36 protein-coding genes and 2 pseudogenes are annotated in these 49,259 nt (G+C 40.4%); 25 read left to right on the top strand and 13 right to left on the bottom strand.

What is annotated here, in order from left to right:
- Positions 1 to 290, top strand: a 290-nt coding sequence (locus EYS08_RS26175; protein WP_208745939.1) for a hypothetical protein, incomplete at its 5' end; no start/stop codon positions are given.
- A gap of 360 nt (positions 291 to 650) precedes the next feature.
- On the opposite strand, the gene EYS08_RS22955 is transcribed toward EYS08_RS26175, so the two are convergent.
- The 3 genes from EYS08_RS22955 to EYS08_RS22945 form a co-directional block, all read right to left on the bottom strand.
- Complete coding sequence (locus EYS08_RS22955) at positions 651 to 1,931, bottom strand: adenylosuccinate synthase (RefSeq protein ID WP_131032281.1); 1,281 nt, start codon at positions 1,929 to 1,931, stop codon at positions 651 to 653.
- A gap of 38 nt (positions 1,932 to 1,969) precedes the next feature.
- A complete protein-coding gene (locus tag EYS08_RS22950; protein ID WP_131032280.1) occupies positions 1,970 to 2,467 on the bottom strand; it encodes a Fur family transcriptional regulator in 498 nt (165 codons plus the stop codon).
- Positions 2,468 to 2,688: 221 nt separating this feature from the next.
- Positions 2,689 to 4,896 (bottom strand): RelA/SpoT family protein, encoded by a 2,208-nt coding sequence (locus EYS08_RS22945; RefSeq protein WP_055906427.1) that lies wholly within the window; start codon positions 4,894 to 4,896, stop codon positions 2,689 to 2,691.
- Positions 4,897 to 5,005: 109 nt separating this feature from the next.
- Between EYS08_RS22945 and EYS08_RS22940 the strand changes: the two genes are divergently transcribed.
- The 4 genes from EYS08_RS22940 to EYS08_RS22925 all read left to right on the top strand — a co-directional run bounded on the left by EYS08_RS22940 (position 5,006) and on the right by EYS08_RS22925 (position 8,379).
- Positions 5,006 to 5,620, top strand: a complete 615-nt coding sequence (locus EYS08_RS22940; protein WP_131032279.1) for a DUF4294 domain-containing protein — start codon at positions 5,006 to 5,008, stop codon at positions 5,618 to 5,620.
- A 6-nt stretch (positions 5,621 to 5,626) separates the two neighbouring features.
- Complete coding sequence (locus EYS08_RS22935) at positions 5,627 to 6,139, top strand: glutathione peroxidase (RefSeq protein ID WP_131032278.1); 513 nt, start codon at positions 5,627 to 5,629, stop codon at positions 6,137 to 6,139.
- Positions 6,140 to 6,142: 3 nt separating this feature from the next.
- Complete coding sequence (bshB1, locus tag EYS08_RS22930; RefSeq protein ID WP_131032277.1) at positions 6,143 to 6,859, top strand: bacillithiol biosynthesis deacetylase BshB1; 717 nt, start codon at positions 6,143 to 6,145, stop codon at positions 6,857 to 6,859.
- Between the two features lie 158 nt (positions 6,860 to 7,017).
- The gene (locus tag EYS08_RS22925; protein ID WP_131032276.1) at positions 7,018 to 8,379 is read left to right on the top strand and encodes an acyl-CoA dehydrogenase family protein; all 1,362 of its coding nucleotides are present in this window, start codon (positions 7,018 to 7,020) and stop codon (positions 8,377 to 8,379) included.
- A 485-nt stretch (positions 8,380 to 8,864) separates the two neighbouring features.
- Here EYS08_RS22925 and EYS08_RS22920 read toward each other — a convergent pair whose 3' ends face one another.
- From EYS08_RS22920 to EYS08_RS22905, 4 genes are all read right to left on the bottom strand, one after another.
- The gene (locus EYS08_RS22920) at positions 8,865 to 9,266 is read right to left on the bottom strand and encodes a hypothetical protein (RefSeq protein ID WP_131032275.1); all 402 of its coding nucleotides are present in this window, start codon (positions 9,264 to 9,266) and stop codon (positions 8,865 to 8,867) included.
- Between the two features lie 2 nt (positions 9,267 to 9,268).
- Positions 9,269 to 10,600, bottom strand: a complete 1,332-nt coding sequence (gene lat / locus EYS08_RS22915; RefSeq protein WP_131032274.1) for an L-lysine 6-transaminase — start codon at positions 10,598 to 10,600, stop codon at positions 9,269 to 9,271.
- Positions 10,601 to 11,463: 863 nt separating this feature from the next.
- Positions 11,464 to 12,168, bottom strand: a complete 705-nt coding sequence (locus EYS08_RS22910; RefSeq protein WP_131032273.1) for a response regulator transcription factor — start codon at positions 12,166 to 12,168, stop codon at positions 11,464 to 11,466.
- 21 nt (positions 12,169 to 12,189) lie between these two features.
- Positions 12,190 to 13,602, bottom strand: coding sequence for a sensor histidine kinase (locus EYS08_RS22905; RefSeq protein ID WP_131032272.1), 1,413 nt, complete (start codon positions 13,600 to 13,602; stop codon positions 12,190 to 12,192).
- Between the two features lie 237 nt (positions 13,603 to 13,839).
- Here EYS08_RS22905 and EYS08_RS22900 point away from each other — a divergent pair, with 237 nt between their 5' ends.
- The 6 genes from EYS08_RS22900 to EYS08_RS22875 all read left to right on the top strand — a co-directional run bounded on the left by EYS08_RS22900 (position 13,840) and on the right by EYS08_RS22875 (position 24,073).
- Positions 13,840 to 15,249: an alpha-L-fucosidase gene (locus tag EYS08_RS22900; protein ID WP_131032271.1), complete on the top strand. Its 1,410-nt coding sequence runs from the start codon at positions 13,840 to 13,842 to the stop codon at positions 15,247 to 15,249.
- Positions 15,250 to 15,414: 165 nt separating this feature from the next.
- On the top strand, positions 15,415 to 18,657 hold the full coding sequence (locus EYS08_RS22895; RefSeq protein ID WP_131032270.1) for a SusC/RagA family TonB-linked outer membrane protein: 3,243 nt from the start codon (positions 15,415 to 15,417) through the stop codon (positions 18,655 to 18,657).
- Positions 18,658 to 18,668: 11 nt separating this feature from the next.
- Complete coding sequence (locus EYS08_RS22890) at positions 18,669 to 20,594, top strand: RagB/SusD family nutrient uptake outer membrane protein (RefSeq protein ID WP_131032269.1); 1,926 nt, start codon at positions 18,669 to 18,671, stop codon at positions 20,592 to 20,594.
- Positions 20,595 to 20,606: 12 nt separating this feature from the next.
- Positions 20,607 to 21,875 carry a DUF5000 domain-containing lipoprotein gene (locus tag EYS08_RS22885; RefSeq protein ID WP_131032268.1) on the top strand — a complete coding sequence of 423 codons (1,269 nt, stop codon included), beginning with the start codon at positions 20,607 to 20,609 and terminating at the stop codon, positions 21,873 to 21,875.
- A gap of 11 nt (positions 21,876 to 21,886) precedes the next feature.
- On the top strand, positions 21,887 to 23,095 hold the full coding sequence (locus EYS08_RS22880; protein ID WP_131032267.1) for a DUF4998 domain-containing protein: 1,209 nt from the start codon (positions 21,887 to 21,889) through the stop codon (positions 23,093 to 23,095).
- A 36-nt stretch (positions 23,096 to 23,131) separates the two neighbouring features.
- Complete coding sequence (locus tag EYS08_RS22875) at positions 23,132 to 24,073, top strand: hypothetical protein (protein WP_131032266.1); 942 nt, start codon at positions 23,132 to 23,134, stop codon at positions 24,071 to 24,073.
- Between the two features lie 601 nt (positions 24,074 to 24,674).
- On the opposite strand, the gene EYS08_RS22870 is transcribed toward EYS08_RS22875, so the two are convergent.
- Positions 24,675 to 25,493 (bottom strand): alpha/beta fold hydrolase, encoded by an 819-nt coding sequence (locus EYS08_RS22870; RefSeq protein ID WP_131032265.1) that lies wholly within the window; start codon positions 25,491 to 25,493, stop codon positions 24,675 to 24,677.
- A gap of 479 nt (positions 25,494 to 25,972) precedes the next feature.
- Here EYS08_RS22870 and EYS08_RS22865 point away from each other — a divergent pair, with 479 nt between their 5' ends.
- On the top strand, positions 25,973 to 27,586 hold the full coding sequence (locus tag EYS08_RS22865; protein ID WP_131032264.1) for a Na+/H+ antiporter: 1,614 nt from the start codon (positions 25,973 to 25,975) through the stop codon (positions 27,584 to 27,586).
- Positions 27,587 to 27,767: 181 nt separating this feature from the next.
- Here EYS08_RS22865 and EYS08_RS22860 read toward each other — a convergent pair whose 3' ends face one another.
- The 4 genes from EYS08_RS22860 to EYS08_RS22845 all read right to left on the bottom strand — a co-directional run bounded on the left by EYS08_RS22860 (position 27,768) and on the right by EYS08_RS22845 (position 35,878).
- The gene (locus EYS08_RS22860) at positions 27,768 to 29,723 is read right to left on the bottom strand and encodes a sigma 54-interacting transcriptional regulator (protein WP_131032263.1); all 1,956 of its coding nucleotides are present in this window, start codon (positions 29,721 to 29,723) and stop codon (positions 27,768 to 27,770) included.
- 176 nt (positions 29,724 to 29,899) lie between these two features.
- Positions 29,900 to 31,819, bottom strand: a complete 1,920-nt coding sequence (locus EYS08_RS26400; RefSeq protein WP_131032262.1) for a sigma 54-interacting transcriptional regulator — start codon at positions 31,817 to 31,819, stop codon at positions 29,900 to 29,902.
- Between the two features lie 6 nt (positions 31,820 to 31,825).
- Positions 31,826 to 34,180, bottom strand: a complete 2,355-nt coding sequence (locus EYS08_RS22850) for a tetratricopeptide repeat-containing sensor histidine kinase (protein WP_131032261.1) — start codon at positions 34,178 to 34,180, stop codon at positions 31,826 to 31,828.
- A 6-nt stretch (positions 34,181 to 34,186) separates the two neighbouring features.
- Positions 34,187 to 35,878 carry a sigma-54-dependent Fis family transcriptional regulator gene (locus EYS08_RS22845; protein ID WP_131032260.1) on the bottom strand — a complete coding sequence of 564 codons (1,692 nt, stop codon included), beginning with the start codon at positions 35,876 to 35,878 and terminating at the stop codon, positions 34,187 to 34,189.
- 634 nt (positions 35,879 to 36,512) lie between these two features.
- Here EYS08_RS22845 and EYS08_RS22840 point away from each other — a divergent pair.
- The 13 genes and pseudogenes from EYS08_RS22840 to EYS08_RS22780 all read left to right on the top strand — a co-directional run bounded on the left by EYS08_RS22840 (position 36,513) and on the right by EYS08_RS22780 (position 48,657).
- Complete coding sequence (locus EYS08_RS22840) at positions 36,513 to 37,145, top strand: hydrolase (RefSeq protein ID WP_131032259.1); 633 nt, start codon at positions 36,513 to 36,515, stop codon at positions 37,143 to 37,145.
- 16 nt (positions 37,146 to 37,161) lie between these two features.
- On the top strand, positions 37,162 to 38,541 hold the full coding sequence (locus tag EYS08_RS22835; RefSeq protein ID WP_131032258.1) for an alginate export family protein: 1,380 nt from the start codon (positions 37,162 to 37,164) through the stop codon (positions 38,539 to 38,541).
- Between the two features lie 11 nt (positions 38,542 to 38,552).
- Positions 38,553 to 39,293: a M17 family peptidase N-terminal domain-containing protein gene (locus EYS08_RS22830; RefSeq protein WP_131032257.1), complete on the top strand. Its 741-nt coding sequence runs from the start codon at positions 38,553 to 38,555 to the stop codon at positions 39,291 to 39,293.
- 26 nt (positions 39,294 to 39,319) lie between these two features.
- Positions 39,320 to 41,212 (top strand): amidohydrolase, encoded by a 1,893-nt coding sequence (locus tag EYS08_RS22825; protein ID WP_131032256.1) that lies wholly within the window; start codon positions 39,320 to 39,322, stop codon positions 41,210 to 41,212.
- Positions 41,213 to 41,214: 2 nt separating this feature from the next.
- Positions 41,215 to 41,649: a DoxX family protein gene (locus tag EYS08_RS22820; RefSeq protein ID WP_131032255.1), complete on the top strand. Its 435-nt coding sequence runs from the start codon at positions 41,215 to 41,217 to the stop codon at positions 41,647 to 41,649.
- A gap of 22 nt (positions 41,650 to 41,671) precedes the next feature.
- On the top strand, positions 41,672 to 42,145 hold the full coding sequence (locus EYS08_RS22815) for a Dps family protein (RefSeq protein ID WP_131032254.1): 474 nt from the start codon (positions 41,672 to 41,674) through the stop codon (positions 42,143 to 42,145).
- Between the two features lie 12 nt (positions 42,146 to 42,157).
- On the top strand, positions 42,158 to 42,847 hold the full coding sequence (locus tag EYS08_RS22810) for a YoaK family protein (protein ID WP_131032253.1): 690 nt from the start codon (positions 42,158 to 42,160) through the stop codon (positions 42,845 to 42,847).
- 2 nt (positions 42,848 to 42,849) lie between these two features.
- Positions 42,850 to 45,147 (top strand): histidine kinase dimerization/phosphoacceptor domain -containing protein, encoded by a 2,298-nt coding sequence (locus EYS08_RS22805; protein WP_131032252.1) that lies wholly within the window; start codon positions 42,850 to 42,852, stop codon positions 45,145 to 45,147.
- 37 nt (positions 45,148 to 45,184) lie between these two features.
- Positions 45,185 to 46,120, top strand: a complete 936-nt coding sequence (locus EYS08_RS22800; RefSeq protein ID WP_131032251.1) for a ring-cleaving dioxygenase — start codon at positions 45,185 to 45,187, stop codon at positions 46,118 to 46,120.
- A gap of 5 nt (positions 46,121 to 46,125) precedes the next feature.
- Positions 46,126 to 46,428 carry a GNAT family N-acetyltransferase gene (locus EYS08_RS22795; protein ID WP_131032250.1) on the top strand — a complete coding sequence of 101 codons (303 nt, stop codon included), beginning with the start codon at positions 46,126 to 46,128 and terminating at the stop codon, positions 46,426 to 46,428.
- Positions 46,429 to 46,430: 2 nt separating this feature from the next.
- Positions 46,431 to 47,045 (top strand): alpha/beta hydrolase, encoded by a 615-nt coding sequence (locus tag EYS08_RS22790; protein WP_131032249.1) that lies wholly within the window; start codon positions 46,431 to 46,433, stop codon positions 47,043 to 47,045.
- A gap of 8 nt (positions 47,046 to 47,053) precedes the next feature.
- Positions 47,054 to 47,680, top strand: a complete 627-nt coding sequence (locus tag EYS08_RS22785; protein ID WP_131032248.1) for a TMEM175 family protein — start codon at positions 47,054 to 47,056, stop codon at positions 47,678 to 47,680.
- Between the two features lie 26 nt (positions 47,681 to 47,706).
- Positions 47,707 to 48,657: pseudogene (locus tag EYS08_RS22780) on the top strand (D-2-hydroxyacid dehydrogenase family protein).
- A gap of 144 nt (positions 48,658 to 48,801) precedes the next feature.
- On the opposite strand, the pseudogene EYS08_RS25905 reads toward EYS08_RS22780, so the two are convergent.
- Positions 48,802 to 49,259: pseudogene (locus EYS08_RS25905) on the bottom strand (IS4-like element ISSysp3 family transposase); the annotation flags it as partial.

Genomic DNA, 49,259 nt, shown 5'->3' with positions numbered 1-49,259 from the left:
TCCACCTACAGCAGTTGCTACATAATGGCTGTACCAATGAAAAACGGATTAGCACGAATATATACCTCCTGTTGATGTTTATATGCCTGTTTATGCAAAAAATATTTTTGCCAGTTGTCAGATATGCCAAAGGCTCCGTTAGCTTGATCAAATGTGTAAAGTTCTTTGTATTGAACATGAAAGAGGTAATCGCTACAGGTAGAAAGCAGTTCAGAGATATTATAGATAAGTACTGTAAATATGAAAAAAGAAACCACAGAATTAATTTAAGCCAACTATTTTCAGCTTAACTTGACGCTCATGCGAAAGTTCGGGACTGCGCTTCAGTCGAGATGACGACAATAATTCATCATGAGAAATATAATTGCCGTTTTTAAACTCATGCTCTGCGGCTAAAAGCTCATTATTATAGGCTTCAATGGTAATTAGATGCTGATAAGCAAGTAACTAAGTTGATTTGCTATCAATTGGTGAAGAGTTGTCAACTTTCCGGCGCTTCTGCCATTAAAGTTGACAACTCGAGAACAAAAAAAGCAACCCAGTTATAGATTGCTTTATTTTATAGTCATCATGCTGATCCGATAACTATCGGATTTATTTCAGCATCTAATAGACCCTGAAATAAATTCAGCATGACGAACAGAGTGTTATTAACGTAACTCTAAAGTTTGTGCTCTATCTGGTCCTACAGAAAGGAATTTAATTGGCACTTCTAATTCTTTTTCTAAGAACGCAATGTAATCAGTTAATTTAGCTGGGATTTCATCTACAGAAGTAATTTTAGTAACATTAGTAGCCCAACCATCAATTGCTTTCAATACTGGTTTTGGTTCGATTGAAATGATGTCGTACGGCATATAATCAATCGTTTCGCCATTATATTCGTAGTGGGTACAAGCATAAATGGTATCGAAAGTATCCAAAACATCGGCTTTCATCATAATTAACTCGGTTACACCGTTTAACATGATGGCATATTTTAAAGCAGGAAGATCAATCCAGCCGCAACGACGGGCACGGCCTGTAGTTGCACCAAATTCGTGACCTAAAGCGCGTAAATTTTCGCCAACTTCATTATCTAATTCAGTAGGGAAAGGACCGCCACCAACGCGTGTGCAGTATGCTTTGAAGATACCATAAACCGCACCTACTTTATTAGGCGCAATGCCTAAACCAGTACAGGCACCTGCAGTTGTGGTGTTACTTGATGTTACGAAAGGATATGAACCGAAATCTACATCCAATAAAGTTCCTTGTGCACCTTCAGCTAAAACGGCTTTTCCTTCTTTTAAGAAACCATTTACATAATGTTCGCTATCTACGTGAGGGATGGTTTTTAAGAATTCAATTGCTTCAAAGAATGATGCTTCTTTCTCTGCTAACTCATATTCGAAACCTTCGTAATGAGAAAGGATTTCAGTATGTTTTTCTACCAATTTAGCATAACGCTCTTTAAAATCAGGTAGTGTAGTATCGCCAACACGTAAACCGTTACGGCCGGTTTTATCCATATAAGTTGGGCCAATACCTTTTAAGGTTGATCCAATTTTATTTTTACCCATGCGTGCCTCGTTAGCTGCATCCAATAATTGGTGGGTTGGTAAAATTAAGTGTGCTTTACGGGCAATCACCAATTTGCCATCGGCAACAGGGTCATGACCAGCTTTTTTTAAATTATCTAACTCTCTTTTTAGGATAATAGGGTCGATTACTACACCATTACCGATAAGATTCATGGTTTTTTCGTTAAAAATTCCTGAAGGGATTGTATTTAAAACGAATTTTTTGCCATCGAACTCTAAAGTATGTCCGGCATTTGGGCCACCCTGAAAACGGGCAATAAGATCATATTTTGGACTTAGTACATCAACGATTTTTCCCTTTCCTTCATCACCCCATTGCAGGCCGAGAAGTACATCTACTTGCGTCATTATTTAATAAATTAAGCTGGTTTTATTTGTATTTTGATTTAATTTTCTACAGTTTTTGCGGCTGTTGCAGCACTTTCGTTTACTTTCCTGGCCATACTGCAATCAGAGCAGAAACCGTAAAGATTTAACGAATGGTGTTTCACATCAAATTTTAAAAGATCACCAACCATGGTTTGGATCTGATGGATTCGTGGATCGCAGAATTCTACTACTTTACCACATTCGATACAGATTACGTGATCGTGCTGGCGGTAACCATAAGATTTTTCGAATTGTGCCATGTTTTTACCAAACTGGTGCTTGGTAACTAAATCGCATGAAACCAATAACTCCAATGTGTTATAAACCGTAGCACGACTTACGCGGTACTTTTGGTTTTTCATGTGGATATAAAGGGTTTCTACATCAAAGTGGTCGTTTCTTGAATATATTTCTTCCAATATAGCGAAACGCTCTGGTGTTTTACGTAGATTTTTGTTTTCTAAATAAGCCTCAAAAATCTTGCGAACGAGCTCATTTGTTTTTTGTTCAGACATAGTTTTTAAACTCCATTCAAAGGTAGGTAAATTGTTTTGAAAAATGATTACACTGATTAAATGATTACACTGATTTGGTAATTGTTTGATTGTTATAGTGCTTGATAGTTGAAATGTTGTAATAGTCGGAGGTCAGAAAGACAGCGGTACGAAGTTCAATCTGCAAATAGCGTGCACTTAGCATCTAGACTTCGAACTCCGGACTAAAGACTTCGGACTAATTAAGCATCAAACCTCGTTACTCCGGTAACACCTCTAACTTTTAATAAATTTTTGATCAGGTTTTCCAGGTGTTCGGTATCATTTACAAAAATCATAATCGAACCATCAAAAATCCCTTCGTTGGTATCAACAGTAATCGATCTCATATTTACTTTAAAGTCGGTAGAAATAACCCTGGTGATGTTATTGATCAAACCTACATCATCAATGCCTACAATGCGTAAGCCGGTTAAGAAAGTTAATTCCTGCTGTTTGTTCCATTTGGCTTTCACTACGCGATAACCATAATTGGCCATTAGCTGCGCAGCGTTAGGGCAGTTGGTACGGTGTATTTTAATACCTTCACTCACGGTAATAAAGCCAAAAACATCATCGCCGGGAATTGGGTTGCAACAGGCAGCCAAGGTATAATCAATCCGCTGCATATCTTCACCAATCAATAAAATATCAGATTCTCCACCTTTAATTTTACTCTTGATTCCGTCAACTGAAAGGTTTTCGGGACGTTCCGGTCCACGGTTTTCGACCTCTTTTTCGCTAGATAGATACTCTTTGATATCTTTCAGTTCGATCTTTCCAAGCGCAACATTAACAAAAAGCTCTTGTGTAGAAGGTAATTTAAAGAAATAACTTAGCTTTTGAAGATTATCGGTATTGTAAGTGATTTTTAACGATTTCAGCTTCCTTTCTAAGATTTCCTTTCCATTTTCGGCAATTTTCCGCTTTTCTTCTTTTAAAGATGACTTAATTTTAGATTTGGCCTTGGCAGTAACCACCACATTTAGCCAATCTTCTTTAGGCGTTTGTTTGCTTGAGGTAATAATTTCTACCTGATCGCCATTTTGAAGCTTATACGAAATAGGAACCAGCTTGTGATTCACTTTAGCGCCTATACAGGTTGCCCCTACATCGGTATGGATCTCGAAAGCAAAATCCAATGCTGTAGCGCCCAAAGGCAACTGGATTAAAGCACCTTTTGGCGTGAAAATAAAGATCTCATCCGAGAAAAGGTTCATCTTGAAATCATCGAGGAAATCTAAAGCATTGGCTTCAGGATTACTCAACATTTCGCGAACTTTCTGAATCCACTGATCCAGACCGTTATCATTACTCGATTCTTTATACTTCCAGTGTGCAGCAAAACCTTTCTCTGCAATTTCGTTCATGCGTTGTGTACGGATCTGTACCTCAACCCATTGTCCGCGTGGTCCCATTACTGTAGTGTGCAAACTTTCGTAACCGTTCCCTTTTGGTGAGGAAACCCAATCGCGTAAACGATCTGGATTTGGTCGGTATAAATCGGTAACAATAGAATACGCTTTCCAACAATCGGCCTTTTCATTTTCAGGTGCAGAGTCTAGAATAATCCGGATGGCAAAAAGATCATAAACCTCTTCGAAAGGAATATTTTTCTTTTTCATCTTGTTCCAGATGGAGTGAATTGACTTTGGTCTGCCGTAAACATCGGCCACTAAACCTTGTTCGTGAACAATCTCATCAATCGGTTCGACGAATTTTTTGATGAAAAGCGCACGTTCAGCTTTTTTCTCGTTTAATTTTTTTGCAATGAATTTGTAAGTGTCAGGGTCGAGATATTTCATCGAAAGATCTTCCAACTCTGATTTAATGGCATATAAACCCAATCTATGGGCTAGTGGTGCGTATAAATAAATGGTTTCTGAAGCGATTTTAAGCTGCTTGTGGCGTGGCATAAAATCCATTGTACGCATATTGTGCAAGCGATCGGCAAGTTTGATCAGGATTACCCTTACATCATCTGCCAGGGTAAGCAGCATTTTACGGAAATTTTCGGCCTGTAAAGAGCTATTGGTATCAAAAACGCCAGATATTTTGGTTAAACCGTCGATGATTTTAGCGGTTTTCTTGCCAAATTCGCGTTCAATATCTTCTAAAGTGATATCGGTATCTTCTACCACATCATGCAATAAGGCACATACGATAGAGGTTGTTCCTAAGCCAATTTCTTCAGCAGCAATCTGCGCTACAGCGATGGGGTGGTAGATGTAAGGCTCGCCTGATTTTCGGCGCATATCTTTATGGCTCTCCAATGCCATATCAAAAGCTTTCCTGATTTCTTTTTTATCGCCCTTTTGTAAAGTAGATTTGCTTGCCCGTAGTAATGCCCTATATCTTTTTAGAATCTCTTGCTTTTCCGCCTCTAAATCAATCACTAACTCTGTTTTCATTTGTATTTTTTGCGTAAAAATTGCGTCTTATTTATGAATAAAACTTATATTAGTTTTGTGAAACACCTAATATATGAAATAACACCTAACTTTGTAAAAGTATAAATTTATGAAAATTAAAGGGCTCTTTTTTCTTTGTATTGTAATGATTTGTAGCATTTCACTACAGGCTCAGGATCCTGCTGCGCCAATATTCCCTAAATTGGGTAAAAGCGATACGATAAGAGTAGCCTCAACAAATGATAATGGTGTAATGATTCCGTGGATGCAGCTTGATGATGTATCTATTTATGCCGCAAGGAAATGGAAATCGCCGGCAGAACAGGCTGCGTATAATCGCTTAAGGTATAACGTATTAAAAGTAATGCCATACGCATTGTTTGCAAAACGTAGATACGAGCAATTAGAGCAAGATATTGCCCGAACTCCTGAAAAAAAGGAACAGAAACAGCTGGTTAAACAATGTGATAAAGAAATTAAAGACATGTTTAACCGTGAAATAAAAGAATTAACCATTACTCAAGGTCAGATTTTAACGAAACTGATCGACCGTGAAGTAGGCAGAACAACATATGATATTGTAAAGCAGACCAAAGGCGGTTTCGCTGCATTTTCTTATCAGATTGTTGCCCGTGTGGTAGGACATAATTTAAAAAGCACTTACAATCCGAATGAGGATAGGGATATAGAATCCATTATCCGCACTTCAGGATTTTATCAATAACATATAATGCAGGAACGCATTCCGAATATTTATTCATTTAAGGTTAAAAAAATTAATGGCGAAGAGCAGCCATTATCAGCCTACCGCAACAAAGTTGTTTTAATTGTAAATACCGCATCAGAATGTGGTTTTACACCACAATTAAAGGAACTACAGCAGCTTAAAGATGAAATTAATAGTCTTGATTTTGAAATTCTGGGCTTTCCTACCAACGATTTTGGAAAACAGGAGCCACTAAATGGTTCTGATATCTCATCTTTTTGCGAGATTAACCATGGTGTAAAATTTCCGGTTTTTGATAAAATTATGGTTCGTGGGGCACATGCCCATCCGCTTTATCAATTTTTGAGCGATAAAAAACAAAACTTAAAATTAAGTTCAAAACCCCGTTGGAACTTCCATAAATACATCGTGAACAAAAATGGAGAATTGGAAGATTATTTCTTACCCTTCACCAAGCCGTTGAGTTCGAAAATTAAAAAGAAAATTCAGCAACTCCTAAACCAAAATGCCCAATAAATAATGAAATTAGATATTTTAGTGATAGCCGTGCATCCTGACGATGCAGAACTTTGCTGTTCAGGTACTATTTTAAAGCATATTGCCCTAGGTAAAAAAGTTGGAATTGTAGATTTAACCAGAGGCGAGCTGGGTACGCGTGGTACTGCAGAAACAAGAGATGAAGAGGCAGCAGATTCTGCAAAAATTTTGGGTTTACATGTTCGCGAAAATTTGAGAATGAGGGATGGATTTTTTCAGAATGATGAGTTTCATCGTTTGGAAGTGATTAAAGCCATTAGGAAATATCAACCCGAAATTATTTTAAGTAATGCGCTAGAAGACCGTCATCCCGATCATGGCAGAGCTGGCGATTTAGTTTACGATTCGGTTTTTTTATCAGGTTTACCGAAAATAGAAACGTCGGTAGATGGTGTTAAACAAGAAGTGCATCGCCCGAGGTTATTATTGCAGTATATTCAAGACAGATACTTAAAACCTGATATTATTGTGGATATATCAGACCACATGGATAAGAAAATTGAATCTATTAAGGCTTTTAAAACACAGTTTTATAACCCTGATGTAGATGGACTGCAAACTTATATTTCTTCACCAGAGTTTTTCGAAAGTGTAATTGGCCGTTCGAGAGAATTTGGTAAAAGCATTGGTGCCACTTTTGGTGAGGGTTTTACCTCAAGGAAATTGTTGGGTGTTGATAGTTTGTTTGATTTAAGGTAGTCTTTTTAACCGCAAAGAAAAGCATCCGCAAAGCTGTAGGGATTTGTCTTACTAAGATTTCCCTTTCTTTTCCTTCGCGAAAAACTTAGCGCCCTTTGCGGTTATTTTGACAGTCCAACAAAACCGCCCTTCGTTTGTTATTCTCCAAACGAATAATAATGGCGAATATATTCTCTTCTCTCAAAAACGCTTACAATCTTTTTAAACATGTAGATTTCGATAAGTTAGAAGCTTTATCGAAAAAAGTCGATTTACCCAAAATGGTCGAAACCATATCTAGTCTGGATGATAAACAGATCCAGGGGATGATGAAAATGATGGGTGGATCGGGTAAAAAGCGCGAATTGCCCCCAATTGAAGGTGATTTTTACCATTTGGGCGACGAAGCGCTCAACGATGAGGATCGCGAACTCCAGTTAAAAGTGCGTGCTTTTTTAGAAAAAGAAGTAAAACCCATTGTAAACCATTATTGGAACAAAGCCGAATTTCCTTTCGAAATTATCCCAAAACTTGCTGAACTTAATATTTGTGGCTTAACCTACAAAGGTTATGGCTGTCCGGGGAAATCAAATTTAATGGAAGGGATTTTAGCGATGGAAATGGCGCGGATTGACACTTCTATTTCTACTTTTTTTGGTGTACAGAGCGGCTTGGCCATGGGGTCGATCTATCTATGTGGATCAGAAGAGCAAAAACAGCAATGGTTGCCATTGATGCAGCAATTTAAAATTATTGGTGCATTTGGGTTAACTGAACCCGAAGTGGGCTCTGCTGCTGCTGGAGGACTCACTACAACTTGCAAAAAAATAGATGGCAAATGGATATTAAATGGCCAAAAAAAATGGATCGGTAACGCCACTTTCGCCGATATCTTAATTATTTGGGCAAGAGATGAAGAAAGTGGAGAAGTGAAAGGCTTTATTGTAAAAAAGGATAATCCGGGTTTTGCCGTAGAAAAAATGCAGGATAAAATGGCCCTCAGGATTGTGCAGAATGGAATTATCACTTTAACCAATTGTGAAGTAGAGGAAACAGACCGCTTGCAAAATGCAAACTCATTTAAAGATACAGCGAAGGTATTACAAATGACAAGAGCAGGAGTAGCCTGGCAGGCTGTTGGCTGTGCCCGTGGCGCTTACGAAAATGCATTGGATTATACCCGCACCCGAAAACAGTTTGGTAAACCCATTGCATCTTTTCAATTGATCCAAAACCATTTAGTTGAGATGTTGTCGAATTTAACGGCCATGCAAACATTATGTTTTAGGTTATCACAATTGCAGGATCAGGGCCTGTTGAAAGATGAACACGCTTCGTTAGCAAAGGTATTCTGTTCGTTACGTACACGTGATGTGGTGAGCAAGGCCCGTGAGGTAATGGGTGGTAACGGTATTTTATTGGAATATAATGTTGCGCGTTTTGTGGCCGATGCTGAAGCAATTTATTCATATGAGGGTACAAAAGAAATTAATACGCTGATTGTAGGTAGGGCCATAACGGGATTTTCTGCTTTTGTTTAGGCGAAACTCACAAAGTTAAAGGGCTAATGCGCTTGGGAGAACTTCTTGAGTTTAAGTGAAATAATACGAGATGTTTGTCAGTTTGAGCGTAGTCGAAGACTCATCGGAATAATAAATAACGGATTTTTTAGGGTTAGGAAACGAATGTCAGCATTTCATAGGTGCTGCAGTCCTGCCCCATTCGCTGTAGCCCGATGGAAACCTGTGAAACAAGCAAGCACACAAAATGTAACATAAACCGGTGCTTAAATCGGGGCTGCCGCTGCTGTCAGGTTTATTGAACAATGGTTTCTTTCAAAGCACTAAACTTTGTTCATAAACCCGATTGGCGTGGATGCCGAGCCTTTACCGATAAATCGGCACTAACTTAGCATCGGCAGAAACAAAAGCGGGACTGAAAATGCCAAAAGTACAGAACCCTTCATTTCCAAATCAATAGAAGTTAAGTTTTTTGGGTAATCAACTTCTCAAATTTTAGCCTTCTATTAATATGGATACTTATTAAACGCTGTCTGGCTCATCGCACTTTTTTCATATAGGGCAATACAGGATTTATTAAATGTTGGGTCGAAGTTTACCTCTCCTGGCTGTAATGTATTTGGAACATTTCCATTTTGCATAAAGAAGTAAACTTTCGTATTCCCGTATTTAGTATGGGGCATTAAATTGCCATAATCTTCCATTTCTTTCCATGCCGAATCTTTAACCGTAACTACATAAATCCGCTGTACCGGACCAGTATTGTTTGCATTTCTATACTTGGCAACTTCTTTAAAACCGGCTTTCATATCCTCAATCCCGGGCTGATCAAAAACATCTTTAATCATGAAAAAAATCAATAATAAAATACCTGCAACTAAGAAATAAACTAACGATTTTCTATTCATGCCTACAATAAAGGCAATATTTTTTCCATAACCGTCAAGCCTTCGTCAATATGTTTTTGTTCAATGCAAAGTGCTGGGCGGAAGCGTATCGTTTTTTCGCCGCAGCCCAAAAACATCACATTGTTTTCCAATCCTTTTCCAATAAATGCATTGCGCATTTCTTTTGTCGGGAAATCAAAAGAACACAACAAACCTCTTCCACGAACATTTGTCATTTGATCAAATTTATGTGATAGATTTTCTAGTTGATCTCTCAGGTAAGTACCCACTTTTTCAGCATTCTCACAAAGCTGATCTTCTTCTATAATCTGTAAGATCTGCGTAGAACGTACCATATCAACTAGATTGCCTCCCCATGTTGAGTTAATACGGCTTGGCACTTTAAATACATTGGTTTCAATTTCATCTACCTTATTACCCACAAGGATACCACAAACCTGCATTTTTTTTCCAAAAGCGATGATATCTGGTCGAGCTTTTTCACTAAAATGTTGATGACACCAGAATTTACCGGTTAACCCAACACCGGTTTGCACTTCATCATAAATCAAAAAAGCATCATTTTCATCGGCCAAAGCCTTAAGTTGGATCAAAAATTCTTCACGGAGGTGGTTATCTCCACCTTCAGATTGGATTGGCTCTACAATTATAGCACAGATATCGTCTTTATTATCAGCAAAGGCTTTTTTGATCTGCGCTAAAGATGTTTCTTCGGTTTGAATGGCATGACTTAAATTATTTCCCGAAAGTGGAAATTTAACTTCAGGAACAGCAACTCTTGGCCAATCGAATTTGGCAAACCACTTGGTTTTATCGGGTAGGGTATTGGTTAAGCTTAAAGTATAACCGGTTCTGCCATGAAAAGCTCTTTCGAAGTGTAAAACCTTAAAGCCTTTTTCTTCGGTATATCCTTTTGCAAAGTTTTTCTGAACTTTCCAGTCCATGGCTACCTTAATTGCATTTTCTACTGCTAAGCCACCACCAGCAATAAAAAAAGCGTGTGGCAGGTAATCAGGAATACCAACTTTGGAAAATGTTTCAACAAACTGTGCATACTGCTGGGTGTAAACATCAGAGTTCGATGGATTGGCTAATGCAGCGAGGAGAAGATTTTTTTTAAACGCTTCATCATTGATCATTTTAGGGTGGTTATAACCTAAAGGAACGGAAGCAAAACAAGTGAAAAAATCGAGTAAAGTTCTGTTGTGTTTAGCATCGTAAATGTAAGCACCATGACTTTTTTCCATATCATAAGTCAGGTCGAAACCATCGGCCAAAATGTGCTTACTTAACGATTCGTTAACGCGATCTGCAGGTATTGTTAATTGATACATAAACTTGGTTTTGGTATAATCCAAATTTAGTTAAATGTGCCTAAAATCAAAATTTAAGCACTTTTTGTGCACTTTGTACAAAAAATAGGTTTAAACAGTTTAAAGCAATATTTTGTGCAATACATTTTGTATTTCACGATTAATGTGGAAAACTTTTTTCGAAGACCTAAGAGGATGAGCTTCTTAGTGCACTTACACTAAGAGGGTATATGGGTATTCCCTGTCTCTTTTATTTTATTAATTTTAGCTATTGCTTTTATTTCTGATAGTTAAATTGAACTTTGTTTTCATTGCAAAATTATTTTAAACAAATTTGCGAATCTTCTCTTAATGGATTTCACAACATTGAAAAAGTGTGATTTTTTTTTATTCTAAAAACAAAGACCAGGTTTTTGAGAATTATACTGATTTTGGATACTTATTGCCGTAAATGTCGCAATAGATCTCTTTATTTTTGTTTTTTTATGTCGAATAAATTTAAAAGACTATTTGATTTCCAATTTATGGGAATCTTTAATAAGTATTTTTTACGCTATTTAAATGGTGTAAAATTTTGATTCTCAAAGTTTTTAAACTTGAGTCAAGCCCGCGAATTTTTGTCAACTAAGTTTGTGCGAATCATCTACTTATCTGTCAAAAGTGGGGAGAAACACTTTTACCGAAATCCCCACCTAATGCAGGGCTTTAGAATCAGATATTTGAATGGAGAAGGGGGCTGGGTCTTCTAAATAGAACAGGAACCAAACCCTATTGGTATAATAGCCTTTTAAAGCTTTTGTTTTGTTTAACATCAAAGACTTACCCATACTGATTGTAAAAATCAATTCTCATTTATTCCATAATTGCTAAATAATTGATTTCCATTATTTAACCTTTAAAATGTATCCTAATCCATATACATTCTCTATACTAACCTGTTCTGAAACCTTAAAAAGCCTGCGTAGCCTTGAAATGAATACTTCAAGGCTTTTTCCATTAAAATAATCATCATTTCCCCATAATGCCAATAAAATATCTTTTTTTTTAACTACCTGATTAATATTGCCTGCCAAATGATCCAGCACTTCGGATTCCCTTACGGTGAGGGAAACCTCTTTACCATCGGGCATTAGCACAAACAGCTGGTCCTTTTTGTACCTGATATCGCCAATATTGATAAATCCCAGGCTGTGTCCTGGCTGTGTCTTCGCACTGCTGGAAAACTTATTGATGATATTTCCTATCCTTAGTACCAGTTCTTCAATTTCGAACGGCTTTGATATATAGTCTATCGCACCGATTTTGAGGCCCCGGAGGCGGTCCTGTTTTTCATTGTGTGCGGTAAGAAAGAAAAAAGGCTGGTTGGTATTCATCTTTACCATCTCGGTGGCCAGATCAAAACCGTTCATGTCCGGTAACTGTACATCAATAATCACTAGTTTGTTGTCGAGCTGGCTTGAGCCATAGTAGTCCAGTGCGTCTGTAGCACCCTTAAACCATAGTACGCTGAAACCCCTCAATTTCAGGTATTCCGAAATCACGTTGCCCAGATCTATTTCATCTTCAATTATTATAATATCGTAAAGCATAAAATTCTATCGATTAATGATTTACACCGGTCGGGGCATGTGCACCAGAAATTCGGTTCCTTTTCCCAGTTCTGTCCTTACACTGATTTCCCACCCATGGATATCCAGGCACTGTCTTACATAGTACAGCCCAAGTCCCAGGCCGGGAACTGTATTGTCCTTATCGGCACGGAAGAACTTATCGAAGATTTTTGCCTTGAGTGTATCTTCGATTCCTTTCCCGTTGTCCTTGATATGGAGAATGTAACCACCTTTATCCTCGGTGATAAACAGCACCGTCATTTTTATATCGCTATGGTTGTGTTTGAAGGAGTTATCGAGGATATTCTGCAGCATGGTTGTAAAGACAAAAGGATCGATCATCATCAGTATTTCCGAACCATTGGGATCAAAGGTTAGGCTGTCGGGCTCATGGACTTTTATCTTATAGTCGTTGACCAGCGTCAGCACGGCATAATTTAGGTCTATTTCCTCTAAATTGATATTGTTGTTGATTTCCGAAATCTCCAGCATCTGGTTGATGTGGGAATGGAGCCTTCTGGCCTGCCTTTCAACGATATGGATAAGGGCCTTTACGCGGGTGCGGTCATTGAGTACTTCTTCTTCATCAAGGCTTTTGCTTGCCACGAGTATAGTGGTAATCGGTGTATTAAACTCGTGCTTTATACTATTAAGGAAGTCAGATTTAACATCTGTTTCCTTTTTCTGTCGCATCCAGTTGATATAGGTATAATAATTAATGCCGACAATAATAATGATGCACAGCGCGACCAGCGAAAATGTTGGCAGCATCTGATAGGCCACCTTTAGCGTGCGGCCCGGTGGATCGACAAAAAGATTGAAGGTAATTCTATAGTCGTAGACCAGCTTGCCGCTAACAGAAAGGTTGGTAACCCGGTTCTGGATGTTCGGATCGGTCAATGTACCGTCAATAATAACACCGTAGGGCGTCTTTTGGTCTGGTTTGAAAAGGGTATCGGTCTGGCTGTCGAATATTGTGATGTTACCGATATTTATATCGAAGTTTACTTCTATCAACTGAAAGGTGAGCAGGTATTGAAGGTTGGTGTCCAGCACGTTTCTTTTTACAATGGAGCGAAAAACACTGTCCATCGAACTTTTCCTTTGCAGCTCTGTGAGCAGCGTGTTGCTCACGCGTTGCGAAAGTTTGTTAAATGCTGTCCTGTTAGTCAGGTAAGTTTGTTTAAGCGCCGGCATATTTCTGGAGAGGACTGAATCGATGATTTTTCCACCACCGCTAAAAACCTTATCATCCGATATACTGCGTCCATATTCATCGTTTATCAGTGTCTTTTCCTTTAAACTATAATCTCTGTCTCTTAGTACATACGAATTATAGGTTAATCTGAGCTGTACCAGGAGCAAGATCAGAAAACTGACCAACACTACGGACTTATATATGCGATCTTTCATTTTATCCCTTAAAAATAGGCCTATTATTTCATAAATGCCCTAACGTTAAGCTTTTGTTAGGTTTCTGTTACGGTTTCGTTCGACAAATTTCGTCTATCTCAGATGTAGTTTTGAATATTGAAAAATAAATGGTGCCGTTTAACCGGATTTTTCTTGATTGAAAGAAATTGATAAAAATCTGTACAGCACTTCACCATTCAACAACTAACACAGATACATAAACCAAAAAGAAGAAAAATGACCTTTAAAAGGATTTTATCATTATTACTTATTGTCTCGGGAACAATATCTATTTACCCGGTAATGGCTCAGCAAAAATCAGCCAATAAACCTTTGCCTGAACTTCAACAGGATTTTGTTGATCTTGGCCTGGGTATGTTCATCCATTACGGCATGCCTACCTTTATGGATCAGGACTGGTCTGATCCTGATGCAGATCTTTCGTTGTTTCAATCGCCGAAGCTCGATGCAGATCAATGGGCAAAAGCAGCAAAGTCTGCTAACATGACTTATGGCTGTTTAACAACCAAACACCACAGTGGATTTCCAATCTGGAATACCACAACCACCGCATATAATGTAATGAATACGCCACTAAAACGCGATGTGGTGAAAGAATATGCTGATGCATTTCGTAAGAATGGTTTAAAGGTAATGTTATATTATTCTATATTGGATACCCACCATGGCATTCGTCCAAACCAGATTACTCCAGCGCGTGTAAAGATGATTAAAGATCAGATTACCGAACTGTTGACCAATTATGGTGAGATCACCGCCTTAATTATTGATGGATGGGATGCACCATGGTCGAGGATTTCTTATGATCAGGTACCTTTTGAAGATATTTATTATTTAATTAAATCATTACAGCCAAATTGTTTGGTAATGGATCTGAATGCGGCTAAATACCCTACACAGGCGCTGTTCTACACTGATATCAAATCTTACGAGCAAGGTGCCGGCCAGTTTATTTCGAAGGAAAATAATAAGCTTCCCGCACTCGCATGTCTTCCATTGCAGGCCAACTGGTTCTGGAAAACATCTTTTCCAACTACTCCCGTAAAAAATGTAACTGAGCTGGTTTACAAGTTTATCATTCCTTACAATGGCGCATATTGCAATTTTATATTGAATGTAGCCCCGGGCAAAAATGGCCTGATCGATGATAACGCGTTAGCGGCACTTAAAGAAATGGGGCAGATTTATAAGAAGCCTGTAGCTCTTCCACGCATACCAGCACATCCGGCTCCGATCATTTCAAGTAATATTGCGAAGCACATTAAGAGCAACAGTAGCTGGGGTGATGATATGAACATTATGGATTTTGCCAATGATGATGATTTTGGTTCGAGCTGGTCTTCAAATCACACCGTAAAATCGCCATGGTATGAGCTGAACTTCGAAAAGGCTGTTCCATGCAACATGGTTGTGCTAACTGCAGGTAATAACCGAAAAGCCACTTATAGCTTCCAATATTATGCAAATGGCAAATGGAACGCTTTAGCGGTAAAAAATGAGGGCGAAAAAAAGGTGAGCATTTTTAGGTTCGAGCGCATCTGGTGCGAGAAGATTAAGGTAATCATTAACGATTTTGATAACTCGCCTGCAATTGCAGAGCTGGGCGTGTTCAACGAAAGAAGGTAATAAAATAAAACATTTAGCCGGATCATATGCTGACCCGGCTAATTTATTTAAGCGCTTTTCCCTTGTCTCGGCATTATTTGAGCTAAGAAGATACTGTACTGATCAATCTAACTAATCTGATCAATATTTTTTTGAAATAAATCAACACTTAACCAACCAAACTTTATGAACCAAAATTTTACTGATAGGATAAGGCGTTTGCCTTATTTTGGGAACATATGGATACTGCTCTCGGTATTCAGTACCTGTATGCTGCTCCTGGGCAGCCCCACTTTTGCGCAGCAGGGCGCAACAATCAAGATTACCGGAACCGTTAAAGATTCTCTTGGTTTAGGTATACCCGGGGTTAGCCTTCAGGTAAAAGGGCAGAGTGCTATGGGGACTATTACCGATGGCGATGGTAAATTTTCTCTGAATGCTACGGCTAAATCGCCCGTGGTAGTCTCATCTGTAGGTTTCAGGCAAACTACTTTTATTGCTGATCCACTAAAACTCAAGGTAGACCTGATACTACATTCAGATGATAACAATCTTTCTGATGTAGTGGTTACTGCTTTTGGAAAAAAAGAGCGAAGAGAAGCCATGGTAGGATCGGTTACCAGCATCACACCTTCAAAACTGAAAATTCCATCAAGTAATTTGACCAATGCCCTGGCCGGACAGATTGCCGGGGTAGTGGCCTACCAACGGAGTGGCCAGCCAGGATTGGATAATTCTACGTTTTTTATCCGCGGGGTAACCACATTTGGCTACAAGCAAGATCCATTAATTTTGGTGGATAACGTGGAACTCACGCCAACTGATTTGGCAAGGTTGCAGGTTGATGATATCGCGAGTTTCTCGATATTAAAAGATGCCAGTGCAACTGCGTTATATGGTGCCAGGGGTGCCAATGGGGTAATTTTAGTGACCACCAAAGAAGGTGTAGAAGGCAATGCGAAGGTAAATGTACGTTTTGAAAACTCCATTTCGCAGTCTACTCAAAACCTTGAGATTGCCGATCCCATTACCTTTATGAAGATGTACAATGAGGCGCTAACCACAAGGAATCCTTTAGCGGTGCCCAGGTTTAGCCAAAATGATATTTACAACCGCGAGCAGACCTTAAGTGGTGCGCCGGGAAGCAACAAGTATGTTTACCCTGCCGTAAACTGGATAGATGAACTTTTTAAAACCAGCACCAACAACCAACGGTTGAACGGGAGTGTAAGCGGTGGCGGAAAGATTGCAAGATACTATATTGGTACATCTTACAACCGCGATAATGGGATCCTAAAAGTGAGCCCGGTAAATAACTTCAACAATAATGTAAAGCTCGAAAATTATCAGCTCCGCTCCAATGTCAACATCAATGTTACGCCTACCACAGAGGTGGTACTGAGGCTTTCGGGTACTTTTGATGAGTACAACGGGCCAATTACCGATGACGGTTCTTTTTCTGCCGATCTTTATAAAAAGGCACTACATACCAGCCCGGTACTGTTTCCTGCATTTTACCCTGCCGATCCATCGCTGGGTATAGATACACACATTCTTTTTGGAAATAGCTCAACAGAGGGTACCGGAAATACCGTGGGTTTTTCCAATCCTTATGCAGACATGATGAAAGGATATAAATCTTTCTCCAGGTCAAGAATGTCGGCACAGTTAGAGTTGAACCAGGACCTGAATTTTTTAACAAAAGGTTTGACCTTTAAAGGACTTTTTAATACCAACAGATATTCCTATTTCGACCTGACCAGGCAATATTCTCCGTTTTTTTACAATGTAGCATCCTATGATAGGATCAGCAATCAATATAGCCTCAACTGGATTAATAACCAGCCTGGCCAGGCTTCAGAATACCTGAGTTTCGAGCCCGGTTTTAAGGATATTAATACTTTTGTTTACATGCAAGCGGTTGTAGATTACTCGAGGCAAATCGGTAGTAAACATAACATCAGCAGTACCTTAATTGCAACCAGGCAACAGCGTTTATATGCCAATGCCATCGATCCGGCTACCAATTTATCCAGCCTTCAATATTCGCTTCCTTACCGCAACGTAGGCCTGTCAGGAAGGTTAGGCTACTCGTATGATAACCGGTATTTTGCTGAATTTAATTTTGGTTATAACGGATCGGAGCGTTTTGCCGAGAAAAACAGGTTTGGTTTCTTTCCAACTATCGGCGGTTCATGGGTAATTTCCAACGAAGCTTTCTGGGACGGAGGGTTAAAACAAGCTGTGAGTAAGCTCAAACTACGCGCAAGCTATGGCCTTGTAGGTAACGATGCCATTGGCGCACAGCGTTTCTTCTATCTTTCGAACGTGAACCTGAATGGTGGTAACCCTGCTTATTTCGGGCAGGCAAACAGTGTTACCAGGCCAGGGGTAAGCATTACCAATTATGCAAACGATGCAGTGACATGGGAAACCTCCAGGCAAACGAATATTGGACTGGAAATCAGCCTTTTCAAAAGCCTGAATATCATTGCAGAAGTTTACAAACAACACCGTTATAACATCCTGATGGAACGTGCTTCAATTCCTTCAAGCATGGGCTTAGAATCCGGAGTAAGCGCCAACCTGGGTACTGCTGATTCGAGAGGGATAGATTTTTCTGCCGATTATAGCAAAACATTCAGGGGAGGATTTTGGATGTCGGGAAGGATGAATTTTACCTTTTCGCAAAATAAATACGGACAATACGAGCAGCCAGCCTATAAAGAGCCATGGAGAATACTCTCCGGACAGAAAATCGGGGTAAGATGGGGCTACATTGCCGAGCGCCTTTTTGTCGATGATCAGGAAGCTGCTGCTTCGCCTACGCAGCTTTTTGGCGCTGGGGCTTCGGCACCTAAGGGAGGAGATATTAAATATACCGATGTAAACAATGATGGCAAGATTACCGAAGCCGATCAGGTGTTTATTGGCCTTCCTTCCACACCTGAAATTGTTTATGGTGCAGGGCTTTCAATGGGATTCAAGAAGATAGACCTTTCGCTTTTCTTTCAAGGTGTAGGCCGCACGAGTTTTTTTATTGATCCGTCACAGGTTAGTCCATTCCTATCCAACAGGCAGGTGCTTCAGCCCTTTGCCGATAGCCACTGGACAGAAGAAAATCAGGATTTATATGCCAAGTACCCACGTTTGGGAACCACCTCTTCCGAGATCAGTAATAACCTTCAAACCAGTTCGTGGTGGATGCGGGATGGTGCTTTTATCAGGCTCAAATCGGTAGAAATCGGCTATACTTTCCCTGATAAGTTATCAAAAAAGGCATTTCTGTCTAATTGCAGGATCTATTTCAATGCACTAAATCCGCTCACCTGGAGCAGGTTCAAAGACTGGGACCCGGAACTGGCCTCAAATGGCTTCAGCTATCCGATCCAGAAGGTATATAACATCGGAATCAACGTAAACCTATAAGCACGCTAGTAATGAAATTCAACATAAAACTTCTCATACTCATTGCAGTGATTTCGGGAATGACCCTTTCCTGCAAGAAATACCTGGATGTAACGCCAGATAATGTGGCCACAATCGATTATGCTTTCAGAAACAGAAATGAGGCAGAAAACTACCTTTTTACTTGTTACTCTACCTTGCAGAACATGGGGCCGTCCAATAGCGATGCTGCTTTTACTACTTCCGGAGAGATTTATTTTCCAAATACCTTAACAGAGGCCACATTGGGGACTAGGGAGGCAGAGCAAGGCTTCCACCTCATCAGGGGCGTACAAACGACTGATAACCCTTCTTTAAATTATTGGGATGGCGAACAGCTTGGTCAGCCTATTTTTAAAGCCATCAGAAGATGTAATATTTTCCTGGAAAATATCGACCGTCCGAAGGACCTGGCTCAATTTGAACGCAATCGCTGGATCGCGGAGGTAAAGTTTTTGAAGGCCTATTACCATTTTTATCTTTTGAGAATGTATGGCCCGATCCCATTGATTAAACAGAACCTGCCGATAGATGCTGGAACGGATGAGGTAAGGATAAAACGTGCGCCTATTGACCAGGCATTTGCTTATATCGTATCCTTGTTGGATGAGGCTACGCCCGATCTTCCACGTACCATACAGGATCCGGCAAGGAGTTTAGGCCGGATTACGCAGAATATTGCCCTATCGGTAAAGGCAGAAGTACTCACCACACAGGCAAGTCCATTTTTTAACGGCAATCCCGATTATACTGGTTTTAAGGATAAAGATGGTGTAAACCTTTTTCCTGCGGCTTTTAGTGCAGAAAAATGGAATAAAGCGATGCTGGCCTGCCAGGCTGCGGTAAAATCCTGCGAAGAAAGCAACCTTTCACTTTACCGTTTTACCTCTCCGGGCAATCTTCCAACTATACCTGCGCCATTGAAAACAGTGATGGACATCAGGCAGAGCATTACCGAGAACTGGGAGAAAAATCCGGAGGTAATTTGGGCACTTAACCCTGAATTTGGCTTGCAATCAATGGCTATGCCCAGGCTCACCAATGCCATGGTACAGAATATGGGCGGCACGCCAGGAAATTTTGCCGTACCCATTGGAATGGCCGAGCTGTTTTATTCGAAAAATGGTGTGCCAATGGCTGAAGATACTGGTTACGATTACAGAGGACGTTATGCCGTTACTGCGGCAGGTACAGAAAATAAATACTATTTAAAAAGCGGTTACCAGACCATAAAAATGCACATGGATCGGGAGCCTCGCTTTTATGCCGATTTATCTTTTGATGGAAGCTGTTTTTTTGGTAACGGTCAAACAGATCCAGAAAATATGCTCTATGTGCAGGCCCGTGGCGGAACTTCATTGGCTGGCCCTAAAGATAATATCAGGGTTAACGTATCAGGCTACTGGCCAAGCAAACTGGTAAATTACCAATCTGTTTTTGGTACAGAGGTTACCCAGGCAAGTTTCAGGATGCCGCTAATCAGACTGGCCGGACTTTATCTGCTGTACGCAGAAACGCTTAACGAGGTAAATGGCCCAACGGCAGATGTTTATACCTATATCGATAAAGTACGCGCACGTGCAGGCTTAAAAGGTGTTAAAGAGTCGTGGGCAAGCTATTCAACTAATCCCGGCAAGGCTTCGAGTAAAGATGGCCTTCGGTCAATCATCCAACAGGAACGACGAATTGAGCTTTGTTTTGAAGGCAGAATAGGGTGGGACTTAAGGCGCTGGAAAGTGATGCAGGATGTGCTCAGCAAACCACTTCAGGGCTGGAATATTCAGGATACCACACCTGAAGGTTATTACCGTCAGCGTAATCTGATAATTCCTGTATTTGGCCTGAAAGACTATTTGTGGCCACTTAAATACAACGACTTGATCGTAAATCCGAACCTGGTTCAAAATCCTTATTGGTAAATTAAATAGAAGATGATGAAAATTAGATCAAAAATATATAACTGGCCTTTTGCATTGCAGTTTATTGTCATATTACTTGTGGCCTGCTCGTTCTACTCCTGTAAAGAAAGCGAAGGTTTTAATGAGGTGGTATCGAAAGATATGACAAAACCCGGAGCACTTACTGGAGTAAAAGTAGAAAACCTGGCTGGAGCCGCAGTAATTTCCTATGTGCTGCCCAATTCCGAAAATCTGCTGTATGTACAGGCAGAATACCGCATCAATTCGCGGACCGTAAGGCAGAGTAAATCTTCTTACTATAGCGACACGATCAAGGTAGAAGGCTTCGAAAAAAGCGGCGATTATGATGTTACGCTTTATGCCGTATCGCGTGCAAATGTGAAAAGTGATCCTGTACAGGTACGTGTACACCCCGCTACACCATCTTATCTGTCCGTTTATCCAACAGTTCAGCTTCAGGCTGATTTTGGCGGGGTAAATGTAATCGCCAGTAACCCGGCTAAGAAGCCAATCGGGGTGATTGTGATTTCCAATGACAAAACAACAGGGAAAATGCTTCCGATAGAACAGTTCTACACCGAAGCCGAAAATATTAATTTTAGTGTAAGGGGATTTGATACCCTAAAAAGAGATTTTGGCGTATATGTAACCGATAGATGGGGAAATATATCCGATACCTTATACAAATCAATCAGTCCCATATTTGAGATTATGGTACCAAAAGCGCAGTTCAGCGAATATCGGTTACCATCAGATTCTCCACTGGGTGCAACAGGCCTTGGATGGAATACTTCGAGGTTATGGGATAACAATACTTCCGATCCCGGCTGGCATACAGAGGCCGGTTATAGCAAGCCTCTTCAGCTCTGCACATTTGATATGGGTGTACTTGCCAAGCTCAGTCGCTATAAATTGTGGGAAAGAGGAGAAGCCTATGGTAACGATTATTCTTATAATCATGGTAATCCTAAGGCTTGGACACTCTGGGGATCAGCCAAAACTGCACCGGCAGATATTGAGTTGCCCGTAAGTTCGGCAAAAGGAACTGTTGTAGGCGATTGGATCAACCTAGGGAATTTTAACTGCCCGCCACCGCCTTCTGGTAATTCTCCCGGACAAACTACACCGGCAGATCTCGCCGCTGTAAAAGCCGGGTTTGAATTTAACATTGCACTTGATATTCCTAAAGTGAGGTTTGTCAGACTGGCTGTTAATTCAACCTGGGGGAATGCAGATTTTGCTCATGTGATGGAATTATCTTTTTGGGGAAATACTAACTAAAATTAAAGCAGATGACAACTAAACATATCAACAGCATTTTAATGGTTTTTACGGCCATTGTGGTTCTCTGTGGCTGTAGCAAGGATGCGCTAGATTACAGAAAATACCTTGACGGAAAAGAACGTATATATCCAGGTTTTGCCGGCAAAGTTGGTGCAGCGCCAGGCAATTACAGGATAAAACTAAACTGGAAGGCAAGTCCCGATCCGAGTGTAACCCATTACCGCATATTCTGGAACAATTCGGCAGATTCATTGGAAATGAAAGCGCCAGACCGAAGCGTTCCTGATGTATCTGTAATTATTCCCAAACTGGTAGAGTATAATTATTCCTTTACCATTTATTCTTATGATAAGGCTGGCAATAAATCTGTGCCTGTTCAGATTAGCAATGTAAAGGTTTATGGCGATAGCTACAAATCGAGTCTAACCAACAGATTTCTGGTTTCAACAGATCCTTATCAGCTGGATGATGACGGCATTACACTCAATTTTGAAAAACCAGATACCATCAATATTACAACAGAAATACGCTATACCTATAAAGATGGTACCATTCATAAAAGCGTGTTAAGTCCTGATGAAAATTCGATCAGGCTTGCCGACTACAAAACCGGAACCAAGATTTATTTCAGGTCGGCCTATGTGCCGGTAAAATCGGCGATTGATACCTTTTATACAGCAGATTTCGATTCTTTGAGCAATATTATGGTGCCAGTGGATAAATCACTGTTTCGTCCGCTAAAGCTGGCGAATGATGTGGGTACTTATTCTAGTGAAACCTCTTTATCGAAACTTTGGAATGGCAATAAAGCGCCAACAGGATATCCGGATATTTTCCATAGCGACGATAAGTCAGCGCTTCCACATCATTTTACTTTTGATATGGGTAAAGCGATAGCCAACCTTGCTCAGTTCGAAATCATCGGGCGCGACTGTTGTAATAATCCTACCAAATTTGAAATCTGGGGAATCGAAGATATCACCGGTGCTGAAACACAATCTCCAGGCAATTCGGCAGGATGGACAGCAGAATCAAGGGGAAGAGGTTGGACTTTGCTCAAAACCGTAGAGCGTTCGGATGATGGATCGGCACCCTTTAAGGTTAATCTTCCTGATGGGCTGCCTGCGATGCGGTATATCCGTATCCGAGTGATAGAAGTAGCCAGTGGCGATGCTTATTACAGCAACATCAGTGAAATATCGTTCTGGAACAAATAGGCTTTCTCTCCTTTACAATGAGGAAATAATACAATTATGAATAAAACTAAAACAATCATTTATTTACTAGTCCCAATTTTCTTATTGGGACTAGTTTCAAGATCCAGCGCGCAGCTTAAGGATCAATCTACCAAAACAACAAGCACTCCTGATTCTGTGTGGAAGGAACACTGGTTTGAGCACCATGAGGAGCTGAAACTTGTAGGAAGCAATGCGGATGTGTCTGTTTTTTACGACAAAAACATGCCGACCAATGTTAAATGGCCTATAGCCGTAATGGCAGAGTGCTGGGCCTATGTTAAACGCAATTATGGCGATTACGGACCAGACCCAAAACTGTATGTGATCCTGCACCGCGCAATGGGTAAGGATTATGGAGGAGGGCATCCATCACCTTTTTTTGATGAGAGCCATGATTACCGCAACGTGATAGATTGTGGTTTAGCGCAATGGAATAATCCTACCGGCGAACAGATTGGCATGCCGATACACGAGATGGGACATATCGTAACCAGCGCCAGCCATGGTACAAAAGGCTCGCCCTCTGACGTATTGTGGGGAGATAGTAAGTTTATGGAGATTTTCAATTATGATGTGCTCAAAAACATCGGAATGGCCAACGAAGCCCATAAGGTATTTACACAAATGCAAACCCAATACGACGACTTTCCGAGACAGGGAACACAGTGGTTCAAAAACTGGTTTTTCCCTATTTATAGTAAGTATGGTGAAGGAAAGGTACTCAATAGGTATTTTGAACTCCTTGCATTAAACTTCCCAAAAAACAAAAGCGGGCGGTACAAAAGAAATCTGAATTTTGGAGAATTTATTCATTTCTGGAGTGGTGCATCTGGAGTAAACCTACAGGATGTTGCTGAAAAAGCTTTTGGTTGGCCGATTGAATATGATCTTCAGTTTAAACAGGCCCAAAAGGATTTTCCGAAACTAAACTATGAAACTAAAGGCAGCAGCAGATAGGGTGTATGCTATCATTTAAAATATTCCCTTTGATGCTTTGTTAAATCAGGAGCCTGAGCAGACATCAATGGGAGAGGTATCCGGTGAGGACCGGTCATAAATTCAGTCTTAATGAGATTTGATTCTTGTTGTGTGCTGATTTAATTTGGTGAAACATAGGCTGTGGCGGATACCAGGCCTATGTTTTTTTTACGGGAATTGTTTCTTAAGATAAAGTGTGAGATATCGTCGTTGCGAAGAGGAACGATGAAGCAATCTTAATGCGCCCGCTATTAGCGATCAATGTAAGATTGCTTCGTCGGCTGAAAAAGCCTTCTCGCAATGACGATTTTTCTTGCCTAATCTTTGCGTCTCGCTAAGTCATTACAGGATATCGTCATTTCGAGCGGAGTACAACGCAGTCGGGAACCAAGAGAAGTGCTCACCATAGCTAAATCAATTTTCCATTTTAATTTGGCTCATAGATCTCTCCATTCCGCAATGCTCCAGTCGAGATGACGACTTTCCTATGGAGGCATGTCAATGGTAGCTTGTCGAAGGACCTTTTTAAATACAATTGCAGTCATTTCGACAAGCTTAATGTGACAGATTTATAAATATTTTACGATTTAATAAAGGCTAAAATATCCTTGTTAATTGTTTCTGCCTCTGTTGTAGGCATACCATGAGGGAAACCTGGGTAAGAGATCAGTTTTCCGTTTGGTAATAATTTTGCCGCTCTTGGTGCCTGGTTGAAAGGAACAATCTGGTCGTCTTCTCCATGCAACACCAATACCGGAATTTCCACACTTTTTAGATCTTCAGTGAAATCTGATTCCGAAAATGCTTTAATCCCCTCATAATGTGCCAATACAGACCCCATCATGCCCTGGCGCCACCAGTTGTGTTTTATTCCTTCCTGAACGGTTTTACCATCACGGTTCCAGCCGTAAAATGCTACCGGGAAATCGTAAAAATATTGGGCTCTGGTAAAACCTGTACCTTGACGGATTTCATCGAATATCGCCAATGGCACACCTTCCGGATTGCTTTCGTTTTGGATCATAATCGGCGTTACTGCACTGATTAAAACTGCTTTTGCAACGCGGCCTTTTCCATGTTTCGCAACGTAACGGATTACTTCACCACCACCTGTGGAGTGGCCAATGTGAATGGCATCTTTCAGGTCGAGTGCTGCTGTTAGTTCTGCAATATCGGCTACATAGGTATCCATATCATTGCCATTGGCACTTTGACCTGAGCGGCCATGCCCACGGCGGTCATGCGCAATCACCCGATATCCCTGTTTCAGGAAAAACATCATTTGTGTATCCCAGTCATCTCCAGATAATGGCCATCCATGATGAAAAACGATTGGTTGTCCCGTTCCCCAATCTTTGTAATAAATTTCAGTTCCGTCTTTTACTTTGATCGTACTCATAGCTTTTTTATGATTAATTTTAATTGTTTAAAGCAGTTTTTGCGAATTACCCAAAATTAATATTGATGTTAAGGTAATCACTAAACTGTATCTTAAGTTTCGTGCTGACTTATTGCAACTTGCGATCCATTTTGTTAAGTATTTGATTTTTAGTTATTTATTATTTATTTGTTGATTATTTATTTGCTTTATTTCGTTAATTTACGGTAGTTGTTTGGTAGGATTGATTTCTACTTAATGATTTTTGATTATGCTTTGGCAGTGAGATAATCGTATTGATTAAACCAACAACCTGGAGCATTAGTTTCTGGCATTATCATATTACCCATTTATTGTTTGTTTAGTGGATTTCAGCAATTATTCCAGGTAAAATCATGTTATATCGTCAATTGCTTTGCTGAAACAACAACCCTTTAAAGCTCAAGTAACTGGTTATTTGTTGATTATATTTGTGGTTTGTTTTTTGTTTTGAAAAAGCTATGCACTATACCCTTCTTCAGTTCATTATTTTACTTTCAGCAGCTTTTCTGTTGATTATGCTGGCGCAAAAGGTAAAAATTTCCTATCCTATATTTTTAGTAATTGCCGGTCTAGGTATCAGCTATATTCCGGGTATCCCGCCAATGTCTATAGATCCTGAAATTATATTTCTGATTTTTCTTCCTCCGCTGCTTTATGAAGCTGCCTGGTATACCTCATGGAATGATTTCTGGCGCTGGCGCAGGCCGATCAGTTTGCTTGCTTTTGGCCTGGTTATTATCACATCGGTAGCCGTTGCATTTTTAACCTCTTCCATGATTCCCGGTTTTACACTCGCTATGGGCTTTTTGCTTGGGGGCATTGTTTCGCCACCTGATGCCATTGCGGCAACATCAGTATTGAAGAATATTAAAGTGCCAAAACGGATTACCACCATTTTGGAGGGCGAAAGTTTGGTTAACGATGCCTCAAGTTTAATTGTGCTCCGTTTTGCCTTAGCTGCGGTAATTACAGGGCAGTTTTCGCTTTCAAATGCAGCAGGTGACTTTTTCTTAAGTACTGTTATGGGCATTGTAATCGGATTGGCCGTGGCTCACGTATTATATCTTATCCATCGGTTTTTACCTACTACACCCAGCATCGATGCTGCCATCACTTTAATTTCGCCCTATTTTATGTATCTGGCTGCTGAGCAGTTCCATTTTTCGGGCGTGATGGCTGTGGTAAGTGGGGGTTTGTTTTTATCGTACCGGTCGCACGAAATTTTTGTAGATGGGCAGAGCCGATTGCAGGCCATCAATGTATGGGCAACATTAACCATGATCCTAAATGCCTTGGTATTTATTTTGATCGGATTGGAATTACCGATCATAATGGCCGGTTTAGAAGGTTATTCAATTTGGGAAGCTTTTAGTTATGGACTGATCATTAGTGCACTTGTAATTGTACTCCGCATCGCCTGGATTTACCCGGTAGCTTTTATACCAAGGTGGCTATCTGCCAAGGTAAGAAGGAGTGAAGCCCACCCAGGCTGGAAAGGCCCGTTAATTATCGGTTGGGCTGGAATGAGAGGAGTAGTTTCTTTGGCCGCGGCACTCTCATTGCCTATTACTACTGCTGCCCACATTAATTTTCCACACCGTAACCTGATCATCTTCATCACGTTTGTGGTTATTTTGGTTACCCTGGTTTTTCAGGGCCTTACTTTGCCTTATATCATCAAGGCGATCAACATTTACGAAATCGATCCACTGGTACCTGATGAGCAACAAGAGGCCAGTATTAAACAGCGGCTATTAAAGGTTTCGTTAAACCGCTTAAGGGAAAACTACGCAGAGGAAATAGAAGGAATTGGATTGGTAAATGGTTTGAAAAATGAACTCGAGAACAGTTTAAACCATACCTCCAGAAGACTCGAATCGATGGAGTGCGAAGCGATCGAAAATGCAGAGATGGAAGTTTATAACCATATCTTAAAAGATATTTATCATATCCAGCGGCAAGAACTTCACAAAATCCGCAAGGAAAAGCAATTTAGTGATGAAATGATCAGGAAGCAGGAAATGCAGATCGATTTATCAGATACCAAAATTCCGCATAAGAAATTGCAGTAAAATAATGGCTAAATGGTTTATACAGCAGTGACCAGGCGTTGCAACGCAAAATCTTTTAACATCGTTCAAAGATCTCTCCACTGCGGAGATGACGATTTATCTTAACCTAGATCACAGCGCTTAATCGACTCCGGACTCGGGACTACCGACTCCTGACTAAAACCTCAACTTCACCTAAAGCCTACTTAACAAATTCAAATTTTATCCCTAGTTTTTTAATTTTTGAGTTTAATGTCGTAGAAGGGATATTAAGGATTTCCGCCGCGCCACCCGGGCCAAATATTTTGCCTTTACACATTTTCAAAATACCCATAATATGCTCCCTCTCCATTTCCTCCATGGTTTTGATTTTGAAATGATCTCCATGAGCAACACTTGCAGCCAAGGTAGGGTTTGGAAGGTCAACTTTAGTAATCATTTCCCCTTCAGTTAACAGCATACTTCTTTCTATCAGGTGCTCTAATTCCCTGACATTTCCAGGCCAGTGATAATCCTGCATTTCATTCAACGCATCCGTAGATATTGAAGTAACTGATGACGATCCTTTTTTGCCATACTTGTCAATAAAATAAGCGGCCAGAGCAGGTATATCTTCTTTTCGGTCTCTCAGCGAAGGTAACTCTATCGGGAAAACATTCAAGCGGTAATATAAGTCAAGGCGGAAACGGCCTTCTGCAACTTCTTTTTCCAGGTTTCTGTTGGTGGCCGTAATGATCCTAACGTTTATCTTTTTGGTGTAATTTCCACCCAAACGTTCAATTTCTTTTTCTTGGAGAACCCTTAATAGTTTTACCTGAGCTTCTAAGGGAAGTTCGCCTATCTCATCCAGAAAAATCGAGCCTCCGTTGGCCTGTTCAAACTTGCCGATGCGTTTTTCGTTTGCGCCTGTAAAAGAACCTTTTTCATGCCCGAAAAGTTCCGATTCTATTAAGGTTAAGGGTAAGGCTGCACAGTTTACGGTAATTAAGGGTTTGTTTTTACGGGGAGATAATTTATGGATGGTCTGTGCAATTTTTTCTTTTCCAGTGCCACTTTCGCCCAAAATAAGCACCGAAGTATCATCGGGTGCCACCAGTTCCAGTTTCTTAAATGCGGCGTGCAGTAAAGCACTGTTGCCAATAATGCCATTAAAATCCTTTCGGATTTCTATAGCTTGTTCTTTTTTGATGATTGGCTTTTCAACTACAGGTAAGCCCACAGCTGGAGTTTGAGCTATACTATCCTTACTTAAAATAATTTTAGCTATAATGAGCTCAAGGCTTTTCTTAAATTGGCCAATAATACCTGAATGGACTTTTGTGTAGAGATCTGAAAGCTGGTTGAAAAAAACGAACTGAAATACATCTGTATCTCTTTCAATTTCGGTAATCAAGACTGATTCAAGTTTGTAATGGTCTGAAAGTGCTTGTATCGATAGACTTTCCATTCTCAATTTCCGAAAATCATATCCGTTAAAGATGGGTTTCCCATTATGGGCAAGCGCGGTGCTGTTCCATGTTTTAAAATCACGATCTGAAATATTGGTTTCTTTCAGTAAAGCGTCGGTGCTGAGGATATTGAATTTTCCGTCGGAAGCGCGGCTGATGTAAACATCCTTCGTAGTGGTGCGTGGCTTTGATCTGGTAATCCAGAGAAAATCAAAAGGTACAACGGGGTGCATCGCGGCACTGATTTGTTTTAAACGCTGAGAAACCGGTTCCTGCTTTTGGGCAATATGCTCAATCTGTTTATGTAGCGGTGGCTCTTTATGATGGTTATATTTCAGGTTTTGTTCATGTCTGTAACGGGCAATATCCAACATTACCATCAGGTCTTTTTCGCGGAAAGGTTTAACCAAAAAGCCATAGGGCAGGGTTGCTTTTGCGGCTTCTAAAATCCCCTGATTGGTGTTTGCGGAAATATAAATAAAAGGGATTCCCATTTCGGTAAGCTGGCCAGCCAGATCAATTCCTGTTTTGTCGCCCTGCAAAAAAATATCCAACAATATCCAGTCGGGTTCTTTAGCTGCGATCAGCTCAAGCGCTTTTACCACAGATGGTGCTATCCCACACACTTTATAGCCAGCTTTTTCGAGCATGATCCTAAGATCGTTGGCTACAATAAATTCATCTTCTACAATTAAGATTTTCTGTTTCATTTTCTATTTCGGGCGAGCGTTAGATATAAATCAACGGCCAACAAAGGTCTCTTTTTGATTAATACAGTCTATTCAAGTCAAGAAAAATACCAATCTTTAAGTTTTTGTTTATCAGTGTTTTATTGTGTTAGTTGGTTTTTGGAATTCATGATATATCGTCGATTTACTAAATATCACTAACGTTTTATATCCAGCTTTTTAATTTTAGAACTCAAAGTAGTTGCCGGAATGCCCAATAATTCTGCCGCACCACCGCTGCCTGCAACCTTACCTTTGCAGAGCTCCAAAACCCTGATGATATGGTCTCTTTCATTATCGATAATTGTTTTTATTCCATTTTGCGAAAGCGGTTCCTCATTTTTAATTCCAAGTTCCAAATGATCGGGATTAAGTTTTTCATTCGATGAAAGCAGTACACTCCTCAGCATCACATGTTCCAATTCTCTGATATTGCCTGGCCAATCATATAACATCAGCCGATCCATAAAATCAGTTGGAATTTCGGTAATGTTTTTACCTACTGCTTTTGCATGTTTCTGAACAAAATATTCTACCAGTAGTGGGATGTCGGTCTTTCGTCGACAAAGCGGAGGAACGTGGATTGGAAAAACATTAAGGCGATAGAAAAGATCCAGCCTGAACCTGCCTTTTGCGATCTCTTTCTCTAAATTGACGTTAGTAGCAGCAATTATTCTTAAATCGACTTTAATAGGTTGTTTGCCACCAATCCGCTCAATTTCTTTCTCCTGCAACGCGCGGAGAAGCTTTGCCTGCAGATCGAAGGGCATCTCTCCGATCTCATCGAGAAAGATGGTGCCACCGTTGGCCTCTTCAAATTTTCCGATTCTGGTGTTCACAGCGCCTGTAAACGAGCCCTTTTCATGGCCAAATAGAATGGATTCAATTAAATCTGCAGGTAGTGCAGCACAATTTACGGCCACAATTGGCTTTGCGCTTCTATGCGATAAGCGGTGGAGGCTTTTGGCAACTTCTTCTTTTCCTGTCCCACTCTCTCCGGTTATCAATACAGATGTATCAGTTGGTGCAACAATTTTTATCTTGTCTAAAACACTGAGCAAAGCAGTGCTTTTGCCAATAATATTTTCAAAATTTTTTTTTGCTACATGATAGTTGCCGCTTTCTTGATGAAAAACTGTTTCCGTTCCTGCTTTTTCAAGCTCGATAATATGGACCAATTTTTTCTCTAAAGTGCCTGATAAAAAGTTAAGCAGCTCCATGTGTGCGGGTTGGTAAATGTTTTCAGTTCTACTGTAAAACGAAAAGCTGATCTGATCGCCATTTTCCAGGTAGAATGTTTTTACCAGATTGGAATAAAGATGATAAGTGGTGGCGATTAAATTTTTCATTGGGGCAGCCTTTTTTACCCCCTCAAAATCATCACCAACGTAAATGGCATCGGCTGTTGTTTCGGGTACCAGTTGATTGATGGTATCATATTCTGCCCTGCTTAAATCCGCGTATTTTAAGAACTCATTTGCTGTAAATAAGTCGTACTGGTCGAAGTTTTTTCTGGTGATTCCAATTTCGCTATATCGTTTTCCATCTTTTGCGATACCTGAAAGCGCAATAAAATCAAAAGGAATATATGGCTGAAAGGCAGCTGCAATGGCTAAAATTTTCTTTTGCCAGTTTAACGATTTCATCGAAATATCTACAATGAAATCCTGCATAAAGCGCTCGCTGCTCATTTTCATGTTATTGCTGTTTTCCTTGCGGTACCTGGCAATATCAATGCTTAATAAAATGTCCCGGTCGCGGTAAGGTTTAACAATAAACCCGTACGGACAGGTAGACTTTGCAGCCTCCAGCACTTTTTCATTCGAATTTGCAGAGACATAAATAAAAGGGATCTGGCTTTTCATTAAGTCATGCGCCAGATCAATGCCGGTTAGTCTGCCCTTTAAATAGATATCTAAAAGAACCAGGTCTACCTGATGTTTTTCCAGTAGGGCTTGAGCATTTTTAACAGAATCGGCAATGCCGACAACCTGATAGCCGGCACGCTGCAAAATCATCTGCAGATCGTGCGCAACGATAAATTCATCTTCAACAATTAGAATTTTTTCTGTCCTCATCTTCAATTAATCTTTCAACAGGAATAAATCTTCACTTCTATTTATAAAAATTAAGCTTAACGAAACACCATCTTTGCTTTCCATCGTAAAAACACCATCAATTTGGGCACTCAATCCCTTCATTAAAATAATGCCTAGTGTGTTGTTCTGTTCATAATCAAAGTCGGCGGGTAATCCGATGCCGTTATCCTTAATAAACAGTTGATAATGATCTGCCTGACATTCTTTTAGGGTAATGATCACTTTTCCGTCATGCCTGTCAGGGAAAGCGTATTTGAAAATATTGGTAATCGCCTCGTTTATAATTAAGCCAAGCGGAACGGCTTTCGAAATGTCCAGTTCGAGATTTAAAATGTCCAACTCAAAGCTTATCTTTTTATCACCGTTCAGGCTTTCCTTTAAATATTCAACCAATTCTACGATATAAGGCTGAATGTTTATGGTAGCCAGATTTTCTGTTTGGTAAAGCTTTTGATGAATCAACGCAATACTTTTTAAACGGTGCTGACTTTCCTTTATCGCCTCAATTGCAGATAAATCTTCCAGGTAATAACTTTGGCTGTTCAATAAACTCATTGTTAATTGCAGGTTGTTTTTAACCCGGTGATGCACTTCCTTAATTAAGCTTTCTTTCTCTTCAATTAAATTATTTTTTTGTTGAATATTTATCTCGAGTTCAGCGTAAGCAAGGTCTATATCTGCCTTTTTCTTTACCAAAGTATCATGAAGTTTCTTTTTCAACCGGAACCTGCCATAGATTAAAACAAGTACGATTGTTAAAAATGCCAGCCCGGCGATAGTGGCATTTTTAATCCATTGAATGCGGTTAAGTTCCTGGCTTTGCAATTGCGATTTCTTCCTGAGGATTTCATTTTCATTCTCCTTTTGCGAAGCCTGGAATTCAATCTTCAAACGCTCAATGGTATTTAAATTCTCCTGGCTAAGCATCGAATCTCTAAGCTTATGAAAAGTTTGCAGGTGAATAATGGCCTCTGCCGGACGATCTGTAGATAGATCTATTTTGTAAAGAATTTCATTTAACCTGATCTGCCTTGGTAAGGTCATGCTGATCTGGTTTTCTCTTGCTTTTTCTGCAAACTGCAACGCCAGTCCGTATTTGTTCTGGGCAAAGTAGAATTCGCTTACGGAGAAGAAAACTGAAGTTTGGAAAGGGTTAGAGTATGTTTGTAATGTATTATCTTCTAGGAGTTTATCGAAATGTTTTTTAGCCAGATCGTACTTTTTTAGCGCAGCATAACACTCGCCAAATGCCAGAAACATAAAATATTCATGTCCACTTGATGGATTGTTAACCTCGCTCCAGGTTTTTTCGAGTATGGCCAGTGCTTTTTTTGCTTCACCCAGTTTGATCATTTGGCTCGTAATGGAATAAGCCGTAACAAAGCGGAAAGGATCTTTTTTATCGTTAACATCAAGGGTTTTACGGTACCAGGCAATGCTTTCTTTAGCTTTACCCATGGCCTCATAGGCAGAGCCTACCCGGTTTAAATAAGTGCCGAGCACTTCCTCGTGGTTGTTTTGTGCCGTTTTTACACTCAGTAACGCGTAATTCAATGCCTTACTGAGTTCTCCTTTTCTTTCATAAACTGCCGAAAGCAGATCATAGGCCATTGGCAGATCGGGAAGTTTGAATTTTTTATCCAAGGCAATAACCTCAAAAAGCTCTTTTATGGATAAATCAAATTTTTCTTCCTCCAAATGGAAATCTGCCATTGTTTTTAGAAGCGTTGCCTCTCTGTATTTTTCCTGGAAAGAGGTGCCAATTTCTTTATATAAGGCATGTGCGGTAGCTGCGCGGTTGTAAAATGTTCTATTTTTATAATCCGAAACGGTATCGGGAACATTGACATAATAAGAATACCATGCGCTGGCTTCGAAATGTTTATTGCCAATTCTTTTTGCAACAGCAATTGCCTTTTCATAGGTGAGTGCCTGCTGTACTCTTAAATGTTTTTTGTTCAAAAACCGGGCGTAAGCCATAAGGGTACGAAATTCCCAGTTTGGGGATTTAAGTTGCTCGTTTAAAATGCGTGCCTTTTGCAGATAAGGCATTGCCTTCGCTAAATTTATGCTTTGGTTTTCTTGTTGATTAATGAAATGATTGGCAATTTTTAGCAGGTATTGTATGCGGTTTGTATCGGGTTTTGAATCAGCCAAAAGTCTCTGTAGCTTTTGAAGAGAATCTGTAGGGTTTAGACTGCCTACCTGATCTCTGGCTGAAGTATTACTGCTCCTAATGAGCATTAAACTGAAAATCGCAAATAGCATAATGAGCACTATCATTTTATTGACATGCTTTACTGCCGCAACTTTTTTAAACAGTTTGTTTAATTCTATCATTAAATGTTACTTATTCAGGATGTGTTCCCGTTTAATCTTAAATTTTTTAATTTTTGAGTTAAGGGTGGTAGCAGGGATATTTAATATTTCTGCAGCTCCACCGATACCGGATATTTTTCCCTTGCAACGTTTTAAAACCGATAGAATATGGTCGCGCTCGTTTTCGTGGATGCTTTTGATTTTTTGCTCATCCGTATTGTTAATTGCCTCATTTCTATCTGTTTTAGGTAGGTGGATTTCTTTTAATATGTTGCCGGATGTTAATAAGATGCTACGTTCAATCAAATGCTCCAGCTCCCTCACGTTTCCCGGCCAGGGGTAGAGCATGAGTTTGTTCAGCGCGCTTTTGGAAATGGCGTTTACCTGCTTTCCTGTTTTTTTTGAAATGCGTTCAATGAAGAATGCCGTAAGATGAGGGATATCATCCAATCTATTCCTCAACGGTGGGATTGGAATTGGAAATACGTTTAACCTGTAATATAGGTCGCTCCTGAAACTTCCTTTTTCTACCTCTTTTAGCAGATTCCTGTTCGTGGCAGCTATAATTCTTACATTTGTTTTAATTACATCCCTGCCGCCAATCCGTTCAATTTCCTTTTCCTGTAATGCACGGAGCAACTTTACCTGAAGTTCTAATGAAAGTTCGCCAATCTCATCCAAAAAAAGCGTCCCATTGTGTGCCAGTTCAAACTTGCCGATGCGCCGCTCTGTTGCACCTGTAAAGCTGCCTTTTTCATGACCAAAAAGTTCACTTTCAGCCAGGCTAGCAGGGATTGCGGCACAATTGATTTTAACCATCAATTCATTGCTGCGAAGTGAGGAATTATGTAATGCCCTTGCAATGAGTTCTTTTCCTGTTCCTGTTTCCCCGGTAATAAGTACAGTGCTATCGGTAGCAGCCACAGCCTCAATCAGATGGAAAATGCCTTTTAACGACTTGCTCTGCCCGATGATTTCTGTATGGTTGTATTTGTGTTGGATCTCTTCCTGCAGGTAACTTTTTTCATCCTCTAATTTTTGTTTGTACGCATTGATTTCTAAGAGCTGCTGCTCTATTTTTTCGTTTGCACGGATGTTCGATATCGCTATTGAAATCTGCAGCGAAATGCCCTGCAGCAGATCAAAATAGATATTCGATAACGAATTCATGTTCTTAGTGTAGAGGTAAAAGAAACCGATACATGCTGATCGGTCCACCATTTTCAGACCAATCATTTCTTTGATGCCTTTGTTGTGCCAAAATGATAACCAGGCAGGTGCGTCATCCCACCTTAAAACTTCTTCAACATTAAAAACGATTGGTTTTTCTGAAGAAATCATCGCCCTGCACATGCCGTCGTCGAGCGTGTACTTCTTAGACGATTCTGGCGCTATACCGGCTGTTTTAAGAAAATCCTCTTTTTGGTTATAGATGAAAGCACTATGGGTCTGCTGGTCGTCATTAATCAAACAGATAACAAAGTCATCAAAATCAAATAATTTTTTAAGCTTTAGGTCTATAACATCGAAGAGATCAAGTTTATTTCTGATGGAAGCAATGGAGTTGCTTAACGATAACAAAACTGCATTTTCCCTTTCTTTTTGTTCGAGTTTTTTAACCAAGCGTGCATTTTCGATTTCAACTACTGTAGCTCCATTAATATTTAGGATGGCATGTTCTTGATTTTGAATTTCAGATAAATTGCCCTTGCTTTCCATGTCGCTAAAGTAGGGTTTATAAATTTAATTAATGAATTTTGATTCGTTAAATTGGTAACGAAATTTCGTTATTTGTTTATTTTTACTACTGATTTTTAGTGAGTTATGTTGTGTTTTAATGTTGGTATTTTTTGATTTTTTTTCGTTATTGTTTAGGTGATCAAATAATTTACCCCGCAGATTTAGGAAATTTCCGCAGAGGTAAATGTTTGTTTTAAATAGACCCCGAAATAATTACTTATAATAAATCCCCAAAATAGGTCGTCATTGTGAGGAGGAACGACGAAGCAATCTTTCATGTTCGCGAGTCCTGCCATAAAGATTGCTTCGTCGGCTAAAAAAAGCCTTCTCACATCCGATAGCTATAGGATGACGATACCTTAATCAAATCGCTGTTCGGAAAAATTAACTAAAAAACCCAAATTGTGCGCTCAGTGCCCTACTCTGTTTTCTCTGTGGTTAAAACACACACGCTTTCCCCTCTACTTCCTTTGGTAAAAACAATATTAAAATTCGTAAATCAACGATATATAGTTAATCATATTTCGTGTGTTTTTATGTAAGATTCTGATTTATAGCTATTTGTTTGGTGGTATGTTTTTTGGAACAGTGAGGGAAACAAAAATATTTAATTATGAAACCATCACCTGACTTATTATCTCCGGAAAATCATGCATTAGTATTAATCGATTTCGAGGGGCAGATGGCTTTTGCAACAAAAAGCATCTCTATTACCGAACTTCGTACAAATGTTGCCATTGTTTGTGGCGCATCTAAAATCTTTAACGTACCCACTATTGTAACCACAGTTGCCGAAGATTCGTTTGCAGGCCCTGTTTTTCCAGAAATTGAAGAATTTTATCCCCAGGCTACTTCAAATTATATCGATAGGACTTCGATGAATACCTGGGAAGATGAACCAGCTTACAAAGCAATCACTGCAACCGGAAAGAAGAAACTTGTATTGGCTGGTCTTTGGACAGGTGTTTGTATCGTTGGTCCGGCTTTATCAGCCTTGTCAGAAGGTTTTGACGTTTTCGTGATCACTGATGCCTGTGGTGATGTAAGCAATGAGGCACACGAACGGGCCATTCAACGGATGGTTCATGCAGGTGTAAAACCGGTAACTTCTGTGCAGTACATCCTCGAACTTCAAAGAGATTGGGCCAGAACCGGAACCTATGAGCCTGTAACCACATTAATGAAAAAATACGGTGCAGGTTATGGCCTTGGTATCCAGTATGCACACAAAATGGTAAAACACTAACCCTCATTTACATAAAATGAGAACTGATTATCCCCATTTGGCATTCGTTGTTGCAATCTGTTTTTGCTTATCAACAACAGTGGCTTTCGCCCAAGGCATTAAGCTAATGCGCTACGATGAGGATTATAGCAAGCTGAAAGATTCGGCCAGGAACCTCTACAATACGTTAAAGTTCCTGCCGCTTTCGGTAGATAAAAAAGTTTACCTCAGTTTTGGTGGCGAAATCAGGGAGGAATATGGAGGAAAAATCAATGAAGACTGGATCGAAAATCAGGGTTTCAATTATTCTTTTTTACAGCGCTACTCGCTTTATGCTGATTTAAATGTTGGAGAAAGACTACGGTTTTTCGCTCAGGTAAACAGTGCGCTCGAAAATGGCAGTAAGTATGGCCCCTCTCCGGTTGATGAAGATCAGCTTGTGGTACAAAATCTGTTTGCAGAATATAGGATACTTAAAGATTCACCGAATAAATTAGCCCTTAGGTTGGGTAGGCAGGAAATTAATTACGGCTCTGGTCGGTTAATTTCTGTAAGAGAGGGGACAACCGTACGGCAATATTTTACTGGAGCAAAACTGATGTATGCAACACCGCGGTTTTCACTGGATGCATTTGTTTTAGCGGCTGACGAAGTGAATTTCGGGGTATTCGATAATCGCCCCAGCCATCAGGCCAACCTTTGGGGTGCTTATTCCAACCTCAATATCCAACAAGGCGGGAACTTCGATTTCTATTATTTAGGCATCAGGCGTGATGATGCTGAATTTGAAGAAGGCATAGCAAAAGAAATCAGGCATACTCTGGCTACGCGATATTGGAAAAGTGGCGGTGGTTTTATCTATAATGTAGAAGCAGCCTATCAGTTTGGCAAGTTTGGAAGTGGCAATATCGATGCCTGGACAATGGCTATTGAATTGGGTTATACTTTTGAAGAAACCAAGCTTAAGCCCTCTGTAAACCTACGGAATGATTATATCTCGGGCGACAGGAAAGCTGGCGATGGGAAACTCCAAACCTTTAATCCCTTATATCCCAAAGGAGGTTATTTTGGATTTAACCCACTCATCGGACCTTCGAACCTAATTGATCTGCATCCTTACTTAACCCTTAACCCAACCGATAAATTAAGCATCCAGGCTGATATTGTTTTTAACTGGAGGTATTCTACAAACGATGGGATCTATCGCCCCAGCGGAAATTTTAATACCTCAGGTTCACTTTCTAACCATCGTTTTATCGGTACCACTTATCTGCTCAGTGCAGATTATAAATTCAATAACAACCTTTCATTCAGTTGTGGGGGGCAATATTTCAGGGTGGGTGATTTTATAAAAGATGTCGTACCACTCTGGGACAATTCAAAGTTTTTTAATGCTCAGGTATCATACAAATTTTAAACAATAAGAAAATGAAAAATAACTTCACTAAAAAATCAATAGCTGCTATCCAAAACTTCAGGCTGGCCATCATCATATTTTCTGTATTTGTTACAGGAACAGCATTTGCACAAAATACCACCGCAATAGGAACGGCCAAAGTTTGGGGTACGGTTGATGGGATTGCCATCGAAGGGGTTGTTCAGGGACCATCGGCGCAGGTTAGCGCTTTACAGATTGCCTGTGTTTTTGAGTACACCGAAGGAGATATTTTTAATTCGCCACCCGCACTTCCGCCAGCGTTAAATGGTTTGGTACACTTAGATCAGGATATGAAAGGTTTGATCACCGAAATCCGCAAAAGCGGGAAATTTTTGGGTCACGCCAACGAAACCATTTTAATTTCTCCACCAAAAGGTACCATCGGTGGCAAACGCCTGCTTTTAATCGGTCTTGGCGATCGAAATAAATTCACTCCAGAACTAATGACCGGAGTAGGCAGCATCGCCATGAGAGAAGCGCTTAAACTTGGTGTAAACAACTTTTCTTTTGCAAGTGATTTAAAAGACGCAGGGATCAACTCGCCGACGGCATTGGTTGCTGGTAATGTTGTAAAAGGCATTTTCGAAGCCTACAGAACCCAAAACTGGTTAAAAGAAAAGAACATGGCAACCTTTAAACCAGTAGCGAAAGTCATCCTTTTGGCAGGACCGGCATTTTTTACATCAGCTGGAGAAGGCATTCAGGAAGCAATTGCTGCCATTAAAAATTAAGATCTCAAATCCAAAAAGAAGATACCATGACTGCAGATATCATTTTATTCAATGGTAAGATTCATACCATTGCCAAACACAAGGAAGAAATAACAGCCGTTGCCATTAAAGATGGCAAGTTTATCGCCGTTGGTCGTGATAGCGACATCATGAATTTTTCGGGTTCCGCAACAAGGCTGATTGATCTTGGCAAAAAACGGGTTGTTCCGGGGATTAACGACTCCCATATCCATTTAATCCGTGGTGGGTTAAATTTCAATCTGGAATTACGCTGGGATGGTGTTCCATCACTGGCTGATGCCTTACGGATGCTTAAAGAGCAAGTAGATATTACCCCATCACCACAATGGGTACGCGTAGTTGGGGGCTGGTCTGAGTTTCAGTTTGCCGAAAGAAGAATGCCAACGCTGGAAGAAGTAAATGCCATTGCACCCGAAACGCCTGTGTTTATTTTGCATTTATACGACCGTGCTTTTATGAACCGCGCTGCGCTTAAAGCCGTTGGATATACAAAAGATACGCCTGCGCCTCCGGGCGGAGAAATCCAGAGAGATGCCAATGGTGAACCTACCGGACTGATTATCGCCAGCCCAAATGCCATGATTTTATATTCTACGCTGGCCAAAGGCCCGAAACTTTCTTATGAACATCAGGTAAATTCTACCCGTCATTTTATGACCGAACTGAACCGTTTCGGGATTACCAGTGTAATTGATGCCGGTGGAGGTTTTCAGAATTTCCCTGACGATTATAAAGTCGTAAACGAACTAAATGAGCAAAAACAACTTACCGTTCGCATTGCCTACAACTTGTTTACCCAACGCCCCAAACAGGAGTTTGAGGATTTTGACAACTGGACCAATACCGTAAAACTTTACCAGGGAGATGATATGTACCGCCACAATGGGGCAGGTGAGATGCTGGTTTTCTCTGCAGCAGATTTTGAAGATTTTCTTCAGCCACGGCCAGATCTTTCGGATAATATGGAGCCTGAACTGGAACGTGTGGTGCGTTTACTGGTCGAAAAAAGATGGCCTTTCAGGCTTCATGCCACTTATAATGAAAGTATCGGTCGGTTTTTAAATGTATTTGAAAAGGTTAATAAAGATATTCCTTTTGCTGGCCTGCCCTGGATATTCGACCATGCCGAAACCATCGACGAAAGGAACATTGAACGTGTAAAAGCATTGGGCGGTGGCATAGCGATCCAGAGCAGAATGGCTTATCAGGGTGAATATTTTACCGAGCGTTATGGTGCAAAAGCGACACTCCAAACACCACCGGTTAAAAAGATGCTCGAAATGGAAGTTCCTGTTGGCGGAGGCTCTGATGCCACCCGTGTAAGCAGTTACAATCCATGGGTTTCCATGTTTTGGTTAACTGCCGGTAAAACAGTTGGTGGCTTAAAAATCTACAGTGAAGAAACCGTTTTATCAAGAGAGACCGCTTTAGAACTATATACCAGAGGTAGTGCCTGGTTTTCGAATGAACAGCAAAAAAAGGGCGATATCGAAGTAGGCATGCTTGCAGATTTAGCTGTACTTAACCAAGATTATTTCGAGGTTGCCGATGAGCAGATCAAAAGTATCGAATCTGATTTAACTCTAGTTGATGGCAAAATTGTGTATGCCAAAGGTGATTTCTCTTCCTTTTCGCCACCGAAAATCCCGATTCTGCCCGATTGGTCGCCAACAAACAGTTATAACGGATACTATTCAGCAGCTACTCATAGAACAGATCAACAGGGAAAAACAAAAAATGCGAACGGAACCGATTCGGTTTTGGCTATGGTGCATTCTTGCGTAGGCAGTTGCAATGTTCACAACCACAACCACGATGCAGTAAGAACAAGTAGCCTCCCTGTAAATAATTACACTGCATTTTGGGGTGCATTAGGCTGCTCATGCTTTGCTTTTTAACTATGGAAAATATTATCAAATACTTGTTATACTCTGATTTAGGAGCAGATCTTAACAATTGGGCTGTACTCGTTTTCAGGGTGCTGCTTATGCTCGAACTTTTCAGGGTTCATGGAATGAAAAAATTCCGTGTTCAAAATGGCGAAAAGGAGCATGTACCCAATCCCTTGGGTTTGCCTGATAAACTGAATGGCTTAGTGGCTACATTTTCTGATACCGTTGTGCCATTTCTGGTTGCTCTAGGGTTCGGAACCAGGCTTTTCCTATTGCCATCAATAGGGGTAACGGCCATCGGCTATTTCATAGTACACCGTAAAGATTCGATTGAAGTGCGTGATGTGCCTTACATGTACACATTGGCCATGCTTTTTTTATGGTTAATCGGACCCGGGACTATTTCAATTGATCATTATTTATTCAATACACTTTTTAATTAAAATAAACATCAAATCACAAATCATGGAAGCTAAAATTGGAATCAGCGCAGAAAACCTTGCCGAGGTTGCACATTCATTAAGCAAAATTCTTGCAGATGAATACGTTTTATATACAAAGACAAGAAAAGCGCACTGGAACGTAGAAGGGCCAGATTTTTACAACAAACACAAATTTTTCGAAGAGCAATACACCCAACTGGAAGATATTGTTGATGAGGTTGCAGAACGTATCCGTAAACTTGGTCATTATGCACCCGCATCGCTTAAACAGTTTCTGGAATTGACTCACTTAACTGAAGATGACCGTGGTAAAAACGATGCCCCAACCTACATCAAAATGTTATTGGCAGATCACGAAAGTATCTTGATCCATTTAAGAGAAAACATTGATAATTATGCAGGGGCGCTTAAAGATGCCGGAACAAGCGATTACATTACTGGATTAATGGAAACACACGAAACTATGGCCTGGATGTTAAGGGCGCACTTATCATAAATCAAAAACAAAATGGAAGAAAAACAGAACAATATCTGGTTTGTAACCCTTGTATTAACCATTATAGCGGGCTATTGCGATAGTATAACCTTTGTTGCTGCCGATAAGATTTTCTCAGCACACGTTACAGGAAACTTTATAGTATTCGCTTACCAGATGATAAAAGGCTCTGATGGTGATGCATGGATCAAGCTGCTAACTTTCCCAATATTTATGCTTTCTGTTATGGCTGGCGGCTGGATATCGGCGAGATTTTCGAACAGGCATTTTCTGCTTTTATGTGAGGGACTTATTCTTTTGCTTGGCGGTGCAATAGCGTATTCATTGGGCTATATAGATAATGGTGAAGTTACATGGCCAATGTACCTGGTTACCATGATCGTGGTTTTTGCCATGGGGCTGCAGAATGCCTTCGGGAAACTTTTTGCCAAAGAAACCTATGGACCAACAACCATGATGACGGGTAATGTAACCCAGTTTGCGCTCGATATCAGGTCGTTTTGTAATTCAGGTTTCAAAAACGCCGACTTCCTTTCAGGAATAAATAGAGGTTTAATCACTTTGGGGGGCTTTTTAATCGGTTGTATCCTCGGCGCCTGGATCGGACAGCTGTTTGGCTTGGTTGGTATCGTGCTGCCTGGTGTTGCCATGTTAATCTGCTATTATAGTACAAAGCAGGGTAAAAATGATGCTAAACTTTAAAGATGCCAACCAAAAATAGAACAGCTAATTTTTGCAGTTGGGGCTTCTGGATCCAGTTAATTACTTTCATGCTGATCAATCCTGTTCTTGCAAAAGGGCAGGGCATCAGGACCCTCAGGGAAGTTGAAACAGCGGAAATTAAACTGCGTAGGCTTGGTCAAACAGAAAGTAAAGTCGATTTATGGATCGATCTGGGTACCTATTACCTCAATTTACCGGGCGAATTAAAAGCCGACCTTGCCCGGGCGATGCAACTCCGCGAACAGGCTTTTGCTTTGGCCGGCAAGATCGAATATCCAAAAGGAATTGCCCGAAGTATGGTACTCAAAGGAAGTATTATCCGCGAATCGGGAGATAGGATTTTAGGTGCAAAAATTTATGAACAGGCCATTGCCTACGCCTCGAAGATGAATCTGAAAGATCAATTGGCAGCCGCTTATTCCGCTATGGGTACTCTTTTTGGCAATGAAGGAGCGGATCTCGAAAAGAAAATTACTTACAACAAGAAATCCTTGGCCTTATACCGTCAGGCAGGAAATAAGTTAGAAGAAGGCAATTCGCTCAAAAACCTTGGCGATTATTACAACATACAAGGACAGCCTGCCTATGCCATAAAGTTAATGGATACCTCGCTTGCTGTTTACAAGGCTATTGGCTTTAAAGAGCTGCAAGGGGTTTACAATAACATGTGTATCACCAATATCAGCCTTGGCAATTTTTCAGAAGCCTTAAAATACGGTTTGCTGGCCGAGAAAACTGCTGATCAATTGGCCGATACAAGTCTGCAAAGAAGTTCTATAAACAACCATTTAGGTTTAACATATTATTATTTAAGGAATGACCAGAAGGCACTTGATTATTGGCTAAAGGCAAAAAACATCGCTGAGCGCTACAAAGATCCAGGGTATATGCAAACCATCATTGCCAATGTAGCCACCATTTATGTTCGTATGAAAAGGTTTGAAGAAGGAATAGCTGAGTTGAAAGAGCTGATTAAAAAATATCCACCAACTGATACACAAATGAAACTGCGTATACCTTACATTTTATTCAACACCTATTACGATATTGAGCAATACGGCAAGGCTGAGCCTTATTTTAAAACGTTAATTAAATTTCACCATGATCTGCCCAAAGATGATCCGAACCAGATTTATCTATATCGCAGCATCATCAGGAAACTGATCCATGAGAAGCAATTTCTTGCTGCCGAGGGTTATTTAAAAGAACATGAAAAACAAAGTATACAGCAGAAAAACCTACTAGCGCTTTCGCAGTTACACAGGCTTTGGTTTGATGTAGACTCTGCACTGAACAAACCTTGGTCGGCAGTGGCACATTATAAAACTTATAAGAGATTGACCGATTCAATCTGGAACAACGAAAAGAGCAAACAGATTTCGGGATTGGAAATCGAATATCAATCCGAGAAAAAAGACAAGGATATTGCGCTGCTTCATCAAAAAAATCAATTGCAGCAGGTTCGGATCGGGAATGAGGAGCGGGTAAGGTATTTCTTTATCGGTGGACTTGTTATCGCGGCACTGTTCGTAGGCCTCGTTTATAACCGTTATCGTTTAAAAAAGCGTAGCAATCTTATCCTGGAGCAAAAGCAGGGAGAAATTAATACGCAGAACGAACTGCTTAGAAAAATACTTGGAGAAAAAGAATGGCTCCTTCGCGAAATCCACCACAGGGTAAAAAACAACCTACAGATTGTAATCAGTCTGCTCAATACACAATCTGCTTATCTGGATAACGAAGATGCGCTGGTAGCCATAAGAAATAGCCAGAACCGGATGCATGCCATGTCGCTTATTCATCAAAAACTGTATCAGTCTGATAATCTCGCAGAAATCGATATGAACTGGTACATCAAAGAACTGGTAGGATATATGATCGAATGTTTTGGGACGGAAAAGAAAATCCAATTCATTTTAGATACTGAAGCGATTAAGTTAGATGTTGCCCAGGCAGTTCCACTAGGCCTGGTTTTGAATGAAGCCATTAGCAATGCAATCAAATATGCTTTTCCTAGCGGAAGAAAAGGAAATGTAAAAATAACCTTTCAAACGATTGAAAGCAGAACCTGTAGACTCAGTATTGCTGATGACGGTATAGGTCTACCCGTCGGTTTTGACGCCGGTGATACCGAATCATTGGGCATGAGTTTAATGACCGGGCTTACCGATCAACTGAATGGTAAAATTGAGATGTGGAATGATAACGGTTTGACTTTGCAGGTTTCTTTTGTACAGCACAAAGAATTACTGCTGGAAACAGCAAACCTGGGCCATTAAAAATAAATAATTAATCAATAAAATAATTTTAAACGATATGAACAACAATATTTTAGGCCTGCACCACATTACAGCCATAGCAGGTAATGCACAGCAAAATTTCGATTTTTATACCAAGGCGTTAGGTTTAAGGTTAGTGAAAAAGACGGTTAACTTTGATGATCCAGGCACATACCACCTGTATTATGGCGATGAAAGGGGTTCAGCAGGAACCATTCTTACCTTTTTTCCCTGGGACGGAATCGGGCAGGGTACCGAAGGAGTAGGTATGGCAACAGAAATCGGCTATTCGGTACCTGCTGGCAGTCATCAATTCTGGCTGGAAAGATTTGGCCTATCAAATGTTAAAACAAAAGAAATTACCGAGCGCTTCGGTGAGCAGGTGCTTGCTTTTAAAGATCCAGATGGTTTATCGTTGAGTTTGATTGTATCCAAAACTACAGATGGCAGAACGCCTTGGGAAACTGCCGATATCAAAAAGGATACCGCAACCAAAGGTTTCCACAGCACCACTCTAACCCTGCAAGCTATCGATGAAACCGCAAAGGTATTAACCGATCTATTTGGTTATCGGTTACTGGGGCAGGAAGAAAACCGGTACCGTTTCATTACCGATACCGTAGAAAATGCAGCCATTGTAGACCTGCTGGAAGTGCCAGCTGGCCACAGGGGCAGAAATGCTGCCGGTACCAACCACCATGTGGCATTCCGTGTTAAAAACGAGGATATTCAAATGGAATTGAGGGAGCAGATTTTAAGTAAAAACTTACAGATTACTCCTAAAATCGATCGTGATTATTTCTACTCTTTATATTTCCGCGAACCAGGAGGGGTTCTTTTCGAAATTGCGACCGAAAATCCAGGCTTTACCGTTGATGAGCCTTTAAATGAACTGGGAACACATTTAAAATTACCGCATCAGCACGAGCATTTACGCGAAGAATTAGATAAATTACTTCCAAAATTAATTTAAAAAAGATGGCACAGGTAAAATTAAATATTCAGGAAGGCGAACCAAGTTCGTTCGATATTTATGATGAAGACGGAAAAGTTGGCGAAATGATTTTTGATATCAAAGATTCAGACCTAACCGTTTACCATACCGAAGTAGATCCTGCAAAAGAAGGAAAAGGTTATGCTAAAATGTTGCTCGATACAATGGTGGCTTATGTCCGCGAAAACAAATTAATGGTTATCCCAATGTGCCCCTATGTTCATATCCAGTTTAAGCGGCACGAAGATCTGTATCGCGATATCTGGAACAAAATAAAAGAAGAATAAAAATGAAAGAAATTATAAAAGCTGGAAAAAGCCTTGATCAGGCAGAAAAAGTGCTGATCATGATCCACGGCCGTGGAGGAACTGCCCAGGATATATTATCGATGGCAGAATACTTGGAGGTTTCAAAATTTGCATTGATAGCCCCGCAAGCTGAAAATAATACTTGGTATCCACAATCATTTTTGGCGCCACGGGAGGCTAACGAGCCTTCGCTTTCCAATGCGCTAAAAACAATAAATGATATTGTAATTGATCTGGGAAAAGAAGGATTTACAAAAGAGCAGATCTACTTTTTGGGTTTTTCCCAGGGAGCCTGTTTAACCCTCGATTTTGTTGCAAGCAATGCTGCCCGTTATGGTGGTGTGGTGGCTTTCACAGGTGGTCTTATCGGTGAACAGATGGATCACCGCAATTATCATGGACACTTTGACGGTACTCCTATTTTTATTGGTAGCAGTGATCCCGATATGCATGTTCCGGTATCGAGGGTAAAAGAATCAACCGTTTTACTCGAAGGTATGGGCGCAAAGGTTACCGAGATTATTTACCAAAACATGGGGCATACCATCAGCCATTCAGAAATAGCACAGGTAAATAAGCTGATTTTTAACGTTTAACTGAGCAAATGGAAAAGGAAACAGAAAGAATAGAGGCTTTTAGCGATGGTGTTTTCGCCATATCAGTAACACTTCTGGTGCTCGAACTTCATATACCAGAAGTAAAAGATGGCAATACCTACACTCACCTGCTTGAGCAATTAAAGCTCCAGTGGCCAGGCTATATCGCTTTTGTCATTTCCTTTTTTAGCATTTTTATTATCTGGGTTAATCACCATAAAGTTTTTAAACAGATTTACAAACGAAACACGGGACTGATGTTTGCCAATGGACTCATTCTGTTCCTGGTTTCGCTTGTTTCTTTTCCCAGCGCACTACTGGCCAGGTTTTTTCTAACGGATTCAAAACAGCTTTCGGTTACCATTTACACCGGACTGTTCGTTTTGATTAATCTGGCTTTCAACCTACTTTGGCAACAGGCTACCTCTGATAAAAAACTGTTGCGTCCTGGAATCAGTGATGCTGCCATCAGGCAACTCCGGAATAACTACCTGTATGGATTCCCGACCTATTTAGCCGCTTTTGTTGTTTCATTCTTTTATCCGGATTTAGCCCTAAGTATTTGTGTTTTACTCTGGGTTTTCTGGGCAGCATCATCAAAGAAAATTAACTTTACCGAAACACCAGCTTTGTAATTAAAAAGGATTTAAATTCGTAAAACATGTCAAAATATAAAATTGCGGTACTTGACGATTACCAGGATGTAGCGAAATCATTTGCCGATTGGACGGTACTTGCCGAACATGCCGATATTAAGATATTTACCGATCATCTTCATAGAGAAGATGAAATTGTAGCACGCTTAATGCCTTTTGATATCATTTGTGTCATGCGCGAACCCACCCCTTTAACCGCTGCTTTACTGATGCAGCTGCTCAACCTAAAACTGATCGTTTCTACGGGTGCCAGAAACCGATCCATTGATGTTGCTGCAGCTGAAAAATTGCAGATTGAAGTGCGTAATACCGATTATTTAGGTCATGGCGCTTTAGAGCTTACTTGGGCACTCTTAATGGCCATCGCGAAACACATTCCGCAAGAAAATGCCAATCTGCGTGCTGGTGGCTGGCAGCATATGGTGGGTAACGATTTAAAAGGGAAAACCCTTGGCATATTAGGACTCGGGAATTTGGGTGCACAGGTTGCCGCCGTGGCAAAAGTTTTTGATATGGATGTGATTGCGTGGAGCGAAAACTTAACACCTGAAAAAGCAATAGCTGGTGGTGCGAGGTATGTAGATAAGAAAACCCTGTTCCAGGAGTCTGATTATTTAACCGTTCACATGTGCTGAGCGATAGAAGTAAAGGCATTGTGGGGGGGCGAAGATCTTGCGTTCATGAAACCGACTGCCTACCTGATCAATACTTCAAGAGGCCCATTGGTTGATGAAAGTGCATTGATCAAAACGCTGGAAGAAAATAAGATTGCCGGTGCGGCTTTAGATGTTTTTGATAAAGAACCGCTTGACCAGGGCCATCCATTCAGAAAATTGAATAACGTACTGGCTACGCCGCACATTGGCTTTGTTACTCAAGATACTTATGATCTCTTCTTCAATGATATTGTTAAGGTTTTGTTGGACTGGCTCCCTCAGCATCAAAAAAATAGATAAATTTCTGAATAGTCATATGTCTTGGGATATTGCCGCTCAAGGCATTTTTCGTTAAAAATAGGTCGTTCCCGACTTGGTCGGGAACCGCGAAGTGCCCATCGAAGATAATCCTGACTCGATAAGCATTAAGGTTCCGGCATACGGCTATCGTGTGGACACATCTCTGTGGATATCCCAGCCCTGCATTGATGCTTTAAAATACTTGATGCCTATCCAAAGGGTTGTAATTCCTGGGTGTCTTTTACTTTCGTAGCCTTTCCATCCCCCAAGTCTGGCTATTGCCCATACATACCTCTTTAGGTYTTTTGCCTGATATGGGTTTTTCTGCTTTTGGGTTTTCCCTTCAAGACGGATTATCCGATGATCAAGAAACTCCTGTTCCTGTGCCGTAAAACAGGAATCTGCTGAGAGTTCTATCTCAGGCTCTGCATAGGAGAGTCTCATGAGAAACAGTTTGATCACCACTTCCATGATCAGTATAGAAAGCTTTTTAACCGAAGAGGCGTATTCAAGTTCCGATGCTTCTATATTGTATCCCTCTTTCTTAAGTATCTTGAATACTTCCTCTATAGTCCATCGCCAGCTGTACCATTCTATACAGG

It is taken from the genome of Pedobacter kyonggii (genome assembly GCF_004310665.1).
In the GTDB taxonomy this organism is placed as follows: domain Bacteria; phylum Bacteroidota; class Bacteroidia; order Sphingobacteriales; family Sphingobacteriaceae; genus Pedobacter; species Pedobacter kyonggii.
Note: the sequence above shows the minus strand (reverse complement) of the source record. Positions and strands in the feature narration are given on the sequence as shown.

Excerpts from the sequence above, each read along its gene's own strand:
- EYS08_RS22795 (WP_131032250.1), top strand. The coding sequence starts at position 46,126 with ATGGCACAGGTAAAATTAAATATTCAGGAAGGCGAACCAAGTTCGTTC.
- EYS08_RS22955 (WP_131032281.1), bottom strand. The coding sequence starts at position 1,931 with ATGACGCAAGTAGATGTACTTCTCGGCCTGCAATGGGGTGATGAAGGA.
- EYS08_RS22895 (WP_131032270.1), top strand. The coding sequence starts at position 15,415 with ATGAACCAAAATTTTACTGATAGGATAAGGCGTTTGCCTTATTTTGGG.
- EYS08_RS22820 (WP_131032255.1), top strand. The coding sequence starts at position 41,215 with ATGGAAAATATTATCAAATACTTGTTATACTCTGATTTAGGAGCAGAT.
- EYS08_RS22950 (WP_131032280.1), bottom strand. The coding sequence starts at position 2,467 with ATGTCTGAACAAAAAACAAATGAGCTCGTTCGCAAGATTTTTGAGGCT.
- EYS08_RS22885 (WP_131032268.1), top strand. The coding sequence starts at position 20,607 with ATGATGAAAATTAGATCAAAAATATATAACTGGCCTTTTGCATTGCAG.
- EYS08_RS22945 (WP_055906427.1), bottom strand. The coding sequence starts at position 4,896 with ATGAAAACAGAGTTAGTGATTGATTTAGAGGCGGAAAAGCAAGAGATT.
- EYS08_RS22910 (WP_131032273.1), bottom strand. The coding sequence starts at position 12,168 with ATGCTTTACGATATTATAATAATTGAAGATGAAATAGATCTGGGCAAC.
- EYS08_RS22940 (WP_131032279.1), top strand. The coding sequence starts at position 5,006 with ATGAAAATTAAAGGGCTCTTTTTTCTTTGTATTGTAATGATTTGTAGC.
- bshB1 (WP_131032277.1), top strand. The coding sequence starts at position 6,143 with ATGAAATTAGATATTTTAGTGATAGCCGTGCATCCTGACGATGCAGAA.
- EYS08_RS22870 (WP_131032265.1), bottom strand. The coding sequence starts at position 25,493 with ATGAGTACGATCAAAGTAAAAGACGGAACTGAAATTTATTACAAAGAT.
- EYS08_RS22830 (WP_131032257.1), top strand. The coding sequence starts at position 38,553 with ATGAAAAATAACTTCACTAAAAAATCAATAGCTGCTATCCAAAACTTC.
- EYS08_RS22850 (WP_131032261.1), bottom strand. The coding sequence starts at position 34,180 with ATGATAGAATTAAACAAACTGTTTAAAAAAGTTGCGGCAGTAAAGCAT.
- EYS08_RS22875 (WP_131032266.1), top strand. The coding sequence starts at position 23,132 with ATGAATAAAACTAAAACAATCATTTATTTACTAGTCCCAATTTTCTTA.
- EYS08_RS22800 (WP_131032251.1), top strand. The coding sequence starts at position 45,185 with ATGAACAACAATATTTTAGGCCTGCACCACATTACAGCCATAGCAGGT.
- EYS08_RS22845 (WP_131032260.1), bottom strand. The coding sequence starts at position 35,878 with ATGGAAAGCAAGGGCAATTTATCTGAAATTCAAAATCAAGAACATGCC.
- EYS08_RS22785 (WP_131032248.1), top strand. The coding sequence starts at position 47,054 with ATGGAAAAGGAAACAGAAAGAATAGAGGCTTTTAGCGATGGTGTTTTC.
- EYS08_RS22920 (WP_131032275.1), bottom strand. The coding sequence starts at position 9,266 with ATGAATAGAAAATCGTTAGTTTATTTCTTAGTTGCAGGTATTTTATTA.
- EYS08_RS22815 (WP_131032254.1), top strand. The coding sequence starts at position 41,672 with ATGGAAGCTAAAATTGGAATCAGCGCAGAAAACCTTGCCGAGGTTGCA.
- EYS08_RS22925 (WP_131032276.1), top strand. The coding sequence starts at position 7,018 with ATGGCGAATATATTCTCTTCTCTCAAAAACGCTTACAATCTTTTTAAA.
- EYS08_RS22880 (WP_131032267.1), top strand. The coding sequence starts at position 21,887 with ATGACAACTAAACATATCAACAGCATTTTAATGGTTTTTACGGCCATT.
- EYS08_RS22810 (WP_131032253.1), top strand. The coding sequence starts at position 42,158 with ATGGAAGAAAAACAGAACAATATCTGGTTTGTAACCCTTGTATTAACC.
- EYS08_RS22790 (WP_131032249.1), top strand. The coding sequence starts at position 46,431 with ATGAAAGAAATTATAAAAGCTGGAAAAAGCCTTGATCAGGCAGAAAAA.
- EYS08_RS22825 (WP_131032256.1), top strand. The coding sequence starts at position 39,320 with ATGACTGCAGATATCATTTTATTCAATGGTAAGATTCATACCATTGCC.
- EYS08_RS22805 (WP_131032252.1), top strand. The coding sequence starts at position 42,850 with ATGCCAACCAAAAATAGAACAGCTAATTTTTGCAGTTGGGGCTTCTGG.
- EYS08_RS22840 (WP_131032259.1), top strand. The coding sequence starts at position 36,513 with ATGAAACCATCACCTGACTTATTATCTCCGGAAAATCATGCATTAGTA.
- EYS08_RS22835 (WP_131032258.1), top strand. The coding sequence starts at position 37,162 with ATGAGAACTGATTATCCCCATTTGGCATTCGTTGTTGCAATCTGTTTT.
- EYS08_RS22865 (WP_131032264.1), top strand. The coding sequence starts at position 25,973 with ATGCACTATACCCTTCTTCAGTTCATTATTTTACTTTCAGCAGCTTTT.
- EYS08_RS22935 (WP_131032278.1), top strand. The coding sequence starts at position 5,627 with ATGCAGGAACGCATTCCGAATATTTATTCATTTAAGGTTAAAAAAATT.
- EYS08_RS22905 (WP_131032272.1), bottom strand. The coding sequence starts at position 13,602 with ATGAAAGATCGCATATATAAGTCCGTAGTGTTGGTCAGTTTTCTGATC.
- EYS08_RS22900 (WP_131032271.1), top strand. The coding sequence starts at position 13,840 with ATGACCTTTAAAAGGATTTTATCATTATTACTTATTGTCTCGGGAACA.
- lat (WP_131032274.1), bottom strand. The coding sequence starts at position 10,600 with ATGTATCAATTAACAATACCTGCAGATCGCGTTAACGAATCGTTAAGT.
- EYS08_RS22890 (WP_131032269.1), top strand. The coding sequence starts at position 18,669 with ATGAAATTCAACATAAAACTTCTCATACTCATTGCAGTGATTTCGGGA.
- EYS08_RS22860 (WP_131032263.1), bottom strand. The coding sequence starts at position 29,723 with ATGAAACAGAAAATCTTAATTGTAGAAGATGAATTTATTGTAGCCAAC.
- EYS08_RS26400 (WP_131032262.1), bottom strand. The coding sequence starts at position 31,819 with ATGAGGACAGAAAAAATTCTAATTGTTGAAGATGAATTTATCGTTGCG.